This window comes from Thiocapsa rosea, from assembly GCF_003634315.1.
In the GTDB taxonomy this organism is placed as follows: Bacteria; Pseudomonadota; Gammaproteobacteria; order Chromatiales; family Chromatiaceae; genus Thiocapsa; species Thiocapsa rosea.
In genome coordinates this window covers 4,453,499-4,510,745 of record NZ_RBXL01000001.1, presented here as the reverse complement: position 1 = coordinate 4,510,745, position 57,247 = coordinate 4,453,499, and the positions used below count along the sequence as shown (strand labels likewise).

Below are 57,247 nucleotides of genomic sequence, written 5' to 3'. Positions count from 1 at the left end.
GTTCGGGCATCCGGGCGGCGAACGGCGGTATGACGCGAAAGGCGCCTTCGGGCGCCTTTCGCCGCTGTGTCCAAAGTTAACCTTCTGCTCGGATCCGCAGTAGAATAGCGGCGCGCGCGGGTGGCGGAACTGGTAGACGCACTGGATTTAGGTTCCAGCGGAGCAATCCGTGGGGGTTCGAGTCCCCCCTCGCGCACCAACACTTTCAAGGGCTTGGATCATCCGATTCGGCACGACATCGCGATCGGGGATACCGACCGCCTCCAAATAGCGATTCAGCAGGCCGCTCGCTCCCTGTCCGTTCCTTAAGGCGATTTCCGGGAATCGACATCCCAACTGCGTAGACGATGGGTCGGAAGTAACGCCGACGATCGTCGCGAAGCGGCGACACCCCCCGGGATAGACGAGGTGCAGTCGTCCTCTTCAGCCGGCCCGACGGCCCGCGAGGTCGCGGTCAAGGCGACGCACTCGAAGGAAGGATCGTTTCGTCCGGAATCCGATGACGACAACGACATTTCCTGATTGCGGCTCTGCCGGTAGAGCCTCGGCAACTGATTCGCGCGCTTGGGCCAGGCCAACGCCAACCACGGCCCAAGCGGCTCTTGCCTAACCCCGCTTCAAATCGAAGCGGTCGGCCATCATCACCTTGGTCCATGCCGCGACGAAGTTTCGGACAAACTCCTCGTCTCCATCCGCGGAGGCATAGACCTCGGCGATAGCACGCAGCTCGGCGTTCGATCCGAAGATCAGGTCCACCGGGGTCGCCGTCCATTTCAGCGCGCCCGTCGTACGGTCGCGTCCCTCGTAGAGGCCATCGGCGTCCGCCGATGGCGACCACAGGGTGTCCATGTCGAGCAGGTTGACGAAGAAGTCATTGGTCAGCGGGCCGGGGCGCTCGGTGAGGACGCCATGCCGCGACCCACGGCTGTTGGCACCCAGGGCGCGCATCCCGCCGACCAGTGCCGTCATCTCCGGGACCGTCAGCCCAAGCAAGTCTGCGCGGTCCACCAGCATCTCGGTCGGCGACTGGCGGTTGCTGTCCGCAAAGTAGTTGCGGAAGCCATCGGCCGTCGGCTCCAAGACGGTAAAGGACGCGACATCGGTCTGTTCTTGGGTGGCGTCCGTGCGTCCGGGCGTGAAGGGGACATCTACGTCATAACCGGCATCCTTGGCCGCCAGCTCGATGGCCGCAGCACCGCCGAGGACGATGATGTCGGCGAGCGAGACCTTCTTGCCGTCGGATGCGCTGTTGTTGAAGGTCGTCTGGATGTCCTCAAGGATCTGCAGCGCCCTCGCCAGGCTTGCCGGATCGTTGACCGGCCAGTCTTTCTGCGGCGCGAGGCGAATGCGCCCACCATTGGCACCGCCGCGCATGTCGCTTGCGCGGAAGGTGGATGCCGACGCCCAAGCGGTGCGCACCAGCTCACCGGTTGGCAGACCGGACGCCAGGATGCGCGTCTTGAGCGCGGCGATGTCGTTTTCATCGATCAACGCATGGTCGAGCGCGGGCACAGGGTCCTGCCAGAGCAGCACCGATTCGGGCACCTCGGCGCCGAGAAACCGGTCGCGGGGTCCCATGTCGCGATGCGTCAGCTTGAACCATGCCTGCGCGAACGCGCGCTGGAACTCCTCCGGGTGTTCCAGGAAGCGCATGGCGATCGCGCGATAGGTTGGATCGAGCTTCAGCGCCAAGTCCGTCGTGAACATGATCGGCGCATGGCTGACGCCCTCCACGTGGGCGTCGGGGACCGTGCCGGCGGCCGCTCGGTCCTTTGGGGTCCACTGAATGGCGCCGGCCGGGCTGCGGGTTTGCAGCCAGTCATAGTCGAACAGGTTGCTCAGATACAGCATCGTCCAGCGGGTCGGCGCTGCGGTCCACGCCCCTTCCAGGCCGCTGCCGATGGTGTCCTCGGCGTTGCCCTTGCCGCACCGGTTGGCCCAGCCCAATCCTTGCTGTTCGAGCGGCGCTGCGGCGGGCTCGGCGCCTACGCATTCATCCGGCTTGCCGGCGCCGTGGGTCTTGCCGAAGGTGTGACCACCGGCGATCAGGGCGACGGTTTCCTCGTCGTTCATCGCCATGCGACCGAAGGCCGTACGGATCTGCTCGGCGGCGGCGAGCGGATCGGGATTGCCGCCCGGGCCTTCCGGATTCACGTAGATCAGGCCCATCTGGGTGGCGGCGAGGGGATTCTGCAGATTGCCTTCGGCGTCGGTGCGCTCCCGGCCGAGCATGTCCGCCTCCGGACCCCAGTAGACCAGGTCGGGCTCCCAGTCGTCCGCCCGGCCGCCGGCGAAGCCGAAGGTCTGAAAGCCCATGTCCTCCAGCGCGACGGTGCCGGCGAGCACCATGAGGTCGGCCCATGAGATGCTGCGGCCGTACTTCTGCTTGATCGGCCAGAGCAGGCGCCGCGCCTTGTCGAGGTTGACGTTGTCGGGCCAACTGTTGAGCGGATCGAACCGCTGCTGGCCGCCGCCGGCGCCGCCTCGCCCGTCCGCAACCCGGTAGGTTCCGGCACTGTGCCAGGCCATGCGGATGAACAGGGGGCCATAGTGGCCGTAATCGGCGGGCCACCAGTCTTGAGACGTCGTCATCAACGCCTTGAGATCCGCCTTGATGGCCGCGAGGTCGAGGCTCGCGAACGCACTCGCGTAATCGAAATCCGTCCCGTAGGGATTGGACGCCGGGTTGTGGTCGCGCAGGGGCTGCAGATCGAGCTGGTCGGGCCACCAGAAACTGTTGGGCCTCGCCTTGCCGATCGACATCGCAGGGTCTGCGGCCGAGGTGGTAGTCAGAAGGGCCGCGAGAACGGCCGCCGGGATCGCCTTCATGAGCATGGGATTCATCTCCTCGTCGTTGGTGGGTTCGACTGGGGCGGGGCAAACACCGCTTGTCTTCCTGTTCTTGTCTTCGCGTCCTTGTCTTGTCGCTTCGGTCCGGAGCGAGCGTTGCCGGCAGACCCGAACGGGCTCGGCTACGGGACTGGCGCTGCACACTCCGACGATAGGATACCGAATGGCTAGGCGCCAATTGGCAGTATAGGTTGTGTTGATTGAGGCCGACGATACACGGCAATCGGTCTTGCATTAGCAACAAGAACGATTATCATTTTTTGCGCGCCGCCGCGCCGCCGCGCCGTGCGCCTACTCGAGAAGGGTTCGCGCGTGTCTTTGCACACGCTCGCGCAGCCAGTCAGCCAAATCCGGGTTGACGCCGGTTGCGAGGCGCCAGTCGTTCTCTTTGTCGACCTCGAACCAGGCGAATCCAGAGATCCCCCAAACCATCATGTCCTCGACGGCTGCTCTGATCCATGCGTCCTTATCCCCGCCTTGCACCACGCTGGACATCTCGAACACGACGATCGGCTTCTCTGCGTTGAGCCCTCGGAGCTCATCGAACATCGGCCGCATAATGTCGGCGAATGAACTGAATCGGCTTTCCCATCCGTGTTCGGCGAGGGTCTGCGTGGTTCCCCAGTTGTATCCGTCGACACCGAGAATATCCACGACATCGTCGCCCGGATAATAGGCGCTGGCTGTATTCCAGGTCGCGCCGTCCCACTGGGGATGCGGAACAGATTCGGAATTCGGGCAGAACACGAAGAAGACGTTGTCCGCCCCCTCCTCTCGGAAACGCTCGACAACATAGCGGAACATGGCGCGGTAACGCGCGGGTGATTCCGGGCCGTAGCCCTCTGCGTCGCTTCCCCAGTGATAGCGCGCGAGGTTCATCTCATGTGCAAACCGCACAAGGACAGGTTGCCCGTAGTCGCGTGCCGCGCGCGCCCACAGGCGCAGATAATCATCATAGCCGCCACCGAGAATCGCATCCGCCGCGATTGCTCGCTCGCCGCCCTGCACGAGGAACATGGGCTCCCAGGTCACGCACGCCAGTGCGTCGGCCTGCCCGATGGCTTGGACGCTCGTGAGCGGGAAGCGGCCCGCATCCGGCGTATCGGGCCCCGGCCACTGTTGGAAGATGACCACAAGAGAAGGCGCAATCCCCGTGGCATCGCGAACCGCCATCAGGCGCTGTTCCGTCAACCGATCACCATCGAGACCCACGCCGAAGAACAGACCCTCCCGCACACCCTGACTGAAGACGTTCGGGGATGCGCACAGCAGCATCCCAAGCATCAGGAGCGGGCCACCGATCATGCGTGCCATCATGCCCCGTCCTCCTCCGGGTGATTGAAATAGATCACCGCGGACAACAGCCCGGCATGATAGACACACCACACCATATTGACCGTCACCGCCCATATCGCATCACGCTCGAAATACAGTCGACTGATCCCCCATCCGATCGAGGCCACGCAGATGGCGGCAAGCAGGATCTGAGGCCAGAGCTTGATCAGGGGCAAACTCGTGCTCCCGCCCTTGGGTGTGATGCCGAAGGTCCCCTTGACTCCGATGATCCCGAGTAAGGATGCCCGCAGATAGACAGGTAGCGTAATCGCCTGTAAGACGATCCCGCTCCCCAATTCTTTGAATCCGTAACGACGCTGGGCCATGGAATAGATGAAGAGCGTCATCGTCAGGATGAAATACGGCAGAAAGAAGAGGGCATAGATCTCGGGGCGGACGAAATAGCTCGGGGTCTCGAAGAACAGATAGACGACGGGTGTCGTCATCATGATCAGCAATGCCCAACCCACGAAATAGTGAGTCCCGGAGAGAAAGTACTCCCACCACTTCGACGCGCTGAGCATGCGGGGATTGCGTACGAAGGCGCCGACGATCGTTCGAAAGAGGCCGACGGTGCCGAGTGCCCAGCGAAACTGTTGCTTGAAGTAAGCGCCGAGATCCTCCGGACCCATGCCGAAGGCACAGATCTTGTTCAGATAAGCCGAACTCCAACCCCGAGCATGGAATTTAAGCGAGGTCGCAAAGTCCTCCGTCACCGAAGACTCGTCGAAACCCTCGACGTCCATCAATGCCTCACGCCGGAAGATCACGTTTGTGCCGCAACAGAACATGGCATCTTGTTCGCTCTTGCCTTCACAAATGTACTCGTAGAAAACCGCCTGTTGGAGACCCGAGGCGCGTGCGACCCGATTCGTCTCGAAGTTGGTGTAGTATTGCGGCGTTTGAATGAACGCAAGCGTTGGATTGGCTTCCATGAAGGCGACGAGTGGATCGACGAAATCGGGCAAAGGATTCATGTCCGCATCGAAAACGATGATGTACTTTTCCTTCTCGCGCTTGAGCGCGAACGATTCTTCGAAACTGTGGAAGGTAAACCCCGGCTTGGGATGGCCTTCGATGAAATCGAGGAAATCATTGATCATGCCGGCCTTTGCGCCGCGCCAACTGCGACGGAAGAGATTGACGCCGATCCTTTCACACAGGGCATCGATCTGCTCGCGATATCGACGCATCTGCTCGGGATCATCACCCGGGCGATCATACCGGGTGTCGTCGAGAAAATAGACGTGCTTGTTGGGATAGGTCAGATTATAAAAACAGGTCAAAGTGCCTTCGATGATGTCCAATGGCTCTTTAAACGATGACACGATAATGGCGACGGGCGGGTAGTCCGTCAACTCCGGAACCTCGTCCATGGAGATTTGTCGCGGTGCGGAGTCCCGATGCAGGACATGGTAGAGATTCAGGAAATAGCCGAACGCATGCAACATAATGAAGAATTCGGCGAACAACAAGAGCAAGGCGATACTCTTCTCGTACCAGACATAGTCGGCGAGGACGAATAACGACGTCCGCACGATCAGGTACAGAACGAGGGCGACAACAGCCGTGATCAAAGCGATCGAAAAGATCGGCCTCTTGTGTGCGGACCCCTTATCCATACCTTCTGATTCTCCGGATCAAAAGCGGTAACCGAGCCCAAGCCAGAGCCCTTCGGCATCCCACTCGCGGGAGCGCTGAATCATGCCCTGAGCGGTCAAGCTCCAACGCGGTGCGAAATCGTAGCGATATTCAGCTTCAAAGCGGATGCCGGCATTATGATCCGTGTCGGTACCCAAACCGAGCTTGAGCAGATAAACATGTTGGCGAGCGCCGCAGAATAGAAACTCCGCCAAATCGTGTCGCCACTGCAGGGTCAAGGCGCCGGCGACATAATCGCGTGGTGTCCAGTACGGATACTGGATGTTCACGAGGTTTGGGCCGTCGAATTCAAAGACGTTTTGGTTGCGAACATCCCGATACTCACCGGTTAGGGTGAGCTTGAGCTCGCGCGGATGATCCGTGAGGACTGCGCCGAGATCGCCACGCAGCACAATGCCCTGATTCGCATCGCTGTAGTCCTGATATTCGGCGAGCAGATCGAGATCCAGCCAGCGCCTTAATGGAGCGGCCACCTGGATGCGCCACAGATTGGCGAGGATCCCCTGCTCGAGGGCGAAGCCGTTGGCGAGCATCTCGGTCCGCACGTATTCCAGACCGAGGTCAGCCCAGTCCCGCAGATTCACGGTCAGCGCAGCCCGGCCCAAGGTCGGATCGGCGAGCGCGGAGGATTGATAATCCTTGTAGGTGATTTCCGCGGCGCCGCTCAGCCAAGGCGAGAGGACACCACTGAAACCGAGACTCTGTCCTTGCGCCTCATAGGTGCCCAGCAATTGATCGCCGCCGCGGACATCGTCGAGCGGTTTCGGTCGCTCCTGCCAGAGGTGTTGCCCGACGCTGACCTGATAGCGTCCGTTCTTCAGAGGAATCTCGGCCGCGAACTCCGTGTGTTGACGGTCGATCGCGGCCAAGCGCGTGCCGCCGGGGCTTTCTTCGCTCCAGACGCTGAGGTTCAAGCCCAAGGCCGGACGGGAGCTGACCGCAATGCGTTCGACCGCTTCGCTGGCGCGACTGTGCAGGGGGTCGAGGTTCAACAGGGATCGGTAGGTGTCGAGCGACTCATCATACAAGCCGACGATGCACTGCATTTGCGCTTGGTCGAAGAGTGCCTCCTGGTTTCCGGGTTGCACCGCGATGAGCTCTCCGAAACGCGTGTTGGCCGTTCTGAAACGACGATGCCACGCATTGAGTTTCGCCTGCTCCTCGAGAAACGCGCTTTCCTGGATGCGATCGACCGGCCGCAGCGCGATCACCAGCACGGCGAGCCGATCGGCGAGTTCCGGCGTCAGCGCATCGCCCTCCTCCGCCAGCGCGGCTTCGAGCGGACCGAGCATGGGATAGACACGGCCTTCGCCGAGTGCGTCGCCGAGATCGGACAAGGCCGCCTCGATCGCCGGGAGCTGAACCCGCGCACGCAGCGTCTCGACCTCGGGCTGGAAGCGCTCGACCTGACGGGAGACCTGCATCTCCCGATAGAGTCGAGTCGCCGCGCCGGCGTCCTTGCTCCACATGGCGACGCGCGCGGCCTCGCGCGTCGGCACCGGGTCCTCCGGGCGGGCCTCGCGAAGCTCTGCATACGCCTCTTGTGCGTCCGCGTAGCGCTCGGCCCAAGACAAGACGCGCGCCCGCGTCAGCTGAAGCTTCGAGGTGTCCGGAAAGTCATCCAGGAGTGCGTCGAGGAGTGCGAGCGAGCGCTCGAAGTCACGCACGGTCGCCGCCGTTTCCGCCAGCGCCAGGCGCGCTTGGAAATGCGTGGGGTCTTGCTCCAACGCCGCCTCCAGACAGACGATCGCCTCCTTGTTGCGACCCGCGCGCGCATCAAGCTCGCCCCAACGCACCAGTTGCTCGGGTGTCAGGCGCGGCGGTTGCGCCTCGCACCAGGGGTCCTCTTCGCGATCGGGATCCAGCGTGAACCAGAGATAGCGCACATCGATGTCGTTGGGGTCATCGGCCAACAACCGCTCCAAAAGTGCATCCGCCTGGTCATCCCGCTCAAGCCGGATCAGGCTGCGGGCACGCGCCACGGCATCGTTGCGCCGTTCCTCGCCCTGCTCGACCAACGCCGTTTGCAGATCGAGTGCCGCCTCATGGGCACCGGCCGCGGACAGTGCCCGTGCCTGCTGACGCAGGCGGTTGGGATCATCCGCCGGGACGGGCGCTGACCCCTCGAGCAAGGCGAGTGCGCCGTCGAAGTCTTGCTCGGCGATGCGCAGTGCGACCAGATCATGCCATGCCTCGCGATCCGTTCCGGAGCCATGCAAAGCCTGCAAGAGTTCCTGTTCGGCTTCTTCGTAACGCTGCGCGGCCAGCAAGACGCGACTTAGATCGAGCGCGGCGCGACGCCGAGTCGGCGCATTCAGATCGTCACGCGCGAGCAGTGGTCGCAGGAGCGCCTCGGCGCGACGAAAATCGCCCCAGGTCATCATGATGTTCGCCAGCGCGAGCTGCTGCGCGGGATCGCGCGGTGCGTCCGCGGCGAGCGCAAGAACCTGTTCGCGGGTTTCACGCACCTGTCCCAAGGCCGCGAGCACGCGGGCAAGCTCGAGCCGCGCTTCGCGATCATCGATCCAAGCGGACTCGGGCACGATGGTCGAGCCGGGACTCGGCCGGGCGAACGCCGCAGGTTGCGCCAGTGCAAGAAGCCCGAGTGCAAGCAGCCCGATGAGACCCGACACAATCCCGACAGCCCAGCGCCGTCTGGCCACCGATGGACCACTGGCGCTCGGTGCCGTCGCGAGCGGGCGTGCCCGACGCTCAGCCATCACACTCCTCCCATCGACTCAAGGCAGTGTCCGTTTCAGCTCGCGCGCGGCATCTTCGAGCTTGCCGGCCCAAGACAGGACAAACGCGTACTTCCGGCGCAGTTGTTGGTCATCGGGGCGCCGCTCGAGCAGGAGTCGATACTCTTTGAGCGACTCCTCATAACGCTCTTCCCAGGACAACACCTCCGCAAGCTTCAACCTGACCGCCTCGTCGTTCGGCGCCGCTTCAAGATGGGTGCGGTAGAGTGCCGACGCCCGTGCGTACTCCTTCCGTGTTGCATAGAGATCCGCCATGATCAGCTTGGATTCGGCATCCAAGTCCTTCTCCGGAATGGCCTGAAGGGCCGTCCAGGCGTCCTCGGGGCGATTGGCCCAGACCAGGACCTTGATGCGTTCCAGGCGTGCCTGGGTGTCATCCGGGCGTAGCTCGATGACCTTGTCGTAGGCCTTCAGCGAGGCATCGTAGTCACTGATATAACTCTGCAGCCGGGCCAGCTCGAGCCAGGCCTGCCAGTCCGGGATCAGGTCGCCCTCGCGCTGCAGCGGCGGCGCCGGGCGACTCGGCTCGGTCAGACCAAAGGTCGTGCCGGGCGTACCCGCCTGAACAGCAGGACCGCGGGGCGATGCCGGCGCATCGGTCTGGGCGCGTGGCGAGGACAGGCCCAAAAGGCCAATCAACAGCACGAGACCGAGCCCGATCCATCGCTGGCCTCTGCGCGCGGAGTCAGCCGCGTCGTGAATCCCAGGGGCGCAGCGTGACGCGCTCGTGTCAGTCATTTCGTCTCCCCCAAAGCCTGTTGATACTCGCTGATTGCCTCGTCGAGGCGCCCGCTCCAGAACAGGATGCGACCGAAGAGGATGCGCGCGTCACGGTCGAGCGGGTCTGCGTCGAGTTGTTCGCGCAAGAGTTCCTCTGCAGCGGCGAATCGCTCCTGCCAACCCAACATCTCGGCCCATTGCAATGCAGCGACTCGAGCAACCTGAGCCGGCGCCGCATCCCGCACGGCCCTGTAGATGCCTTCTGCGTCGTCGTAACGCTGCGAGCGACGCAACAGATCAGCGCGATACAGCGCTGAACTCCAATCCTCGGGAAAGAGATTCGCATGGTGCTCGAGCAGAGCGCTGGCCAGGTCGTAGCGTCCAGCCGCATCGAGCGCTCCGGCAACTGGAAGCAGATCGGATGCCCGCAGACGCGCGCGTGAGGCGTTGTCCGTCAGTCGCGCGAGCGCCTGTTCGGCCAACGGCATATCGCCTGCCTGCAGGGCCTCGGTCACCATGCGATAGAGTGCGTGCGACCGATTCAGCCCGTTCGCCAGGGCTTGCGCGTACAGCGACATGGCGTCCGACTCACGACCCGCCTGCCATGCGTGTTCGCCTTGCCGGAAGAGGGACCGATCGGGATAGACGAGCGGATAGGCGAGCAGCGCGGTCACCCCGCTGAGGATGAGGATCAGAGCATAGGTAACCTTCTGCGACCGGGCGCTGCTCCAAGTCACGACGGCGTGATCCGTTCACGACCGCCGGCGTCGCACGGCGCCCGATCAGTCAGATTGCAGCGCCTTCCGGGCATGGGCAACATCCGGTTGGATCTCGATGACACGATGCAGATTGGTGAGCCGGAAGACATACTCGACGGCCTCGTTGAGTCCGCACACCACCATACGGCTTCGCGGACCGATGGTTTTCAGCATCGAGATGAGGGTGCTTAAGGCCGATGAATCGATGAAGGTCACCGCAGATAGATCGAGGATGAAGGATCGGTATCCGCGGCTGATGATGGAAATCATCTCGGACATGAAGTCATCGCGCTGCGCGAGGGTGAAGCGTGGGTAAGGCAGTCGGATGATGACAAGTTCACCGGCGTCTTCCAACTCAAGATCCATGATGGGTCTCCATGCTGTCGACTCCGATCGAGCGCATTAGTGCATCGGCATAGATCATCACGATCGTATTGAAATTATAAAAAATCTTGGCCTCCAAGCTCATGATCGCGGACAAGTATTCGCGCATCAGACCCTCGGAGAAGGTGCTGATCCATACCATGGGTTCGATCTCCGGTTCCATCAGGACACGCAACGCGTCAAGGTCTAGGACCGTCGCCAACTCGCCGAGCAGATCGTCCGTACCTTCGATCGCAAGGCGTTGACGCTCGAGAGCCGCGATATTCCGCTCCACGCGCGACTCGGTGTCTTCGAACAGATACGACCGCAGCATAGCCGCGCGCTCCGGATCGCTGCGGATCATTCGTTGAACGATCGGCTTGAAATGTCCGAAGTAGATCAGAATGCCGCGCTTGAGGAGAATGGTATCTTTGAGAATTCGCAACAGCAGTCGCTCACTCGACTGCATGTCATGCAAATCGATGGCGACCTTGCCGGCTTTAAGCTCGAGAAACACAGGATAGTAGAGCGCCGATCGTGTCTCGATGTCCACGCCGCACACCTGTCCATACTGGATGTCGTCGCGTTGCGTCCACGCGACGCGCCCCTGATTGTAGGTCACGCCATCCAACATGAAGGGCAGATGAAAATCGATGTGCTCACCCGCATGCAGCAGCTCGCGCCGCACCGCCCAGTCCGGGAGAATGATCCGGGCACCGTGCGTGCTGATATCGAGAAGCACATACGGAAAGATGCCGCGCGTCTCCAACCGTGTTCCGAGGAATGGCAGACGCAACCCTTTGATGCCCAGACGGATTTCGCGCCGTCGTGTCGCTCCGTCATCCGTGGAAGATGATTGCTCGTCCGTTGTCGCCATGGCTCCGCCCGTGCACGCGTTAACACCCGCTTCTCGCATCCAACCGGTCGGGATCATCGAGCGTCCTGATCAGTCGCCGGTTGTCAGTGCGAGCCGGGAGTTCCGACGACTGATCTCCCTCTGCCAATTGAGGCCCCTCAGGCGATCAAGGGAGTGTCGGCCGCACGCCCGGCCGAGGGGCAGCGACGCCGCCGCACATCGCTACCTGTTGGGCGCCGATACTACCAGGATCATGGAGCCAGCTCACGCCGGCCGCTGATCGAGCCACTTGCGCTGCAGCGTTTATCCAGGCCCCGTCGAGTGTCGTCGACGCGCGTGCCACCGGGAAGACCATCCGCGGGAGCGGTCTGTTCACGGCCGCGGATCCGGCGGATGATCCTCCCAGCTCCGTCGATTGATCGCGTAATCGGTCACCTGTCCGATGAAGGGCAGCACCAGCATCCCGTCGAGCCGATCGACCCGGCGCGGATCGCGGTGGTCGCGGATCCCGATGGTCATGCCCTCGTGGCCGGCCCGCGGCTGGTCCCGGTAGGTGCCGAGCAACCGATCCCACCAGGACAGGTTGAAGCCGAAGTTGGAATTGGTCTCGTCGTCCTCGATCGAGTGATGGACGCGGTGCATATCGGGTGTGACCACGAACCAACGCAGGGCGCGATCGACGCCGAGAGGCAGGCGCACATTGGCATGATTGAACATGGCCATGCCGTTGAGGATGACCTCGAAGAGGATGACGGCCACCACCGGCGGGCCGAGCGCGGCGATGGTCGCGAACTTGATCAGCATCGAGAGCACGATCTCGATCGGGTGAAAGCGAGCGCCTGTGGTCAGGTCGTAGTCCAGGTCGGCATGATGAACGCGATGCAGCCGCCACAGCGCAGGCACGGCGTGAAACAGCACGTGCTGCACCCAGATGACGAAGTCGAGCACCACCACGGCAATGAGCACCGCGAGCCAGCCCGGCAGCGCGATCGCGTTGAGCAGCCCCCACCCTTGCGCACTCGTAAAGAGCGCCATCCCGACCGCCGCAGCGGGAAACAGGATACGCAGCACGACCGTATTCAAGGCGACCAGACCGAGGTTGCTGGTCCAGCGTTGCAGTCGGGTCAAGGTGCGCTCACGGCGCGGCGCGCGAACCTCCCAAATCGCCATGAGCGCAAAGATGCCGAAGAAAAAGACGAGGCGGATCGTCGCCTCGTGGGTCTGGATAAAGCTGTCCAAGAGATGTGCCTCCGACTGCCGGGATGGCCTAGTGAAACCGATATTCGCAGATCGTCCGTCAACTATAAACCGATGCGTTGAATGTTTTTCGCTTACGGAGTCAACAATTTTCCCCGGTCTCGCCCATGGGGCATCGCGGGAGACGGGCACCGAGGTCCTGCAGGACTTTCCGCCCTTGACGCCGAACTGAACAGGATCCTCGCGGCATTGCGAGAGGTCCCGGCGAGGGTTGTCGGATGCAGTTGAATCGACTCCATCCGTCCCGCATTGAGGGGTGCTTACGCCCCGCTGCCACGCAGCAGCATGGGATCTTTGCTTTCAACCCTGATACCTTAATGTTGTCGTTATCGTTATCGTTGTCGTTGTCGTTATCGTTGTCGTGTTCGTCCGGAATCCGATGACGACAACGACAACGACAACGAGTAGAGCGTTCGACCACTTTTCCTGGTTGCGGCGCTTCCGGTAGATCCTTTTCCGGAAATCACCTTATCCTTCCCAACCTGTACACTTCCCCGGACATCTATGACCGAAACCAGCACAAACACCATTGCCGACGGCACCTATGTCGAGCTCACCTATCTCGTGCGCGACAGTAAGACCGGCGATGTTCTGACCGAAATCTCGCGCCCCCTCAACTACGTTCACGGCGTGAATGAGATATTGGCACCGGCGATCACCCGAGAGCTTGAAGGCAAGGCGCAAGGCCAACGGGTCGACCTGCTTGTCGACTGCAATGAGGTGTACGGTCCGAGAGACGAGTCACTGGTGATCACTGAAAAGGTCGCCGTCGTGCCGCGCGAGTATCGCCAGGTCGGCACCCGGATCCTGATGGAGAACACTCTCGGCCAAATGAAGAGTTTTCTGGTGACCAAGATAGAAGGAGACAAGATCACCTTCGACGGCAACAACCCGCTCTGTGGCAGGGAGGTTATCTACCAGGTGAAAGTCCTGTTGGTCCGCGATGCAACGGCGGAAGAAAAAGAGCGCGGAGGAAACGTCGAGGCAAACCCCGAGAGTTGATTCAGAGGCTTGGACAATCGAAACAGCGGGGCATCCTGCCCCACTGGAGATCAGGGCCGCTTCGGGGTCTTATACTCGACCTCTTTCTGCAAAGAGTCCCACAGGGTTTCATATCCGACAAAACCCTTCTCATTGGGCTCCATTTGCTTGGTCTTATGGAAGCGCACCTTGCCTTCCGGAACCTTTGGTCTGCTCTTCGATTGCTCGCTCATACGTCACCTTCTCTGGACAGGATTTGCAGGGCCTCATACACGAACTCATGCGTGTATGCGTTTTCACCGCAGTGAGTCAACTCGTCATCCGCCGTGCGGAATGTCAAGTACGGATGGACATCCTTCCCGTCGACTTCGATCGCCGACGTGTCATCGATCATGCTGGCAACACTGAACGCAATGCTTGCTGTCGCCTCGTCCAGCGGCTCACCACTCAAGCCCGCTTCCTGCAGTTTAACCCTGATACCTTGCGCCAGTGCGCGGACTAGAATGAATTGCTGCTCATCAAATAGTGTCGGATCGAGATTCAGCTGCATTCTTTAATTACCCAGGACCGAAGCCCTTGTTCAGGTCTTTATTGATCATTCGCTGAGGAACTAAACCGCGCCCGGAACGGTATGCGTAGTTTGTCGGATTAGCTTGGCCGCGCCAAGTCCGATCATTGTCGGAGCCGGCGCGGTTCAAAGAATTAAAAAATGTACAATTCTAAATCGCGTCCCCGCAAAGGGTCGTGGATGGACCAAACGTCGAACTCACTCGAAAGTGAGCATCACGCTCTGGACGCGGTTGAGCACTGTTCCCGTTGTCGTTGTTCAACGTGTTTCTGACGCGTCGCTAAAAGGGTACTTGCTTTACACCCGTCAGCGCCGGCGGCTTTTCGACCTTACCGCCGGCCGCCATCTCGGCCTCCGTCGCATCTCGAACAGTCAATATCTCAAGCTCAAAGACGACGTCTCGGCCACACAAGGGATTATTTCCATCAATCGTCAACGTCTTATCATCGACCCTCGTAACCAGGAAGGTCTTCGTCTCGCCCCGGTCGTTTTCCATCAGAATACTGGTGCCGACCTCTCGGTACTCTTCAGGAACGTTCTCGACGAGGTCGGTCACGACCAGAGACTCATCCCGCGCACCGAACAAGGTGTTGCAGTCCAGCGCGACCGATAGCGTATCACCGACCGCTTTTCCCTCGAGCTCGGCCATGACTTGAGAGGACAGCACGTCGTTCACGCCATGGACATAGCCCAACGGAAAATCCACAGCCGTCAATACATGGCGGGTCTTGGCGTCGACCACGCGATATTTGAGCTCGACGTACTTATTGTGCTGGATGGTGTCTGCCATGATGCTCAGAAAATCGACACGGCGAAGATACGGACCTCACCTTTCTCATAGCCGAGAACCATTCTTCCCAGCCACTCCCCCTCCTTCGTCGTACTGCGCATACGATAGAGAACGGTCACATGCTCGCCACGCCGAATGAGCCCAAGGAAGTCTCGCTCTTCGACCAGGTTCCGCGACAATTCGCTATGCGCGAACTGCTTACCAAGCTCGACCTCATTTAAACCGAGCAGCAGCTCATAGGAGAACTTCCTGATGAACTTGCCGTATTGACCTTTGTTGGAGTACTGCACCAACTCGTCCCACATCGGATGGGCGATCTCGAGGATTTCCTCGTCGGACTTATCGTTGATATTCATTTCGCATCGCCATCGGTGTACGTCTTGGCAATCTTGTGACGAACTCGAGCTGAAACCGCTGGCTTTACAGCGATGCAACCCTCTCGATAAACGCCATACCTAATCTTTGGCAACGACGCAAGCGCACATGACGCTTCGCCCGGCACTCGTCCAACACGCATGGGAAAACCGCGAGAAGACGTCCGAGGCCCCGATTCCCGAGGCCCCGGCTTTCTTCGCAAAGGCTTACGCAGCCTTCGCCTCTGGCTTGTCATCGATCAAGTGGTACAACGGCGCCTTCTCCATGGTGTACTCGCCGGTCTCGGGATCCCGACGGGAGACCGTGAGCACATGCCAGTTCTCGTCATCCACCTTCATCACGTCACCGCGATAGTAGTATCCGGGCCAGCGGGTTTCCTTTCGGAACAGCGTGTGATGCATGACCGCCTCGGAGGTGAGGTGACGATGCTTCAGCTCCCAGGCCCGCAGCAGCTCGTGGATATTCTCCGCGGCAATCTTTTCAAGGTCCTCTTCCAGAAGCTTGAGCTTTTTAAGCCCGATATTCAGCAGCTTCTCGTTGGTCATGTAGCTGACCGTGACCCCGCCGCAATACTCGTCCATCAGCTTCTGCAGACGATCCAGACCCTGACGCGGGTTGATGTAGTGCGGGTTGACCGAACCGGCGGTGATCTCGTTCCGATAGACCTTGTAGTGCTCCATCGGCTTGTAGATCTCTTCCTTGCGACGATTGATCTGCTCGTCGGAGACGCGGATGCCCTCGCCCTTCCCGTCATCGATGTACTTGCAGGCCGCCTTGGCCGCGAGCCGGCCTTCGGTGAAGGAACCGGACGAGAAGGCGTGCGGTGTGCCACCGACAGCGTCGCCCGCACCGAACAGACCTTCCACCGTGGTCATGCGGTTGTAGCCCCAGAAATAATCCGGTGGGGAGATGTCTTCGGGACCTGAGCACCAAGCGCCGCACCCGGTGGCATGCGAACCCATCACGTAGGGCTCGGAGGTCGTCAGCTCCGGATTCTCATACTTCGGGTCGACATCCGTCGCTGCCCACAATACGGCCTGGCCGACGGTCATGCCCAAGAAGTTGTGCCAGCCGATCTCTTCGAGATGCGGATCCTGGAACGCCTCCATGGTCACCATGTGGATCGGACCGCGGCCGGCGTTCACCTCGTTGATGAACGCGTGATTCCGCAGACAGGTGGGAATCGGGCGATGCGACAGGTGCGACGCCTCCACATCCAGGTAGCGCTTACCGACCATTTTCTCCAAGGCCGGGAACCACTTGGATTCGTACTCTTCGCCCATGCCGTTTTGCGTGTAGGTTTTCAGGTGCAGGAAGTACGCACCGACCGGACCGTATCCGTCCTTGAAGCGGGCGAGAACGATCCTGTTCTCCATCTGGGTCATCTTTGCACCGGCACCGATCATCAGGCCATAGGCGGAGCCCGACGACCAAGGTGCGTACCACACGCGGCCGGCACCTTCGCCGACGGAGCGTGGCTTGAAGATGTTGGAGGCACCGCCTGCCGCGACGACCACCGTCTTGGACTTGAAGACGTGGTAGTTGCCGGTGCGCACGTTGAACCCGACGGCGCCGGCAACGCGGTTTTCCTTGGCTTCGTCCATCAACAGATGGGTGATGCAGACCCGGTTGAAGACCTGGTCAGCGGACTTCTTGGCCGCCTCGGCGACGATCGGCTTGTACGACTCGCCATGAATCATGATCTGCCAGCGCCCTTCGCGCTGATACGCACCCGTCTTCGGGTTGCGCATCAACGGCAGGCCCCATTCCTCGAACTGGTGCACCGTCGAGTCCACGTGGCGCGCCATATCGAACAGGAGGTCCTCGCGGACCATGCCCATCAGGTCGATGCGCGCGTAGCGAACATGGTCTTCCGGGTTATTCTCGCCGAACCGGGTGCCCATGTAGCAGTTGATGGCATACAGACCCTGGGCCACCGCGCCGGAGCGATCGATGTTCGCCTTCTCGGCAACCACGATCTTTTTATCTTTACCCCAGTAGCGGGCCTCGAACGCAGCACCTGTGCCGCCCAGTCCTGCACCGCACACCAGGACGTCGATGCCGTCCTCAACGACTGTCTTGTAAGCCATTATTCGTACACCCCTACTTTCAGTTGGAGCCCGGCCTTCTCGAGCGTGTGCAGACCACCGTCATCGAATCGGATGTATTTCGGCTCGTTGAACAGAAGCTCGCTGTCGCGCATGTCCTGACTGGGAGACGGAACGTCCGCCAACTGCGGAATGTGCTTGCCCCAAGGCTTCGTCGTGATCGGGGCCAGGAGATTCATGTCCTTTTCGCCATTGCGGAAGATGATCCGCCAGGCGATGACACCCTTCTCCTCGTCGCGTTGGACCCGGACCGAGTGGCCGAGCGGGGCAAAATCCGCGTAGCCGCGGACGTCGATGGCGTTGTGCGGACACGCCTTCACGCAGGAGTAGCACTCCCAGCACATGTTGGGCTCGATGTTGTAAGCGCGGCGCACCACCGGATCGATGTGCATGATATCCGAGGGGCAGATGTCGACACATTGGCCGCAACCGTCACAGCGCGTCATGTAGACGAAGGTTGGCATATTCGTTTCCTCTTCGTGGCTAGAGCTCGCAGCTCGAGATCAATAGTGGGCCGGAGCTTCGCGCTTGATGCCGAGCCCCATGTTCGGCGGATTCGCGCCCATATACTCCGGGATGTCCGGGTAGCGCTCTTTGCACTCGGCGCTCGACAGATCGGGAATCTCGGGCAGCTTGTCGCGGGATCCGTCCGCAACCGCCACCTTCTTTTGGAACGCCGCCGCGGGCTTGAAGAACATGTGTGCGAACTTCGACCACAGGATGGTGCTGAACAGCGTGGTAGCCGCGACGATGAAGACGATGAATGCGAGGACGCTCAGCACCGCAGTCGCGCCTGCGACCGCCTGCAGGAAGGACCAGATCAGCGCAAAGGTCGCCATCAGCAAGAGGGAGACAATGAAGATGTCGGACTGGTGCACGTTGTGCCACGCGTTACCCTCGGAGCGCACATCGACGCGGATCTTGAACCAGAACCAGTAGCCGCCGATGCAGATCGACAGGGCGCCCAGATGCCACAGTAGAGGCGTCAGGCCCGAGCCCTCGCCTGCGGCGACGGGCAGGCCGAAGATCATCACGGCCGTGGTGATCACGAAGAAGACGAAGCCATACATGGTGAACAGGTGCGAGATACGCCGGTCTTGATTCTTGAACTCGCTCGAGGTCAACACCTCATTCGCCACCGTACTCATGGCGATGCCGATCTTCTCTCCACCGCCGACCTCGCGCTTGGCGATCTTCTTCAGCGACTGCCCCTTCTCGAAAAAGTACTTGGCACTCTTCTTATGGACAACGTCGAGCAGTGTGCCGCCGATGACCAGAAGGACCATCAGAACGACGTACGCTTGCATGACGCCTGGATCAAGTGAAAGGCTCTCGGACAAAATCGCGAAAGGATTACTTGCGATCATTGGATGGTGACTCCAAATTATGAATGGACCTCGGCTACCTCGAGGAAACGGTGACCCGATCCGCCCCCGCATCAGGTCGACTGGCTACGCCGAAGGAACGGACATCCAACCGCCCCATCGGAAAATCGGCTCCGTTGCGACGCCTTCCGCGACATGGTCTTCAGAGTATAAGCGTTTCAGCACATGCTACGCGACTCAGACATTTTCGGCGCTCATAACTGATTCTTATGAGGCTGGCGCGAGCTGCGATATCGCACGCGCTCTTGATGTTTTGTTTTTTAAAGGCTTTTTGCGATTTGTTCGCGTTGCCCTGCTTGCCGCCTTGCGTTAACCGGGCCGCAGGTGAAAGACCTGTTTGGGATATCTACAGCCTTGACGCTCAGCGCAATTCATGATATGCGCGCATCGGCGTCTTGCCGATGCTGCAGTGCAACGTGGAGATTTCGGAGGCAACCGTATCACTGGTACAGAACACCATCCCGGCGTCCCATCGCATAGGATGTCTCCCCTGCGGCCAACCGAAGCCGAGCTTCGATGCGGATCTTATCCATCACGTCGTTATCGGCGATTTCCGGATAAAGCGGATAGAAGCGCGCCACGTCCAGCGCGTTCGCCCGTGCCGCCAACTCCATTCTGCGCCGTTCCTCAGGAATGACTCCATGCAGCATCAGCAAACGGGGGGCTTGTCGATGCAGATAACGGCGACAAAGATCCCGATGTTCGTCGTTTTCCCAGTCCTCGCGGACTAAGAAAGGGGGGAAATCCTCGCTCTCGTTGTACCTCCGGGTGAACCATTGCGCTCTCGGTTTGGTACCCGCCCGTTCTGCGACACATCGTTCCAACCGGTAGTTCACGGGCCCATATGAGCTGCTGCGCTCCGCCTCACTCGTTTCGATCGGCATCACGGCGGCCGGGAGCGCGGCCCAATCAGTGAGTTTCGGAAACGACGCCATCTCCGAGGAGTCGACACACGAGAAGATCAAAGCGAGCGGCGAACAGTCTTTAGGATCAAGGAGCCAGTACTCATAGCGATCGGCGGCCTCGAAGGGCAGTCGTGCTCCGATCAGAAACGTCGCCAACTCCAGTATGCGTTGGTCCACGCGGCCATCTTCCGTGACAGGATTTTCGATCACCCGTTTGAGATCGCAATGCCTGATGTGCGCAGCCCTGATAAAGCGGCCTTGCTGTCGACCGACGCTCGCTTTCGCGCTGCGATTGTTTGCATAGATAAACTGAAACTCCCACACATCGCCATCCATCGAAAGTGCTCGCGCATGATCGGATTCAGCGATTTGCACTTGAGCCGAGTACGGCTGCAACACGCGTTGAGAGTGAGCTTTGATCATCTACGGCAAATGTGAGGGGCTCAAAGGAGAGAAAAACGATCGACGCGGCGTGTGGTTGGCCCGATGGAGGCCATGCTGCATCTCTGCGTCTGATATTAGGCGATTTCCGGAAGATTCCATACCCGTGGTTGCGCCGACGATGGGAAGACAGTTTCCGGAATGCGCCTTGTGTAGGCGATCGCGTGGATTTTGCTACCCTAAGGGTGACTCAGGGAGACTGGTCCAGGGCGTGGTTGCACATGTCGTGCATTCGTCTCTGCCGGGCCGTTTCCGCATCCCCATCCTCGAGGTGTCCGATGTCGCGTCCTGTTCTTGCCTTCCTGTTGCTGCTCCTTACCGCTGTCGTGGCTGCCGACGAGGCGCTGGAGGGAATCTGGTCCGCGCCCAGTCTGTCGCGACCCGATACCCCGATCGTCATCGGGCTCCTGCCGGGCGGCATCGCCACCGAGCAGATCGGCGACTACCGCAGCAGCGGAACTTGGACGCAAGAGGACGGATCCGCCCGCATCGATTGGGGGAAAGGCTGGGTCGGCCTGTTGCGTCCGACGTCCGACGGTGCTTATCGCCTGCTGACCTGGAAAGCCGGCTCGCCGCTGGCCGGCCCCCCGGACGACGATAAACCCGCCGTACGCGTCAAGCCTGCAGGTGGTTGATCAAGCCTGCAGGTGTTTGAGATGGTGGAGATGATGGTGCAATCGTGCGGGGCGGACCCCTGACAATCCACCGGCGTTGCGGCCTGCAGGAGGTCGAAACGGCGCGGGTCACCTGCCCGCTCTTCACGAGACGCCTCCGCCTCGGGTGTCATCCCCGAGCAGTGCTTCGAGCTTCTCCAGGCTCAGTGGCTTGGCGAGGTGGGCGTCGAATCCTGCTGCGACGGCCTTGGCGACGTCTTCCGGCGCCGCGTAACCAGAGAGGGCCACGAGCGTCGCGGCCCGGCGCGTAGGGTCCAGGCGCAACGTGCGCGCGACCGCATAGCCGTCCATCCCGGGCAGGCCGATATCGCAGAGGATCAGGTCCGGGCCGAGTGCCCGGGCCTTCTCGAGCCCCTCGGGGCCTGAGCAGGCGAGCTCGACGCGGTGGCCGGCGAGCGCGAGCAGCAGGCGCAGGCTCTCGGCGGCATCGGGGTTGTCCTCGATGACGAGGATGTGCCGCCGCGCACCGTTCGGAGCGCGTCTCTCGGTTGACGTCTCTGCAGGACGCGCGGCCCCCTCAAGGGGGAGCTGCAGCGTCAGCTCGGTGCCCGAACCGAGTCCCGCGCTCGCCACCTGCACGCGGCCCCCGTGCATCTCGATGAGCCCCTTCACCGTGGCGAGTCCCAGACCGAGTCCGCCGCGGCTGCGCTCGAGCGTGGTGTCGGCCTGCACGAAGGGCTCGAAGACCCGCGGCAGCATCTCCGGCGCGATCCCGATGCCGGTGTCGCACACCTTCAGGATCGCCTGCCCGAGCGCCCGGTCCTGCGCGAGCGAGACCTGGATCCGACCTCCGGGCGGCGTGAACTTCCCGGCGTTGCTGAGCAGGTTGCCGATCACCTGAACGAGGCGGGTGCGGTCGGCGCTCATCCACAGCGCCTCCTCGGGAAGCCTGAGCTCAAGGGCGATCCGGCTCTCGGCGAGGACGTCGCGATAGTCGTCCACCGCGCACCTGAGCAGCGCGCAGAGCTCCAACGGCTCGCGCTGAAGTGTGATCTTTCCGCGCGCGATTCGGGTGATGTCGAGCAGGTCGTCGACCAGACGGGTGAGGTGTCTGACCTGCCTGTCGATCATCGACTGCGCCTGCCGGCATAGCTCGCCGCCCGGCGGCGTCAGCTCGAGGATCGCCAGACTGTTGCGAATCGGGGCGAGTGGATTGCGCAGCTCGTGCCCGAGCATGGCGATGAACCGGTCCTTGCGCCGGTCGGCCTCCTCGAGCGCGAGGCGCGCCTCGACGTGCTGCAGCGCCAGCGAGGCCACGGTGGCGAGCTGCCCCAGCAGCGCCTCGTCCTCGGCCTCGAAGTTCCCCTGCACCTTGTCGGTGACCAAGATCACCCCGCTCGGCGCGCCGTTGCGTGCCGACAGAGGGACACCGAGCAGTCCGCGCAAGGGCGCATGCCCCTGCGGAAGCTCCTGCCACCGGGGATGTGCGTGCAGCTCCCGGTCGGAGAGCCGCAGCGACACGGCTCCCTCGAGCAGGGATAGGTGAACGCCGCCCGGGTCGGGTCGGAACATCACCCCCGGCGGACAGGCTGGTGCATCCGCACTGCGCGCCGCGCGTTCGACCAGGATGTGGGCCTCACCGAGGCCGTAGCCGCAGATGGCGAGCCGCGCGCCTGTGAGCGTAAGCGCGGCCTCGGCGATGGCCTCCAGCATCGCCCCGAGATCGGTCTTGGCCATGACCGCGAGTGAAGCCTCGGCCAGCCGACTCAAGCCCTCGCGGGAGTGCAGCAGCGCCCGCTCGGCACGTTTGATGGCGGTGATGTCCGCACCGGTGGTGATGAACTGCTCCCCGAGCGGGACGCTCGTCAAGCGGAAGTACTTGTCCAGATGCGGGAAATAGTCCTCGAAGGAGTGCGGCACGCCGTCGCGCATGATCTGGCGGACTACGGGTAGGTGATGCGCCGTCGCGCCGGGACCAAAGATCTCGTCGGTGGTCTTGCCCCTGATTTCCTCGGCCGTCGGCCGCCCCCAGCTCGCGAGGGCCGGGGGATTGACGTCGATCAGACGCCAGGTCTCGATAGCGCCGGAGTCGTCCCGGACGACCTGCCAGAAGTGCACCTCCTCGGCCATGTTCTCGAACAGGGTGCGGTACTTCGTCTCGCTCGCCCGCAGCGCCGCCTCGGCCTGTTTGCGGGGGCGCAGATCGACGCCGATCCCGATCGCCGTGTCGTCACGCAGACGCACGTTGGCCCACTCGATGGGCACCTCCTCCCCGCCCTTGGTCATGCAGCGCCACTCGTGGAAGCTGGGCCGCAGCGACTGCATATAGACGGAGACCTCGGCGCGATAGCCCGGGTCCGGATAGACCCTGACCATGAAGTCACCCTCGTTCGCTTCTGCGCTTGACCAGCCCAGGACCGTCTCGGCCTGACGGTTCAGCCTGAAGCGCTTGAGGCGCGGATCCCAGAGCACCAGGAGCACGGGGATGGAGTCGAAGATGCCCTGCAGGAGGACGCGCTCGCGCTTGAGCGCCTCCTCGGCAGTCTTGCGCTCGGTCACATCCAGATTCATGCCGATCCACTCGACCACCTGTCCGTCGCAATCGCAGATCGGCGCCGCATGCACGCTCATCCAGCGCCATTCGCCGTCATGGCGGCGAATGCGTTGCTCGTTCGCGAACGGTTCGCCACGCCTCACCGCATCCGTCCAGCCCCGCGCCGCCGTTGCACGGTCTTGAGGATGTACCGCGCCCGTCCAGCCCGCCCCGAGCATGTCCTCGGCGCTCTGGCCGGTGAAAGCCATCCAGTCCGGCTGCGGCTCGACCTGCAGCCCCGACGGCGGACAGGACCAGGTGACGGCGCTGGTCGCCTCGATCAGGGTGCGGTAGCGCCGCTCGCTCCGGCGCAACGCCTGCTCGGAGCGCTTCCGCTCGCTGATGTCGGTATGCACCAGCACCACGCTGCCGTCCCGGCGCTGCAAGGGGCTGACAGTCAGGGTGTACCAGAACTGCTGGTCCCGGCTGTGGCAGGGGTAGTCAACGCGGAACTGATCGGCCTCGCCGGCCATGACGGCCCGGATGCCTGCCGCCGTGCGGTTCGCGCCTTCAGCGGAGTCGCCGCGGGCGGTGGCGCAAATCTCGAGATAATTGGTACCGATACCGGTGCGAGGTGCGGGCTCGCCGGGCCGCGGACCGTTCTTTAGAGCGAAGTGCCGCCAAGGTGCGTTGACCGAGACGATCACTCCATCCCGGTCGAGCACCGCCACCTCGCTGGGCATCGCGTCAAGCACGGCCTGTTTGAACCGCTCGCCGTCGCGTAAGACGTCGGCCGCGGCATGCTCTGGAGTGACATCGAGGGCCGCCAGCATGGCGCGTGCCGGCTCCTCGTCATCGAAGATCACTTGCTTGCGCACACGCAGCCAGCGAATCCGGCCGCCGGGCAGGACCACGCGGTGATCCAGGTCGAAGAAGCCTGGCCCGCTCGGGTCCAAGCACTCCGCGATCAGGGCCAGCAGGTGCCCGCGATCCTCCGGATGGAAGGTGGCGTGCACCGTCTCGCGCGTGACGGACAGCGCGTCCTTGCCCAGCCCGAACAGTTGGGCGGCCTTGGCCGTGAGGTGACAGGTGCCGGTTGCGTAGTCGATCTCAGCCAGCCCCAGGCCGGCGACTCGCAGGCCCAGCTGCAAGCGTGCCTCGCTCTCGCGCAGCGCCTGGATGGGCACCAGGGCCCGCTCGCGCTCGGCCAACAGGCGGTTCGCCTTCCTGAGTTTGAACACTTGAGCCAGGGCGATGACGGTAGAGGCTACGAGGAGCAGGATGATGGACCCAGCCCCCATCAGGATCAGGCGGTTCCCTGGTTCCCGGCTCACGTAAAGGACTTCCTTGGCCGGCTCGACCAGGGAGACGCCCTGGACCGGCGCACGGGTGAGATCGACCCGCAGACCGCTCGGCTGGCCATCCTCGACCCGGATATAGGGCAGGATCGAGTCGTTGCCGAGAAAGCGCGGCGGTGCGCGGGAGGCATCGATGGCCTGGGCCGGGGCCGGGAACGGCCCCGCCGACGCCGCGATCAGGAGCAACATGACCGCCTGGCGAATCGGCACGGGCCTTCTCATGTCTTCATGCCCTTAACGATCACGCCGGAGGACCTGTCCGGACCCGGCGACGGTCGTCCAGCGAACAGTGGGTTGATTCGTCACAGCGGAATCCGGTCGAAGCGCGTGGCTCGCCGGTGGGCGGCGGCCGGTCCCGCGAGCCCCTCGCGCACCATCCAGACCGTTTGCCACCCCGCTTCGCGGGCGGCGTCGAGCTCTTCGCGCACGTCCGACAGGAACAGGATGCGCCGAGTAGGGACGCCGATGACCTCGGCGATGCGTCGGTAGGAGCCGACCTCCCGTTTGGGTCCGGTGCGGGTGTCGAAATAGCCGGACAACAGCTGCGTCAGGTCGCCGGCGACGGTGTGGCCATAGATCAGCCGCTGCGCGTGCACCGATCCCGATGAGTAGATGTAGAGCTGTAACCCACTCGCGTGCCAGTTCCGCAGCGCCGGGGCCACGTCCGCATAAAGGGGCGTCACCAGCTCGCCGTTGCGGTATCCCTCCTCCCAGATCAGCCCCTGCAGGGTCTTCAGCGGCGTGACCTTCTGGTCCCGCTCCATCCAATGGCACATGCGCACCACCACCGCCTCGTCGTTCCACACGCCGCCCGCCTCGCGCGCCTCGTCCATGATCGCCGCCACTTCGGGCTCGCTGCGGTGTTGGCGGATATAGTTGGGCAGGCGCTCCCGGGCGTAGGGGTACAACATGTCGGTCGCGAACGCGATCGACGTGGTCGTACCCTCGATATCCAGCACCACGGCCTCGACAGGCATCATGTCTGCTTCATCCTATCGGTGGAGATTCACGCCGAAGGCCCGAGTGTAACGCCACGTCCGGCGTGGTTGGAAACCTTCGCGCGCGCTCGGGAGACCGGTCTTGTGATGATGATTGAGTGTACGGGTGATGTCGGCAGAACGCTGTCTGGAAGCGCACAGAGGAAGGGAGCATGAACGATCGGATCCACGGAGAGCAGAACGCGGCCATCATGTCGCTGTGCCGGGAAATCACGACGGAGCGGCTCTGGCAGCCACAATCCGATGGGGGTTGATATGAGCGTGCAGTCCGAGTCTTCGGGTCGCGGCGTCGGCGAGACCGATGCCTGGCCCGATCATGAACACTTCATGCGACGCGCCATCACGTTGGCCCGTCGGGGCTCGGCAGCGGGCGACGGCGGACCTTTCGGTGCCGTGATCGTGCGTGACGGGCGCATCATCGGGGAGGGCTGGAATCGGGTCATCGCCACCCGAGATCCGACAGCGCATGGCGAGATGGTCGCGATCCGCGATGCCTGCCGGCAGATTGGAAACAGCAGCCTGGATGGGTGCGCGCTTTACACCAGCGGTCAGCCCTGCCCGATGTGCCTCGGTGCAATCTACTGGGCGCGGATCGAGCGCGTGTTCTATGGGTTCAGCATCCACGACGCGGCGCGCATCGGCTTCGATGACCATTTCATCCACGAGCAGCTTGCAAGGCCGGCGGAGCAGCGTGCAATTCCCGAGATTGCGTTGCTTCGCGAGGAGGCGTTGGAGATCCTCGAGACCTATGCCGCCAATCCGGATCGGATGCACTACTGAAACCGTGAGCGCCGACGAAGGTTTCGGGATCGTGGGTGGTAATACGATATTATGCTTATTAATATTCGCGCCATCCAGGTTGATCCGAGTGCAAGAGGATGCGGGACGCGAAACCTTTGGGCCTGTCGCTCGCCGTGGCGGCTGGTCTGCCGACGATCGGCCATTCCGAGGAGGCGGTGCAACTGGAGACGGTCGAGGTCGTCGCACCGCTGGTCTACTCGGTCCAACTACAACACCCGTTTTACGGGCGATCCGGCGCTGGATCGGGACTACTACAACTTCTACTTCAGCCAAACCGAAAATCGCGATCTGCTCGGCATCGGCACAGTGCCGGTTGCCGACAGTGTACTCACCCTCAAGCCCTATGCGTCTGCTCGCCGGTCCCGCTCAGGACGGGATCGGCACCCGGATCGTCTGGAACATCCGTCTCCCGCGCGTCGCAGCGGCGTTGCTGGCCGGTGCCGCGCTCGGCCTCGCGGGGACCCTCTATCCGGGCTCGCGGGTCTTGTCCGGGCTTGCGGCGCAGGCCCTGACCGCCGTGCTCGGGCCGAACGGGGTCGGCAAGTCGACACTGCTCAAGCTCGTCGCCGGCATTCTGCCCCTGCAATCGGGCCGGATTCGACTCGACGGCGCCGACCTCCCGCACCTGAGTCGCGCGCGTCGCGCCCGGCTGGTCGCCTACCTCCCGCAGATGATCCGGCCGGTGCAGGTGAGCGTCTTCGAGGCGTTCCTCCTCGGTTACGCTGTCATGGTCCCGTGCGGATCGACGTAGTGGCGCAGGACCCTTGGTGAGCGGGGTATCATGCTCCGGGTCACCGGGATGGCCGGGTTCGGTGACCGTCTCGATCAACCACATCCCTCGAGGACATCCGCTTATGCAGATCGCACTCTTTGGCGCCACCGGCGGGACCGGTCGGCAGGTTCTCGAACAGGCCCTCGCGGCAGGTCACACCGTGACGGCGCTGGTGCGTGATCCAACCAAGATCGAGGCGCGCAGCGGGGTGACGCTCATCCAGGGTGATGTGCTCGATCAGGAGGCGACCGGCCGTTGTGTTCAGGGAGCAGATGCCGTGATCTGCGTGCTGGGCTCCGGAGTCGGAGCCGAACCGGTCGAGGCGCAGGGTACGCAACGTATCCTTGAGGCCATGCAGACCCACGGCGTGCGTCGGCTCGTCGCCGTGACCTCGCTCGGAGTCGGGGACAGTCGCGAGCAGGTCGGCGCGGAGTTTCAGCGGGCCATGGACACGGTGTTGCAACCCATCATCGCGGCCAAGACGGAACAGGAGCGCCTCATTCGGGCGAGCGGACTGGACTGGACCATCGTGCGTCCCGGCGGGCTCGGTGACGGAACGCGCACCGGCGACTATCGCAGCGGCACTGACCCCACACTGATGGCCGGACTTGTGAGCCGGGCGGACGTGGCCGAGTTCGTCCTGCGCCAGCTGTCGGACACGACCGACCTGCACCAATGTCCGGCGGTGACCTGAGCCGGCCGGATCGGTTCGCGAGGGCGACGCGGGGCGGCCCGATGGCGAGGCGGCTATTCACGGCAAGGACCGCGAGCCGAATGCCCGAGCGCGGCTAAGGCTCCGGGGTGTTCTGCAGGACCGCTTCGAGCTCGGTCTCGGTGACCGGCAAGGTCAGCACGGCATGGATCCGGAAGCGCTCGGCCAGCCGCGGGACGTATTGCGCCTGTTCCTTGCCGACCAGCACGATCGTTCGTGCCGACGGTGCCTGTTTGCGTAAGGCCGCCAGAAAGACGTCCAGGTTGCTGACATTGGCTCCGGCGTAGTTGTTGCCGAAACCGTAGAAGAACTCCGCCACGATCCAGTCCGGCGACATGGACTTGAGTGCCTGCAGCGCTTTGCGTTGCGAGGCGAGCTTGACCTGCGTGACGCCGAGACGCTGATAGAGCGCGTCGAAGCGTGGATGGTTCGGGGATTCGATGATTGAGAAGAGCGTGGTCATGCGGCCAACCATCTTGCTGCACGGAAAGTCTTCAACGCTGCCCGAGACCGTCGAACGGTGCAAGTCGGCGGAGAGCGGCCACCGACACCTGTGCCGCGATGCCCTTCATCCTGCGCGTGCAAGGAACTTGATCGAGGCTCTGGCCGATAGGGTTCTCCAGAGGTCTGGATAACCCTGACAGAAAGCTCTACTTTTAGGGTATACGATGAAATACTCCATATTTGGAGCATATGAGATGAGCGCACTCCCGCATCCCCAAACCGGTTTCGATCCGGAGCGACTCTCCAGTGCCGCCCTACAGGCATTTTTTAATCTTTCCGCACGTTGGGGGCTCACGGCCGCTCAGGAGCGGATTTTGCTCGGCAATCCTCCGGAGTCGACCTTCTTCAAATGGAAGGCGCAGAAGACGGCCCGGCGCCTTGGGCGGGACGTCCTGGATCGCATCAGTTACCTGCTGGGTATCGCCAAGGCGCTGAACATCCTCTTGCCTTCGCCGCGTGCGGCCGACGAATGGGTGAAGAAGCCCAATATGGCGCCGCTGTTTCACGGGCAGTCGGCGCTTGAGCGGATGCTCGGCGGGAGCCTGATCGATCTTGCGGATGTGCGGCGGTATCTGGATGCTCAGCGGGGACTCTGATTCGCAGCGTCCGCCCTGTTGCGATCTGGACTGGACGCACCAGTAGCGCATCGTCTCTTCGGAGTTTCCGCCCATCAACCTCTTCGAGACGCTGGTGGATCCGGACCTGATGGACGAGCTGTACTATCTCGAAGGGCTGACCAACGAGCGCTTGCGCGACGAGGTGGGAACTATCGCACTGGTCGATCGCGAAGACCGTGTTTGTGGTCCCGGCTCGACGCCGGTGATGGCCGCGTTCACGCATATCGGCGTGGCCAGCCGATTCAGCGACGGCAGCTTCGGCGTTTACTACGCGGCCAAGACCCTGCACACGGCCATCGAGGAAACGACGTACCACCGCGCCCGGTTTCTTGCCTACACACGGGAGGACGCCGGGGAGATCGACATGCGGGTGTACGTGGGGGAAGTGGCGAAGCCCCTGCACGATGTCCGGGGCGCGGTCTACGACCATCTGCATGACCCGGACGATTGGCGGCCATCCCAAGCGTTTGGCTTGGCGATGCGCGCGGTGCGGTCTTGGGGGATCGTCTATCGGTCCGTGCGGGACCCCGGAGGGGAGTGCATCGCCGCGCTGCGCCCACCCGCGGTCACCATCCCCCGGCAGGGTCCCCACCTCTCGTATGTCTGGGACGGCACCCGAATCGTCAGGGTCTACCGCAAGACACTGATCCAGTCCTCGTGACAGCTCCCTCATCCGCAGTCGAGCCTTTCATTCAGTTCACCGATGCCGCCAAGTCCTCATGCCGGTATCACGGGGGATCGCGCGTCTATGTTTGCTGAATGGCTGATGGCGCGACTCGAGAGGCTGTTTCGGCGTTTCCGACGTGCGCCCGCCGGTCGCGTGACGGCGATCTTCGTCGCGGATGCGGCCGGGACGCCGATGCGTGCCTGCGAGCAGACCCTCGCGCTGGTCGATCAAGGGTTGGCAGAGGATCGCTATGCCCTGGGTCGTGGCTTCTGGCGGCTCACCGACGGCTGTCAGGTCACCCTGATTCTGGCCGAGGACCTGCGGCGTGCCGAGCGCCGGCATGGTCTGCCGCTCGACGCCGGGCAGCATCGTCGCAACCTGGTGGTGTCCGGATTGGTCGGGGTCGAGCTACGGGGCCGGAGCCTGCGGATCGGGGAGGCGCTGTTGGCGTGGCATCGGGTGCGCCCGCCTTGCGGGTATCTGGATCGGGTCGCCGGCGCGGGTATGGCCAAGGCGCTCGGACGACATGGTGGGTACTGCCTGCGGGTTCGCGAGGGCGGGGTGATCCGGGTGGGGGACGATGTGACCGTGGTCTGAGGCCGAGCGAATCGCCGAGCAGAAGAGTATCCGCCGCGGGGGCTCAAGCCATGCCGGGGTCCATGGAGTGACCCCGCGACGACGAGTACATCGAACTCGACGGCTGCTCGGAGTGCTGTCGGGAGCCTCTCACGCGACCGCGAGTCCACCTCAGTCGGCGCCGACGGCCTTTGTGCTCTTTGGATGCGATTGCCCTGGTGCCCGCGATCGTTCAACGGCAATGCCACCGAGACATTGGGTACGTAGGCGCGACATTTTGTCCCATTGGCCAACTCATTTCGCGTCCATTGTGTCTCGTCGTTCGAGGCGGCGCCGCGGCGATGCCCTTCTGCCTGACGACTCAAGAAACGACTCCGGCGGCTTGCATTCAATGCGTCACCGGCCGCCAGCGAGCGATCCGTTGCGCTGATGAGTACATGGCATCGATCGTGCGTCGTGATGATCAATGCATCTATTCGGCTAGACTGGCGCCGCATAAAGGCAGAGACGGCAGAGTCGGCTGGATGGCTCAACCGCAGCTGGCTCCATCGCGTGTGAGCCTGGTGCTCCCTAACCTGGCCCGCACAGGCCCGCACAGGCCCGCATGTGGCCGTAGCCGGTCGCTACCTCGACAATCCATCGGACAGACCATAATGATGCATATCAGTATCCTCCTGATAAGTCTTCTTGGCATGGTGTTCATTGCCGCGGTATTCGCCTTTGTCGTTCTGAATTCAGGACCACGGGACGAGGACTATGGCGGCATTTCCACACGTGGCTACATCATTCGGCGCTGGTGGATGATAGGCCTGTGCGCCGCCGGGGTGCTGGTGAGCGTCTGGTCGCTCATCCCGTTTCCACTGCAGGCATCCAGCGCCGAGTCGCCCAGGATAATCCAGGCGGTCGGTCGGCAATGGTCATGGGAACTCGCATCGAACAGCGTCGAAGCCGGGGAGCCTGTCAGGTTTCGCGTGACCTCGCAAGACGTGAATCACGGATTCGCGATCTACGGACCGGACGACAAGATCGTCGCACAAACACAGGCGATGCCGGGCTATTTCAACGACCTCGACGTTACCTTCGAGCACGCCGGCAAGTATCGCGTGCTCTGTCTCGAGTATTGCGGTGTGGCGCACCATGCCATGGTTACAGAGATCGCCGTGACGGAGAAGCACTGAAATGACCACGACTGAACTAGGATATGCAACTCCCGAAGCGCAGCGCGCGCCGGTCGTCAAACTCTACCTCGGCATCGGTCTGCTGGTCTTCGCCGGGCTGATGCTGGTCGGCGTGCTGATGCGGGCGGCACAGGGCGCCGCGATGCTCACACTCGCCCCCGATGTCTTCTATCAGTTGATGACCTTGCACGGCGCGGGGATGGTGGGCACGGCTGGATTGGCTGCCCTCGCCGTCAATTGGTACTTCTTGAGTCAGCACGTGCAACTGAATCCAAAGATCTTTCTAGCCACGCTGCTCTTGTCCCTGGTCGCCGTCGCCATGATCGTCGGCTCCATCCTGCTCGGTCATTTCGCCGCCGCGTGGACCTTCCTCTACCCCCTGCCCGCCTTCTCGCTGGGACAATGGAGCAAGGGCGCGGCACTGACCTTCGTCGGCGGCCTGCTGCTGCTGGGGGTCGCCTTTCTGTTGGTCTACCTCGACATGGGCGTCGCCATCGTGCGTCGCTACGGCAGCATTGCCCGTGCCTTGGGGTTGCCGATGCTGTTCGGCCGGGAGCCGATCGACGCAACGCACTCGCCCACGGTCGTGGCCAGCGCTATGGTGCTCATCGTCAATGTCGCCGGCATTGCCGTGGGCGCGATCGTTTTGATCATGACGATGCTACATCTGATCTACCCGGCGCTCGCCCCCGACGCGCTGCTAATGAAGAATCTTATCTTCTTCTTCGGCCATGTGTTCATCAACGCGACGATCTATTCGGCCGTGATCGCGGTCTACGAAATCCTGCCTCTGTATGCTCGACGCCCATGGCGTGTCTCGCGACCCTTTCTCGCGGCATGGCTCGCCGTGACACTGATGGTGCTGGCGGTCTACCCCCATCATTTGCTGATGGATTTCGCGATGCCGCCCTGGATGGCGATCATGGGACAAATCGTGTCCTATGCCAGCGGCATCCCCGTCCTAGTGATGACCGCCTTCGGGGGGCTGATGCTCGTCTACCGATCGGGCATTCGCTGGGACGCCGCCTCAAGTCTGCTGGTGCTGTCACTGTTCGGCTGGGCGGCGGGAATCATCCCGGCGGTGATCGACGGCATGATTCACGTCAATCTGGTGATGCACAATACCCTCTGGGTGCCGGGCCATTTCCATTTCTATCTGCTGCTAGGCGTCTTGCCGATGGTGCTCGGATTCGCGAGCTACCTATGCGCCAACGGCCAGCAGGGACGTACCGGGCTTGTTGCGGTGGCGGTCTATGCCACTGGCGGTACCCTGCTCTGCCTGAGTTTTCTGGTGTCGGGGGCGCTCTCGGTGCCGCGTCGCTTCGCCGTGCACGAGGAGAGCTGGCAGTGGCTCGGCAACGTCGGCGCCCTGTCCGGCGGCATCGTCCTGATCGGCACCCTGATGATCGCCTTGCCGATTCTGCAGAAGCTGCCGCGCGCGAGGCTGGCAAGCACAGGAATCGGCGCACGCGCATGAGTCCGCGCACCCTGCTCTCCGTGGCGTTGGCCCTGTGCCTGATGGCAGGGCTGCTCTGGCATAGCACCGCCGGTCTCTCCGCATTCACCTATGAGACCTTGCGCCAGACCCAGGCCATGCGCCAACAACCGCCGGTCTCCGACTGGCAATTGCAGGACGACCAGGGCAACCTCGTCCGGCTGTCGGACTGGGACGATCAGGTCCTGCTCGTCAGTTTCATCTTCACCCGCTGCACCTCGGTCTGCGGAGCACTCGGGGTGCGTTACAGTCAGCTCCAGCGCGCGATGGAAGCCGCTGGCTCGAACCGGGTTCGCCTGCTGTCCGTAAGCATCGAACCCGCGCACGACACGCCCGAGCGTCTCGCCGAGTATCGAAAACGCTTCGGCGGCACGCGCACGTCCTGGACCATCGCGCGCCCGGCCGACGAGCAAATCCTAAGCACCCTGATCCGCGAGACTGGATTGCGCGTCATCCCCGACCGCTTCGGCGGTTTCGCGCACAGCGACTCGCTCCATTGGATTCGAGACGGCCACTTGGTCCGCATCAGCGCTTGGACCGACCCCGCGCTCGAAGGCTTGATCACCGATGACGGGTGAACGGTGGCGGCAGTGGCCGCTCGCACTCACCCTGGCGTTCTGTGTCGCCGGGCTGATTCCCGTCACGGCGAGACTCTTCGAAGCGTCCATGCAGGCACACCTCTTGTTGCAGATGCCGCTGCTGGCCTTCTGCGGCGGTTACTGGGTCTATCGCTCCGAGCAACTGCAGGCGTGGCTGGAACGTGCGGATCCCAGCGGAGGAGTCGCCCTGGTGCTGGGCAGCGGTTGGATGATCTACTGGATGCTCCCGCTCAACATGGATCTCGCAACCTTCGATCCGGGTGCCCGGCTGCTCAAAATCCTCACCGTGCCGCTCACGGGCGCCACCTTGACATGGAGCTGGCGTCGACTGGGACCGGTGGGGCGCGGCGTCATACTCATGGAGGGCTGGGCCATGCTGGTGCGTCTGGGCTGGGTCTTCCAGATCAGCCCGGTGCAGTTGTGCAGCAACTATCTCATAGACGACCAACAACGCACCGGGATGCTGCTACTGGGCCTTGCATTGATCGGCGCGATCCTAGCCGCCGTCTGGGGTCTGTTCGGGCCCTTTCGCAAGACGGATCGATCCCGGCTGGAATGAGTAGCGATGCGCACTTGGCTCAATCGACATTCCAGACAGCTAGACTATCGGGGCTGCCAATAACGCCGGGGTAGCCCCTTCCCGCGAGCGCGAGTGTTGTGGATCAACTGAAAACAGCTCAGGTACATCGGGAGGTTTTCCCGCGAAATCCCGCGGAGAGCGCGCAGCCATGAGCGAAACTGTTGTTTCCCATCCTGATCCGCAAACCACCGGCCATTTTCGCAGGGAGTATTCCGCCGGTGATGTGGTTTCCCGGTGAGGGAATGGGGTGAGCGCGGAGCGTGGATGTCCCGGACGCTTCACCGGCGTGCATCCTCGCGCTCGCCCCGGCACACCCTCCCGACGTTGATCCAATAATAAGGCCCGCCACGGAGGCAACCGTGCGGGCCGGTGGCCGGTGCAATTACGCTTCACCATCCTCCTGCCCGAGGACTGGACGCCCGAGCAGGCTTGGGCCGTCCAGGATTGCTTGGACGAACGGCTCGTGCAGATCCAGACTGCCATCACCCAACTGGACCTCTTCGGCGCCGACTTCGACGATCCGCTGCCCTTCTAACCGACCCGCGCCCGCCGGGCACCCTCCCCACAGGTGCCCGACCCGGGCCCGTTGAACACCGCCGCAACGCGCCCGACACGCCGCCTTCGCCCTCCTCGCACTGCTCCACCTGCCAACACTGCGCCACCGGGGCAATCAGTGCGGGAAAGCCGCGAGCATTCCGCACGAAATAATTCGGGAATTGGACGGTGAAACAAAGTGACCCACAACACGCGACATTTTGTTCCATTGGCCAACTCATTTCGCGGACATTCTGTCTCGGCGTTCGAGACGGCACCGCGGCGATGCGCTTCTGCCTCACGACTCATGAACCGACTCTGGCGGCTTGCCTCCAATGCGTCACCGGCCGCAAGCGGCCGATCCGATGCGCCGATGAGTACATGGCATCGATCGTGCGTCATGATGTAGCGCGCCGGTCATCAATGCCTATGCGGAGTGCATCGATAGAACGGGCGTAGTGTCATGCGAGCCGAATTGCCGACGGAATCGCAATGATGCGCCCACATTTGCGCCGGAGCATGCTCTGAGTGGCCCAGGATAGCCATATTCAAATATGCAGTCCTGGATTGGTCCTTCGGGGCTGTTTCAGCATGTCTTAAGCGACCAAAGCTCGTAACTATCCACCACTGGAGAGACCCATGCAAACCCAAACCCTTTCTTCTCATGCACCCGCCGCCTACGGCAATAATAGTATTGCCGCTCTTGCCAAAATGGGCGAGGTGTGGAAAGAACGTGCACAGGTGAAGAACGAAGAGTTCGAAGTCGAAATGATGTACAGCGATGTGTACGACGACTTCCTGGATCGGTTGATCCCGTTTCACCAGCATCCGCGTTACGGCGAGCTTGGCGACGAGATGCGCACCAAGATTCTGTCATCCGGCTGGATCGCCTATAACGAGAAAACCATCGATATTGAAACGAAAATCATCTCGCCCATTTGCAATGAAATCATCTACGGAACTCTGCCGGGTACGCATGACGAAACCATCAAATGGCTGGCCGCCCAAACTCTGACGGATGAGGCCTACCATGTGTTGATGGTGATCAATACCGCACGTATGGCCCGAACACAGCGTGGCTTGCTGGACCTGCGTTTGCCTAGCTTCGACTTGGTTAACAAGATCGAGCTTGAGGCGGCGAAGTATTCCGAGAACTGGCAAAAGAAGATCGTTCGTGCGTGCGCCTGCATCGTGTCCGAGGTGTTTATCAGCGACTATCTGAGCCTGCTGTCCGACGCCGATGGTGTGCAGCCGATCAACCGAATCACCACCGATGCGCACCGGAAAGATGAATTGGCGCACAGCGGCATCTTCCGTCACCTGACCAAGGAAATCGTCCGCCACCTGACGCCGCGTGAGCTTGCGTTCTTCGCGCAGATGCTGCCGCGTCCGATGCGTTGGTTCGCCAGTCAGGAGCTGAGCGTTTGGGAAACCATCCTGCAACAGCTCGACTATGAGCACACCAAAGAGGTGATTGGTGATATCCGGGCGGAAGCCGAAGTTGCCCTGTTCCGTGTCGACTTCTCGGAGCTGATCGAGCTTGCCGAAGAAACTGGCTTGCTGGACACGCCGGAAGGTTGTGATTCCTTCCAGGCGGAAGGATTGCTTGAAAAAGTAACAGTTCAATAAACAGTAATCCATCTTAGCCCCTCTCCCCTGCCGGTAGAGGGGCTGGGGAGAGTGGGAGAATGAACTGGAATGCTGACGTCGCTTATGAACCGCTTATAAGCAATACGAGTGGCCGCCGAATGTCGGTACACAAGAGAGGGGGAGTCACAATGCTCGCACATGTGGTCCAGCATATTGCTTTTGAACATTTGGGCAATCTGGAGCTGGCGTTAAGCAAACACGGCTATGCCATTAGCACCTTCATGGCGGGCGTTGAGGATCTTAACCCGATCAGTAAAGACGATCCGGATTTGCTGGTCGTCCTGGGCGGCCCGATCGGTGTCTACGAAACAGACGCCTATCCGTATCTGGACACCGAACTGGAACTGATCCGCGATCGCATCGCGCGCAATCGGCCTGTACTGGGTATCTGCCTGGGCTGTCAGTTGATTGCCAGAGCGCTGGGCGCGGATGTGTATCCCGGTGGAACCAAGGAAATCGGTTGGGCGCCGTTGGAAATTCACGGCGATGTGGAGGGGAACGTCTTGTCGCCCCTACAGGACGCATTGGAAGTTCTGCATTGGCACGGAGACACCTTTGATCTGCCCGCCGGTGCAACCCGGCTGGCGTCGTCGGCGGTCTATCCAAATCAGGCGTTCAGCTACAGAGACAATGTGCTGGCGCTGCAATTCCATTTGGAAGTTGAAGCCGAGGCTTTGGAAAGCTGGTACCTCGGTCATGCGCACGAAATTGCGTCAGTAGAAGGGTTGACGGTTCCTGGACTACGGGAAGATGGCCAGCGCTATGGGCCAAACCTACAAGGCCCGGCCAAGCAGGTATGGGCGAAGTGGCTGGTGTCTCTAGCTGCTCAGGGTTCCGTCGAGGCAGCGGCATGAGCCGCTGAGAAATCGCACCGGGGTTCTACCGGTGGTGAGGGGCTGTTGGCTGTGGCTCTCGTGTCGCAATGACCAATATCGGTCGCCGCTGTTAGAGGCGCGGTTAAGGATCATTTAGATCAGCACATTGATGCCGGGGAGAAGGAAGATGAGTTTAAAACGCTATCGTTGTAGCACTTGCGCGCATATCTACGACGAAGCTATGGGTGACCCGATTCACGGAGTAGCCCCCGGGACTCGATTTGATGACCTGCCGCCCGAATGGTTTTGTTCGGTTTGTGGTGATCCTCGCGAAAGCTTTGAATTTGCCGGCTTGTCTGAGTATGCGCAAGCCGCAGCCGAACGCAACAACGACCAGGAAGGCGATCCCATTGTGATTGTTGGCGCTGGGATCAGCGGATGGAACATCGCCGAGCAACTGCGCCAGAATGGTGCCGAAGGCCCGATCACCATCGTCACGAAAGACGATGGTGACTACTACTACAAGCCGCATCTATCCGTGTCCGTTACCAGCAAGTCACGTGCCGATCTGATCATTGCCAAAGGGCCGGATCGCGCGCAGTTGCTGGACGTGGACTTGCGTGCACGTACCCAGGTGATTGGTCTCGATCGTAATAAAAAACGTTTGTTAACCGACAAAGGCAAGGTCGAGTACGCCAAGTTGGTGCTTGCGACCGGCGCGGTGCCTTTGCGTCTCTACGATCGTCGTATCCAGCAGCATATCCACCAGCTGAATGACCTGGATCACTATGAGGCACTGACGGAATTGCTCAACAGCGGTAACAAGCGAGTACTGATTCTAGGTGCCGGCTTGATCGGATGTGAATTGGGCGATCACCTTGCTCGTGCCGGGCATGAAGTCGCGATCAATGATAGAGCCCCGTATTTGCTGTCGGCCGTGGTGTCCGAGGGTGTTTCCACCTACGTTCAAGATCGATACGTGCAGAACGGGATCGCGTTCTTCCTCGGCACCACCATGAACGATGTCGCCAAGGAAGACGGTGGGTTGCAGATCCAGTTCGAGGATGGGCGCACCATGGAGCGCGACGTCGTGATCTCGGCGATCGGCCTGAAGCCCAACATTGAGCTTGCGGCCCGAGCGGGCCTTGATGTTGGCAAGGGTATCAATGTCGATGAAGCCATGCGTACCAGCGACCCGGATATCTACGCCCTTGGTGATTGCGCTGAACACAAGGGACAGGTCTTTTCATTCGTCGAGCCTATCAATCGCCAGGCTGCCGTGATCGTGGATCAGCTTTATGGTGAAGGCAAGCGGCGCTTCGAGTCCCGTATGCCGATGGTTCTTGTTAAGTCTCGCACCTGTCAGATCAAATCGGTGCCGCCGGAGCGCTCGAGCCGTGCGGGCAGTAGCATTCGCCGTGTGCATAGCTCCGACCAGGGTGTCGTGGACGAATGGTGGAGTGACGATGGCCTACTGGTCGGCTATAGCGCATGTGGTGATGTTGCCGGAACCTACGAGCCAGCGATGAATCAGGGTGACCGCGCCGATCCGGGCGATAATGTGAACTCGTCTAGTCCTCCCGGACACCCTGCTAAGGCGATAATACTACCGACCGAGGTGAAATATTGAACCGGGTTCCTGCGGCGACGAACAAGAACCGGATATTGATGACTGACGTCACATACCGGTTGGGCTTGGCCAAAACAATCAATAACGTTAAGAGGAGTTAGTAACATGAAAGCTCGATTCGCCATTCTGTTGTTTATACTCATCGGTGCGTCCAGTTATATTGTTCATACTCGCCAGTTGCCCGTAGTCACCGCTGTTTCCAGTTCTGCTGCTTATGACTATGAAGCATTAAAAGATAAGTATTACGCTGATCATCCCGGCAAAGGAAAATACGCCGACCTCTGGGAACCCATCCCGATCCAACAATACTGGAATCCGGTGAGTTTCTATGAGCCGCCAGGTACCTTAATAGGCAACTTCAATGCGGAAGAATGTGTCGAATGTCACCTAGCCATTAACCCTGGTTGGGTGCATGCCTGGAAAGACAGCGGCCATGCTAATCTGGATGACATACGCAGTTTAAAAGATGATGACCCGCGTTTCTATAAGAAGGCCAAGCTCGAAGAGATTGAGAAAGAATTACAATCCCGTGGTGTCCTGGCAGCCGGCAAGCAACTTGAGAGTGTAAGTTGTATCGATTGTCATGCTGGGGTCGGTAAAACCAGCATGCAGCACGAAACAGAGCTGAAGATGCCGGACCGAGCCATGTGTGGCGCCTGTCACGTACAAGAGTTTGCCGAGGCTGAAGCGGAAAAAGAGCAGAAATGGCCGCAAGGGCAGTGGCCGGATGGACATCCATCCCATGCCATGGACTGGAAGGCCAATGTGGAAACTGCCATCTGGGCCGGTATGTCACAACGCGAAGTGGCCCAAGGTTGTGATATGTGTCACTACCAACAAAACAAATGCGATGGCTGCCATACTCGCCATACCTTTTCTGCCGCCGAGGCCCGTAAGCCCGAAGCCTGTGCCACCTGCCACAACGGTGTCGATCACAACGAGTTTGAAAACTACATGTTGTCTAAGCACGGCGTGATCTACGAGACAATGGGTAAAGACAAATGGAACTTTGAAGTTCAATTGAAAGATCACCTCACCGAAGGCAATTACACTGCACCTACCTGCGCTACTTGTCACTTTGAATACAAAGGTGAATATTCGCACAACTTGGTCCGTAAAGTACGTTGGGCCTTTAATCCAACCCCCGCCATTGCGGATAACCTAGACCAGCCTTGGTTTGAAGAACGCAAACAAGCGTGGGTCGATAGCTGTGCTCAATGTCACTCTGCACGCTTTGCCAAAGCCTGGCTGGATACGGCAGACAAAGGCATCATTCAAGGTCTTGAGGTGGAACAAGAAGCCAAGCAGATCGTGCAGAAACTGTATGATGATGGCTTGCTAGTAGGTCAAAAGACCAACCGCCCTGCCCCACCAGAGCCTGCAGAAGATGCTCCTGGTGACTTCTTTGGACTGTTCTTCGCCCAAGGTAATAACCCTAGCTTGGTTGACCGTACCCATGCCGAGATGTGGGAGCATGATCTGATTAAGCATTACAAAGGCTTAATGCATGTTAACCCAGGCGGCTTCACCTACTCTGAAGGTTGGGCCAGGTTGATGCGTCGTTATACGGAGATCCAAGATCAAAATACCCAGATCCGAGAATTGGCTGAGTTGAAGAAAAAGGTAGAGGAACTCAGCAAGTAGTCTAGCCTTTATTGACCCTATGCCGAAACAATCAGGTCGGCATAGGGTTTTTTACCCCCTGCTCCCATCCGTTAAATTTCTATTCGGAGTTACAACATGTCTCGGCTTAGAATCTCATTGCTGCTTCTCGCATTAACCACTACTTCAGTAGCCTTTAGTAATGAAAACAATAAGCAGCTCAGTTATTCCATATCAGCCGTTGAAGCATCTGAATATCAAGACATAAATAGTCACTTCCCTATCGATGTTCTAGAGAAAATTTTGATCAAAAGCCCAAAAGAAAAAGAATACGAAATGTTTGTGGCGCAATACCAAGTCGATGATGAAAGACGTCGAGCCATCGTCTATCCTCTCCCTAGACAACATGAAAAAGAAACGAATACAATAGATAATAAGAAACATCATCAATACCGACAAGAAAAGTGGCGGTTCCTCTCTGCTGCCGTTAAAAAACACACCAAAGACTCGGATAGATTTATTACTTACTGGGATAACGCTCAACGGCTGCACCTATTTACCGGAAGAATGGCTGTCTCAGAACAACCTATCGAGAAGGCATTCGCAAATTCAGAAGAAAAGTTATTTTGGCAAAAGATCGGTAATGGGTTTTCTCAGCAAGAACAATTGACTATCTTCGCGCAATGTTTAATCGGTAAGGCCAGAGATGCTACGTCGTGCTTGAGCCAGTTGTATACGGATGCAGGTGATAACTATATCTTGATGAGTGCCGATGATATGGCACATATCCAAGAAATCAGTCTTTTAGCCGGCCAGGGTCTGCCCTTAGAGACGCGCTTGTTTTCGACCGATTCCGATCTGCACGGTCAAATCAAACAGGTTAGAGAATGGGCTCGTGAAGGAGAAGGAACCGGCAGTTATATGCTACAGCCTATCGATGAGAACTTTGTTCGTGCCTGGAGGATCATCGATCCGGATTTTGAAGATTCTTTACTCGCCAGCTTGCTTCCTTTTACCACCGCAGCCGAAAAAGAACTTGCTGATTTTAGATTGGTCTTTAAATCCGATTGGGGCGGCTATTTAAGCCTGTATCAAATTATCAACTAAATCAAGTTCAAGGTAGTGGTTCGACAAGATCGCCGGGAGCGATCTTGAACGGCCGAAGGCTGGTCCGAAGGGCCAAGAGCAAGATGCCCGGAGTCAGATGACGTGCGTCGTGCCGGCTCGGTACGGCGACGTCAGCTGATAGCGAACGTTGCCGTTCGGGGTGAGCGCCAGGCGCTTTTCCGAGATGGCCGGCCGGCTGATGTATGCGGTAGGTGATCGTCAAACCCAGGCGCTATTCCATCGCGCCGGACCAGGTAGCTGTTCTTCGCAGGAGGTCCCGCTCAAGCAAGCGGGCGCCTTCGCTTGCAGCAAGGACGCGGTGCGCCACCCACGAGAGACGAAAGGGATGGACTAAGACGTCACCGAGCTGGCGGAGGGGACCCACTGCGGTGATGGCAGCGATTCCTGTAAGGCGTGCGGGGAGCCCGCTGGCTATTCCAGTTCCTCCAACAGGACTTTTAACGCGTCGATGTCGGTGAAGATCCCGATCAGGTCCTCACCTCTAACCACCGGCAGGCTTCCGAATTTCTTCTCCACCATCACGCGCACCGCATCGACCAGCGGCGTGTCTTCGGTCACCGTCACCGGCTCCTTGGTCATGATGCGAGCCACGGAAGTGGCCACCAGCACCTGCTCGAAGTCCTCCCGTCGGATACCCGAAAGCAGCGAGGGTGTAGCTCGACGGATGTCGCGATCCGTCACCATCCCCACGAGCCTGGAGCCGTTGGTGACCGGCAAATGACGGATGTGGTGCCTCCCGAGCAAGGACACCGCCTCTTTCATGCTAGCCTCTTCGGGAACGGTAAACAGCTTCTGAATCATGTACTCTCCGATTCGCATAGGCAGAACCTCTTTGCGTTCTGCCAGAAGTTTTAACGCGTCGATCTCGCTGATGATCCCGATCAGCTCCTCACCTCTCACCACCGGAAGGGCTCCGAATTTCTTCTCCACCATCGCGCGCACCGCATCGACCAGCGGCGTGTCTTCGGTCACCGTCATTACAGTCACCGGCTCCTTGGTCATGATGCGAGCCACGGGAGTGGCCGCCAGCACCTGCTCGTAGTCCCCTTCGATACCCGACTGCAGCGAGGGTGAGGCTCGACGGATGTCGCGATCCGTCACCATCCCAACGACCCTGGAACCGTTGGTGACCGGCAAATGACGGATGTGGTGCCTGTCGAGCATGAGCACCGCCTCTTTCATGCTTGTCTGCTCGGACACGGTAAACGGGTTCTGAGTCATGTACTCTCCGACTCGCATCGGGTCTCGCATAGGGACTCGCATAGGAAAAGCCTCTTTTCGTTGTTCTGGAAACCGACCTTACTCGCTAGCTAGTGTAAACGGCTAGCGGCCATTCTTCCACTGCGAAACATGGCGCTTCTGCTCTACAAGTTCGGCCGCAGCTCGGGCTCTCTCATCATCCAGAGGAAACCGTTGTAGTAGAAATAGACGAAGGACTGGTATACGCTCCAATAAAAGGCCCAGCGCTCCGTCACCGTGCCCGGGAAGACGGGCCGAGCGGCCTCGGGCGCGATCCAGATGACCCAGAATCGTATGCTGAGATAGAGCCCCGCTGTCGAATGGGTGAAGATTCCGTAAGCCAGGAGTGGACGCTTCAAAAGCCGGGTCGGGAGCGGCTTGTGCGGAGTAGCCCCGATACCGGCGTCTTTGGAAAGCCCACACAAACACCCTGTACTCAACAGTGTGCGAGAAAGCGAAAGCCAGGAACATTTTACCCAACCGGGGGGGCAACGGGGTGCCGCTCCGGGCCTTGGCGCAGAAAAACGCGGGATGCCGTACTTCTGCCGTTGAGGAACAGGGCGCACCGGCTGCTCGGGAAGCACCTCGTCGACCAGCAGCACGGCACTCTCGGCCATGCGCCGACTATACTCGGCGGCCTATTCGTACGTGGCGGCTGGAACGTAGCCAGAGCTCCACCCTACTTTCTAATATTTTAAAGTGGAAACTTAACAACTTTTACAAATTAGAATTTTCAACAGACCATCCGAAGCATTACATATTATCTAGCCAAACTCTGGCCAATAGTGACTATCCGGCAATGGGCGCTTACCAAAAATCGCCTGTCCAACCCGTACCACCGTCGCACCTTCCTCTATAGCCAGCTCATAATCACCCGACATGCCCATGGATAACTCGTCGAATGAAAGACCATCCGGGGCTTCCTGGCGCAACATTTCTTGTACAGCACGCATTTTCAAAAAGCACTCACGTGCCCGTTCATGGTCAGTCGAAAGAACAGCCAATGTCATCAGCCCTTTGATTCGCAATGAGGAATAATTCGGAAGTTGATCCACAAAAGCGCCAACCTCATCAGGTAGCAAGCCAAACTTGCTGGCTTCCCCAGAGCTATTCACTTGCACAAATACATCCAGGCTGCGGCCATCAATTTGCAATCGTTTATCCAGTTCCGCAGCGACTTTAAGACTATCCAACGCATGAAATTCATTCGCAAAACGAGCTAAATATTTGGCTTTATTTGTTTGCAGATGACCAATGACCGACCATTTAATGTTCAGATCGCCTAACACTACCGATTTTTCATGTGCTTCTTGAATTTTGTTCTCACCCATTTCCAGACAACCCGCAGCATGTGCAATACGTAGCTGCTCAGCAGGAACTGTTTTGGTCACGGGCAGCAAACGTACACTGTAAGGATCTCTTCCCGCTTTTTGACAAGCTGCATCAATACGCCCCCTTACAATGGCAAGATGTTCTTTAATCTTATTCAGTTGCTCATCGCGTTGCTGCATTTCTTGCCCCAATTTTTTTCCCACTGTACTATAAGGTATTAATTCATCTTGGTTGCCTGATGAAATGTCATTTTCCAACATAATCGTGGCCACGCTGACCTTCTTCTCATGATGGTCAACACCCGGGTGCAGGCGCCGGACCTGGCACCGGCCATCGAGCAGGCGATGCTCGACGACGTGGTCCCGGCGCTCTCTTCGGAGCGCGCAGCTCCGCATTGCGATCAAGCGGCCGGGCGGGCACCACGGCCGCCGAGCGCTTCGTCGCTCGGCCCCACCCATCCTTGTGCGAGCAGGTGCTCGAGCGCATGCCCTGACCCGCTTGACCGGCGCGACGACGACCGCGCCCGGCAAGGCAGCCGCACCTCGTCCTTGTGGCGGCTTTGCAACAGTGGACCGATCGATGATCAACGCCCGTTGAGTAAGGGCTTAGTGATGGTGTTTTTTACCCATCGCTGCCATCACGTCTTTGATTTCTACATTCAGTGTTTGGGTGGAGCCATCACTGAAGTTCAGTGTCAGATCGATCTGCTCACCGGTGATCAGACTCTGGTTCAGACCGATCAGCATCATGTGCAGACCACCCGGCTCAAGAACGACGGTTTCATTACCATTCAACGTGATCCGTGGAACTTTGTGCATCTGCATAACCCCGTCGACATGGCTATGAGTATGCAGTTCAACGACGTCTGCTGCAGAACTTGACGCTGATTGCAGAGCAACCTGCTCGTCGCTGGTGTTTTTCAGTGTCAGGAAGGCGGCGCTGTTTGGCTGGCCAGGAGGGACAGCGCGGGCGTAGGAATCGGACACCTGAACGTCAGCCATAGCAGCGCTGGACAGGGTGAGTGCGGTCAGCAGGGTGATAAGTTTTTTCATACTGTTTCCATTAGAGTAATTTACGAATTTCAGCAACCACTTCATTGGGCATTGTACCGTGCATCAGGGTTTTGCTCAGCTGCCCCTGCTTATTAATCAGATAGATGCGAGATGAGTGGTCTACAGCGTAGCCCATGGCGGAATCTTTCATCTCCACTTTGCGATAAAAGGTGCCATAGCGATTGACCACCAGGTCAACGTCCTTCTTCGTGCCTGTCATGCCGATGATTTTAGGATGAAAGAACTGGCTGTATTCTGCCAGCCGCTCCGGTGTATCACGTTCGGGATCAACGCTGACAAACAAGGGCTGTACCTGTTCCAGTTCTTCGGGGGACAGGTCTTTAAGTGCCTGAGACATAATCGCAAGCGATGTAGGACAGACATCCGGGCAGTGGGTGTAACCGATGTAGAGTGCAGACACTTTGCCTTTGAAATCTGATAATGAAGTCGCTCCACTGAGGCTTTGGAGGGTAAAATCACCGCCCAGTCTATGCAGAGGAGGCTGGTCCGAATCTGCATTACGTGGCGACATCAGAGATGCCGCCGTAACAATCCCCCCCAGCAATGCCAGGGTGAGTAGCAGTAGATTGCGTAAAGTTTTCAGATTATTTGCCATGTTTACAGTCCTATCGGGATGCGCTACCTGCCGACAGAGAACTTCACGATTTTCGGCGAATAGGAGTGCCGAAAAACCCGCATTTTCGGTACAGATATCACCTTGAGCTTGACAGCATCGAGATGGCCGGCCGGCTGATTTTAGTTTCCGTTAATTCGTTGACTGTTCAAGATCCGGTTCATTACGGGACACCTGGTTCGGCTGTTCATCCAAACTGTTTAATTTAGCGTAAAGAACTACTGCACCAATGGACCCGGTAATCGGGCCGATTAAATAAGCAATGATGTGAGAGAGTTCACCTGAGACTAGCGCTGGGCCAAGACTTCTTGCCGGGTTCAGTGAGCCACCTGTGATCGGACCGCCGAACATTATTAGAAATGCCACAGTTGCACCTATTACGATGCCGGCAAATTTCCCGGCTGCTTTTTTGTCGACAGCGGAGCCTAGGATGACGGTCATTAAAAAGAAAGTAAGAATGGCTTCGACTGTAAAAGCTGTTAGGAAGCTACCATCCAAAGGCTGGGTAACTCCGTAAGACATTTTCTCTGGGATGCTCTGCATTATGAATAGCGGTTTAAGAATGATTAAATGAAGTAGGCTTGCAGATATGGCTCCTGCACATTGTGCGCCAATATAAGGCAGAACGTCGTCTTTATTGAATTTTTTTGCAAAAGCCAGCGCTACAGTAACAGCAGGATTAATATGAGCACCAGAAGTATGACCATAAGTATAAACCATGGTCATTACAACGAGCCCAAATACAACCGATATACCAATCAAACCAAGGGCCCCGTTGCTTAATTGATTAATGGCAACAGCGCCACAACCAAAAAAGACTAGAGCGAACGTGCCGATAAACTCGGAAGCGTATTCTTTTTTCATATGAACTATTCCATGCTGAATTGTTGAAGAGACGTTAAGCTTGAGTAGCGGTATAAATACAGTGGTTACTCAAGATTAATCGAAGTCGATTATGCAGACATACCGTGCGGGTCAACGACAAACGTCTTGGCTGCTCTGCCATCAAATTCGGCATAACTCTCAGGAGATTGATCTCGAGAGATTGTGCGAATATTTACATGTTTCGCTGTGTAGCACTCTGCATTGGCATTGATGACTGGCCCGCTTCATCACCAGCACGATCGATGCCATCTACTCATCAGCGCAACGGATCGCTCGCTGGCGGCCGGTAACGCATTGGAGACAAGCCACCGGGGTCGTTTCTTGAGTCGTGAGGTAGAAGCGCATCGCCGCGGTGCCGCCTCGGACGCAGAGACAAAATGGCCGCGAAATGAGTTGGCCAATGGAACAAAATGTCGCGCTTACGTGCCCGATGTCTCGGTGGCATTGCAGTGGATCTAAGCGGCCATTGAAGCAATAGGTGATCGTGCCGAGGTAGCGCTCGGCATATTTGCTGAAATCGAAGCTGAGGTAAGCCCCGCGAGGTCGCGGTTCGACGCCAACGCCGAGAGCCCGGTCTTCGCCGCGCCGATGAGATAGATCGCCGGGAACCAGACGGTCAGTCCCAGTGTGGTTCCTTCGAACAGGGTCCCGGCGATCAGCGAGGTCTGGTGATGGCAGGCATTGCACTGGAAGGTCTTGCGGCCTTGAGGTCAACCTCCCAGCCATGGGGCGCGCCTTGAAGATCGCCACAACGGCGATTGACCCCAAGGACTGCAAAGTTGAGAATCTGGTCGTCCGCTGCAGCCTTCACGTCCGATTCAAAGAGGGACTGAAAACGAATCCGAACAGCCAAACTATGGGGGATGCCGTGTGCTTGTACTTCTTGGAGCATGAGTTTGCGGAGTCTGCGGCAAAGCACGACGACGTGAGGGTCGTCGGCGTCGTCCAGAAGTCGTGGCGCGAAATGAGCGAACGGGGTCATGAGCTGGCGCTCCAGTTGCCACTCGCCGGAGGTGCACAAGTACGCGTTGGGCGAGTTCTGAGCGGAGATTGATCCTGTGACTCACGTCAGCGGGCTCTTCATCTATCCCATCAAGTCATGCGGTGGGATCGGTCTCACGGAGGTTGAGGTGGTCCCGGGGGGGCTTCGCCACGACCGACGGTACATGATCGTCGATGCGTCCGGTCGCTTCGTCACGCGTCGTGAAGAACCTCGCCTCGCCCAAGTCGTGGTCAACTCCCGCGGCGAGGACTTCCGCGTCTTCGCGCCGGGCGCTGGTGACTTCGCTCTCCCCGCAGAGCCCGGCGAGGAGCTGTTCGGCGAACTCAGGATCAGCACCGTCTGGCGGGATACCGTTGAGGCGAAAACTCTCCCCAATGGTTCCTCGTGGTTCAGCGCATTTTTAGGGCGTGACGTGGAGCTGGTGTACATGCCCGATCCCGCGCTCAGGCAAGTGAATGCAGCTCGTTCGGATCCAGGTGATCAGGTGAGCTTCGCTGACGGGTATCCCCTGCTTCTCACATCGGAACAATCACTCGTTGATCTCAACGCCCGTCTCGACCAACCGATCCCGATGTCGCGCTTTCGACCGAATGTCGTCGTGAAGGACGCTGACGCTTTCGCAGAGGACACCTGGAAGAAGATCACAATCGGTTCGACGAGGTGCACCGTGCCGAAACTCTGTGATCGCTGCGTGGTTACGACGATCGAGGAAGGCTCTTCGAGAAAAGGCAAAGAACCTTTGAAGACCCTGGCATCCTATCGTCAGTGGGATGGCGCTGTGTGGTTTGGCGCTCTAGTGATCCCCAAGAGCACAGGACGACTTCGGGTCGGAGATGTGATCCAGGTCGTCGAAACAGATCAGAGCGCGGGGATGCAGACCTTGTCGGCGCCGACCTGAATCTGTAGCCATGCGGCCGGAGTGAAGGTGCTGAGTAGGTTCTTCTGCGTGTTCGTCCACCCTCTGCAGAACCGCGCGGCCCGGCGGGCATGGCTCTCGAGCAAGAGGTGCTCGTCGACCTGGATTATCCAGGCCAGGCCCACGAGTCGCTCGGACTGGGGAAGGCGGTGCCCGCGATCGTTCCGCGGCAATGCCATCGAGACATTGGGCACGTAGGCACGACAATTTGACCCATTGGTCAACTCATTTCGCGACCATTTTGTCTCGGCGTTCGAGCCGGCACCGCGGCGATGCGCTTCTGCCTCACGACTCAAGAAACGACTCGGGCCGCTTGCCTCCAATGCGTCACCGGCCGCCAGTAAGCGATCCGTTGCGTTGATGATTACATGGCATCGATCGTGCTCATGATAATGACGCAATAATGACGCATTTCGCTCTGGACGCGGTTTAGCAAGCATGGCGAGTCATACATACATGCGCCCAGAGGTCGCCGACACGCTGCAGACCGCCCATGTCGAGGGGGTTGCCGAGTCGGCCGCTCAACAGCTGAAATCCGGAGGCGTTGCCCAATGATCCCGGAACTCGGACATGTCGCACTGATCCTCGCGCTCGTCATCGCCGTCCTCCAGGCTTCCTTCCCGTTGGCCGGCTCGCTCGCCGGCAACGGGGCCAGTACCGGAACCGGGAATCGCCCCTGGATGACCATGGCGCGTCCACTGGCGTACGGGCAGTTCACGTTTTTGATCATCGCCTTCGCCTGCCTGGTACAGGCGTTTCTGGCCAGCGACTTCTCGGTGCTGTATGTCGCCCAGCACTCGAACACCCTACTCCCTAAGATCTATAAGGTTTCAGCGGTTTGGGGCGGCCATGAAGGGTCGCTGTTACTTTGGGTGTTGTTCATGGCAGCCTGGGGCGCGGCGGTCGCCGCCTTCAGCAAGAATCTGCCTCTGGCAGTGGTGGCGCGGGTGATCTCGGTGCAGGGAATGATCGCGATCGGGTTCCTGCTATTCATGCTGTTCACCTCCAATCCGTTCGAGCGCCATTTCCCGATACCGCCGGAGGGTCGTGACCTGAACCCGCTGCTCCAGGACTTCGGTCTCGCCATCCACCCGCCCATGCTCTACATGGGCTATGTCGGCTTCTCGGTGGCCTTCGCCTTCGCCATCGCAGCGCTGATCGGCGGGCAGCTCGACGCCGCCTGGGCACGCTGGTCACGCCCCTGGACGACGGTGGCCTGGGTGTTTCTGACCATCGGAATCGCACTCGGCTCCTGGTGGGCGTACTACGAGCTCGGCTGGGGCGGCTGGTGGTTCTGGGACCCGGTCGAGAATGCATCGCTGATGCCCTGGCTCGTCGGCACCGCGTTGATTCACTCGCTGGCGGTCACCGAAAAGCGCGGTGCCTTCAAGAGTTGGACCCTGTTGTTGGCCATCTTCGCGTTCTCCTTGAGCCTGCTCGGCACCTTTCTCGTTCGCTCTGGCGTACTGACCTCGGTCCATGCCTTTGCCACGGATCCGGAGCGCGGACTGTTCATCCTGATCTTTCTGTGCATCGTCGTCGGCGGCTCCCTGGCACTCTATGCCTGGCGTGCGCCGGAAGTATCCGAAGGCGGGCGCTTCGATCTGGTGTCGCGCGAGAGCGCGTTGCTCGGCAACAATCTGCTGTTCGTCGCCTTTGCGGTGCTGGTGTTGTTCGGCACCCTGGCGCCGCTGATCTACGAGGCCTTCGGCTGGGGGAAGATCTCGGTCGGATTCCCCTGGTTCAATCAAATGTTTTTGGCATTGGCGCCTTTCCTGGGGATCCTCCTCGGCATCGGCCCCGCGGCTCGCTGGAAGCACGACGAACCCGGCCGACTCATCAAGACGCTCTGGATCGCCTTCGCGCTCAGCGTCGTCGTGCTCGCAATCTCGGCGCTGCCGGTGTTCAGCGGTGGCCATTTCTGGGTACCCATCGGTGTCGCGCTGGGAGCCTGGTTGCTGTTCTCGCATGCCACCATCGTCCGCGACCGGCTCAAGAACAAGCGCGGCTTCGACGGTTGGATTGCTGATCTGCGCGGCAACGGACGTCGCTTCTACGGCATGGTGACCGCCCACATGGGCGTCGCCGTGTTCATCGTCGGCGTGACCATGGTGTCCAATTTCGAGGTTGAGGAAGACGTACGTCTGTCACCGGGGGACAGCCACGAATTGGCCGGCTACCGGTTCGAATTCCTTGGTGCCGAAAAGGCCCCCGGACCGAATTACATGGCCGACCGAGGCCACTTCAAAGTCTATGATGGCGACAAGCAGATCACCGAACTCTATCCGGAGAAGCGGTCCTATCTAGGCGGCGGCATGCCAATGACCGAGGCCGCCATTGATGCGGGTTTGTTCCGCGACATCTATATCTCGCTCGGCGAGCATGTGGGAGACGGTGACTGGGCGCTGCGCCTGTACTACAAACCCTATGTCCGATGGATCTGGCTCGGCGCGATACTGATGGCGCTTGGCGGCATGCTGGCCGTCAGCGATCCGCGTTATCGGACCGCGCGTTCACGCTCCACAGCGCCCGTCGGCGGCATCGCGGCGAGGGCCTGAGTGATGACAGAAGCACGCGTACGAAATCGCCATGCCAGCACTGATTAAGTCCTTCCTGTTGTCAATCCTGCTCCTAACCAGCTTGACCGCCGGTGCCTTCACGCTTGAGGAGTTCACCTTCGACAGTCCCGAGCAGCAGGCGGAGTTTCGCGAGCTGATCAGCAAGCTGCGGTGCCTGGTCTGCCAGAACGAGTCCCTTGCCGGGTCCAAGGCGGAGCTGGCCCAGGACCTGCGCAACGAAGTTTATAGGATGATGCGCGCCGGCCAGTCAGAAGACGAGATTCTCGACTTTTTGATCGCACGCTATGGCGACTTTGTCCTCTACGACCCACCCTTGAAACCTTCCACGTACATCCTCTGGTTCGGGCCATTCGTGCTGATCGGAATCGGTGCGGTGTTCATGGTACGCGCACTGCTGCGCAAGAATTCCGCGCCGGACGCCGAACTGAGCGAAGACGACCGCCTGCGACTGAAGGACATGCTCGCCAATCACGACGGCAAGACGAACCAATCATCATGACCATCTTCTGGATTCTCGTAACCGGACTCGCCGGCCTGGCCCTGCTGTTCGTGCTTGCGCCACTGCTGAGCGTTGCGCGCGAGACGGATCACAACGACGTCGACCTTGATAAGGTCAACCTGGGTCTGTTCAAACAGCAACTCGCTGAACTCGATGCCGACCTGGCTGCGGGTAAGCTGGATGAGAGCCAATATGACTCGGCTCGTCAGGATCTCGAGCGCGAAGCGCTGAACAACCTGGACACCAAGACCGGGGAACAGCCTCGCGCCATGTCGCTGCCAAACCCGCGGCTCACAGCGCTGGCACTGGTCGTGGCCGTGCCCGCATCGGCGTTGGCCCTCTACCTGATGCTGGGGAGCCAGGAAATGATTCCGCGGCTCGATGCCGGCACGGAGGACCAGGTCGCGGCCCGGGGCCACAACGGCGCGGCGGACGGAATGTCGTCTTTGGATGTTCTGGTTGCACAGCTCGAGGAGCGGTTGCAGAAGACACCCGACGATACCGAAGGCTGGATCATGCTCGGACGCACCTATTTTGCGATGCAAGACGCCGCGAAAGCCGAGACGGCATGGGCCAGGGCTTACGCATTGAGGCCGAAGGACTCCCAGGTGTTGGTGGCATACGCCGATGCGCTGGCCGCCAACAACGACAACAGCCTGGAAGGCCGGCCGTCGGCGCTGATCGCCGAGGCGTTGGAAATTGACCCGAACGACGTTACAGCGCGCTGGCTTTCCGGAATGGCGGCATTTCAACGTGGTCAATTCACCGCAGCGGCGGTTTCCTGGAAAAGGGTCTTGGGCGAGATCGACCCTGAAAGCGAGGACGCCGCCGAATTGCGGCGGCTCATCGACAACGCCGAGCAGCGTGCCGGGGTGGTGCCGTCCGCGGCTGGACTGGCGGAAAAGAATGGCGCCGGGGAGCTGGGATCTGCGGGCGACGCGCGGGCGTCCAACGGCGACGACGAGCGCCAGCCCGAATCCAAACCCGCGAACCAGGCGGATGCGGGAGCCCCCGCAATCGAGGTCGAAGTCTCACTCGCCCCCGCGCTGTTGGATCGCTCGCCGCCCGATACCACGGTCTTCGTCTACGCCAAGGCCGCTGCAGGTCCACCGATGCCGTTGGCCGTGCAGCGCATCCGGGTCGCAGACCTTCCCAAGACCCTCCGCCTTGATGACAGTATGGCCATGATGCCGACCATGAAGCTGTCACGCTTCCCACAGGTCATCGTCGGCGCCCGGGTCTCAACCAGCGGCCAGGCCATGCCCCAGTCCGGCGATCTGGAGGGCGAGACCGGCCTCATTCCGAGCAGCGGCTCCACACAGGTGACGGTCTCAATCGACCGCGTACGACCTTGACAGGCTGACGGCTACCGCAGATTCAGGTGATCGTATGGCATCAGGATAAATCGATCCATCGTCCGAACATCCGAATCGCGCCTACCGGTGTCGAAGGCATAGCTGGTCACCGACCCGTCGGCGGTGTCGAGGATCGAGAAGAGCGTGAGCCGATTGCTCGCGATAAAGGGCATGACTTGGTCGCCATCGGTTTCTGGGGCAATGCTCGGCGCAATGGGCTCAAGCCCGTTCGGGTCGCCCTGAGCAGTGGCGTTGGAGGCGCGCCAAGGGGGCGGCGGCACCGGACGGGTTTGGCCGCCGAGGACATGGAAGGCCCCGAAGCTGTTGCCGACATTCGAGGTTTCCAAATAGTGCACACCTTGATCGAAGAAGCGGTTCCAGAGGTGCGAGTGTCCGTTCAGGACCAGCTGCACACCGGCCTGTCGAAGCAGCGGCTCGAGGTCCCGAACCCGATAGTCGTCCGCGCGCGGATACTCGTAGCGGACACCCGTAAGTGCCCCGTTCGTGTCGCGCTCTTCGATCCGCACCGGATCGGTAAACGGCGGCGAGCTGTTGGCGCCTAAGCTGTGGATGGGGTGATGCATCAAGACAACGCGATACTTGCCGTTTCGGAATGCGGGACTCGCCAACTCGCGCTCGAGCCACGCAAGCTGGTCGCTGCCGCGGTCGATCCGCTCGAAGATGTGCTGGCCCCAGCCTTGGTCGAGCGGGTCGTCCGGGAGCAGATCGGTCTCGCGATAGCGGCCCGGCCGATCGGCGTCCAGCGTCGGCGTGCGCCAGATCTGCGTGACGTAGAGTCCGACGACGCGGATGTCGCCGAAGGTCTCGGCCCAATAGGTCTCGCCGCCGGGCGAGTCATCCGGCAGTGCGAAGAGTTCCAGATAGCTGTCGAGATTGAAGATTGGCGGGGGTCATGGGGAGCGTTTGGTGATCAGACGTCAGGAGGATCTTCACGGCTTGGCCGGACAGCGGTTTGGGCGCGAGCGTGAAGACATCGCTCAGGACCGGGCGACCCGCGTCGTCGAGACTCAGCACGCGGTAGGGCACCCGCTCGCCCGTTGCCGCTTCGGCCACCACGGACTCTATCGGCTTGGAATGACGCTTCGGTGACACCCGATGATTCGCTCGACCGCTCGGACCGCTCGGCTGCGAATCTTGCCCTTCGGGATCCTGTTGGTCGTTTAACTGTTGTCTGCGGTTGGGGCAATCCTTTGGCTGCAAACCGCGGGGAGTGCGTCGGGCATGCCGCTCGATGCCGTGTATGAGAACGTGGTGTTTGTGCAGACCGAGGCTGCAGATGCCGCGTGACCGCCCGCCGCGGGCCCGACGCTCAACGCTTGTCGCGCGCCCGAACGATTGCCTGCACCGTCAAAGAACGGTCACATCGATTCTCTACAATCGCGGAATTTCCCCGACCGGGAAGGAGGTTGCCGTGATGGGTTTCGAGAGATCGCGCCGTGTGTTCTTGGCTGGGGCGGCTGCGCTGGCCGCGGTATTGGCCGCGCCCGCGAGCGCCATGGATCCGCGCTATACGGACGCCGACGGTGATCTCACCGCGGATCCGCCTGCCGATGCCAAGGACTGGCTCGACCCGGATGTGCTGATCTTCGCCTACACGCCTGTGGAGGATCCGGCGGTCTATGCGAAGGTCTGGGATGGCTTTCTGAAGCATCTGGAGGAGAAGACCGGCAAGCGGGTTCAGTTCTTTCCGGTGCAGTCGAACGCGGCTCAGATCGAGGCGATGCGGGCCGGTCGGCTCCATGTTGCCGGCTTCAATACCGGATCCAACCCGCTCGCGGTCAACTGTGCCGGCTTCGTGCCTTTCGCCATGATGGCCTCGGCCGACGGTAGCTACGGCTACGAGATGGAGATCATTACCTACCCCGGCAGCGGGATCGAGACGGTCGAGGACATCAAGGGCAAGAAGCTCGCCTTCACCGCGCCGACCTCCAACTCGGGCTACAAGGCACCCTCGGCGATGCTGAAGGCCGAGTACGGGCTTGAGGCCGAGAAGGACTTCGAGCCGGTGTTCTCCGGCAAGCACGACAACTCCATCATCGGAGTCGCCAACAAGGACTATCCGGCCGCGGCAATCGCCAACTCGGTGCTGCAGCGCATGATCGCGCGCGACGTGGTCCAACCCGAGCAGGTGGTGAGCCTTTACACATCACAGACCTTTCCGACAACCGGGTACGGTCTGGTCTACAACTTGAAGCCGGAGCTTGCCGAGTCGATCAAGGACGCCTTCTTCAGCTTCCCGTGGGAGGGCTCGGCGCTGGCTGCCGAGTTCGAGAAGTCCGGCGAGGCCCAGTTCATCCCGATCGACTACAAGACCCATTGGGCGGTGGTTCGAGAGGTCGATGCCGCGATGGGGGGGAGCTACGACTGTCGTTAAGGCGTCAGCTCTCAGCTCTCAGCTCTCAGCTCTCAGCTCTCAGCTCTCAGCTCTCAGCTCTCAGCTCTCAGCTCTCAGCTCTCAGGTGGGTCCCGGCAATAAGCATCCCGACTGCGCATACCCGAAAGACCTGAAGGATGTGCGTGCGAATAAATTCGCACCTACACGCTGGTTGTTCCTTTCCAGGAAATCACCTCGGCTCTCAGTTTGACATGCCCCGGGGCGCGTTTTTCTTGACCTGGTCAGAACGTCAGCTTAAACAAGCTGATAGCTGATAGCTGATAGCTGATAGCTGATAGCTGATAGCTGATAGCTGATAGCTGATAGCTGGCAGTGGCCATGCCTTTCCCAAATCCGAGCGCGCGCCATTACCCATGCTCCGTCTCGAATCCCTGACCAAACGCTATCGCACCGGTGATATGGCGCTGGCCGATGTGTCGCTCGAAATCCCGGCGGGGCAGGTGGTCGGGCTGATCGGTCCCTCCGGGGCGGGGAAGTCGACGTTGATCCGTTGCGTGAATCGCCTGGTCGAGCCGACCTCGGGTCGGATCTGGTTAGGTGACTTGGAGCTGACGCGGTTGGGCCGCCGTGGACTCAGACATGCGCGCCGTCGCATGGGTATGATCTTTCAGGAATTTGCCCTAGTCGAGCGGCTGACCGTGATGGAGAACCTGCTCTCGGGTCGGCTCGGGTACGTGACCTTCTGGAGCAGTCTGATCCGACGGTTTCCGCCTGCAGATATCGAGAATGCCTTTCGGCTCTTGGATCGTGTCGGCCTGATGGAGCATGCGGACAAGCGTGCCGATGCACTCTCGGGCGGTCAGCGCCAGCGCGTCGGGATCGCGCGCGCGCTGGCGCAGGAGCCGGAGATCCTGCTGGTGGACGAGCCGACCGCGAGCCTGGATCCCAAGACCTCGCGCCAAATCATGCGGTTGCTGCGCGAGGTGTGCGCGGAGCGGGGTCTGGCGGCGATCGTAAATATCCACGACGTGGTGCTGGCCCGCGAGTTCATGATGCGCATCGTCGGCCTGCGTGCCGGGGCGATCGTCTACGACGGCGGCCCGGATGGACTGACGCCGGTGGTCCTGACCGAGATCTACGGCGAAGAGGATTGGACGGCGTCGAGCGATCTGTCCGACACCCGGCCGTCCGCGCGCCCAGGCGTGCCGGGTGCCGACGAACTGGTCGGCGCCTTGTGAGCGGACCGGCCGTTCTGCCCGATCCGGCTGGCGAGGGTGCAACTCCAGGCGCGGTGCGCTATCCGAGCCACTGGCGGCGTCCGCCGCTCATTTCTGATGGCCGACTGCGCTGGGCGATCTACGCCGGTGTCCTCGTCTATCTGGTCGTCGGCATCGGCGCCGTCGAGGTCAATTGGGGCCGCTTGAGCGAGGGCTGGGAGCGCGGTCTGCGCTTTCTCGGCGGCTTCGTCGAGCCGGACTTCATCTCGCGCTGGGACGACATCCGTGCCGGTTTGATCGAGAGCCTCACCATGACCCTGACCGCGACAGTTGTCGGGGTCGTGATCTCCATCCCGGTCGGGATCGGTGCGGCGCGCAACATTGCCCCGTCTCCCGTCTATCTCGCCTGCCGTGCCTTGATTGCGCTCTCGCGCTCGCTCCAGGAGATCATCGTCGCGATCCTCTTCGTCGCCATGGTCGGGTTTGGCCCACTGGCGGGCTTTCTGACGCTGGCCTTCGCGACCATCGGATTTCTCGCCAAGCTCTTGGCCGAGGACATCGAGGATATCGACGCCGCGCAGGTGGAGGCGATCCGCGCGACGGGCGCCGGCTGGTGGCAGGTGCTCGACTACGGGATCCGTTCGCAGGTGACGCCGCGTCTGATCGGACTCTCGCTCTACCGGCTCGACATCAATTTTCGCGAA

55 protein-coding genes, 1 tRNA gene and 2 pseudogenes (1 of these 58 only partly in view) are annotated in these 57,247 nt (G+C 60.4%); 28 read left to right on the top strand and 30 right to left on the bottom strand.

The features are described from left to right. Positions 1-114 precede the first annotated feature (114 nt). Positions 115-199, top strand: a tRNA-Leu gene (locus BDD21_RS20165). Between the two features lie 407 nt (positions 200-606). On the opposite strand, the gene katG is transcribed toward BDD21_RS20165, so the two are convergent. From katG to BDD21_RS20120, 9 genes are all read right to left on the bottom strand, one after another. Beyond that, the gene (gene katG / locus BDD21_RS20160) at positions 607-2,835 is read right to left on the bottom strand and encodes a catalase/peroxidase HPI (protein WP_120800036.1); all 2,229 of its coding nucleotides are present in this window, start codon (positions 2,833-2,835) and stop codon (positions 607-609) included. A 306-nt stretch (positions 2,836-3,141) separates the two neighbouring features. Beyond that, positions 3,142-4,167 (bottom strand): glycoside hydrolase family 26 protein, encoded by a 1,026-nt coding sequence (locus BDD21_RS20155; RefSeq protein WP_170164840.1) that lies wholly within the window; start codon positions 4,165-4,167, stop codon positions 3,142-3,144. After that, a complete protein-coding gene (locus BDD21_RS20150; protein ID WP_120798682.1) occupies positions 4,164-5,807 on the bottom strand; it encodes a glycosyltransferase family 2 protein in 1,644 nt (547 codons plus the stop codon). The genes BDD21_RS20155 and BDD21_RS20150 overlap by 4 nt, the downstream gene beginning before the upstream one ends. A gap of 18 nt (positions 5,808-5,825) precedes the next feature. Further along, the gene (locus BDD21_RS20145) at positions 5,826-8,567 is read right to left on the bottom strand and encodes a tetratricopeptide repeat protein (RefSeq protein ID WP_120798681.1); all 2,742 of its coding nucleotides are present in this window, start codon (positions 8,565-8,567) and stop codon (positions 5,826-5,828) included. Between the two features lie 18 nt (positions 8,568-8,585). Further along, the gene (locus BDD21_RS20140) at positions 8,586-9,344 is read right to left on the bottom strand and encodes a tetratricopeptide repeat protein (protein ID WP_120798680.1); all 759 of its coding nucleotides are present in this window, start codon (positions 9,342-9,344) and stop codon (positions 8,586-8,588) included. Next, positions 9,341-10,063, bottom strand: coding sequence for a tetratricopeptide repeat protein (locus BDD21_RS20135; RefSeq protein WP_120798679.1), 723 nt, complete (start codon positions 10,061-10,063; stop codon positions 9,341-9,343). Before BDD21_RS20135 ends, BDD21_RS20140 begins: the two co-directional genes overlap by 4 nt. 45 nt (positions 10,064-10,108) lie before the next feature. After that, positions 10,109-10,450 (bottom strand): STAS domain-containing protein, encoded by a 342-nt coding sequence (locus BDD21_RS20130; protein ID WP_120798678.1) that lies wholly within the window; start codon positions 10,448-10,450, stop codon positions 10,109-10,111. Continuing rightward, the gene (locus BDD21_RS20125; RefSeq protein ID WP_120798677.1) at positions 10,440-11,381 is read right to left on the bottom strand and encodes a PilZ domain-containing protein; all 942 of its coding nucleotides are present in this window, start codon (positions 11,379-11,381) and stop codon (positions 10,440-10,442) included. The genes BDD21_RS20130 and BDD21_RS20125 overlap by 11 nt, the downstream gene beginning before the upstream one ends. A gap of 294 nt (positions 11,382-11,675) precedes the next feature. After that, complete coding sequence (locus BDD21_RS20120; protein WP_245969707.1) at positions 11,676-12,542, bottom strand: sterol desaturase family protein; 867 nt, start codon at positions 12,540-12,542, stop codon at positions 11,676-11,678. Between the two features lie 522 nt (positions 12,543-13,064). Here BDD21_RS20120 and BDD21_RS20115 point away from each other — a divergent pair. Next, complete coding sequence (locus tag BDD21_RS20115) at positions 13,065-13,562, top strand: FKBP-type peptidyl-prolyl cis-trans isomerase (protein WP_120798676.1); 498 nt, start codon at positions 13,065-13,067, stop codon at positions 13,560-13,562. A gap of 50 nt (positions 13,563-13,612) precedes the next feature. On the opposite strand, the gene BDD21_RS28000 is transcribed toward BDD21_RS20115, so the two are convergent. From BDD21_RS28000 to BDD21_RS20080, 8 genes are all read right to left on the bottom strand, one after another. Next, entirely contained in the window at positions 13,613-13,774 is a 162-nt protein-coding gene (locus BDD21_RS28000) for a hypothetical protein (protein ID WP_170164839.1), read from the bottom strand. Continuing rightward, the gene (locus BDD21_RS20110) at positions 13,771-14,091 is read right to left on the bottom strand and encodes a hypothetical protein (protein ID WP_120798675.1); all 321 of its coding nucleotides are present in this window, start codon (positions 14,089-14,091) and stop codon (positions 13,771-13,773) included. Before BDD21_RS20110 ends, BDD21_RS28000 begins: the two co-directional genes overlap by 4 nt. Before the next feature lie 298 nt (positions 14,092-14,389). Next, entirely contained in the window at positions 14,390-14,899 is a 510-nt protein-coding gene (locus BDD21_RS20105) for an FKBP-type peptidyl-prolyl cis-trans isomerase (RefSeq protein WP_120798674.1), read from the bottom strand. Positions 14,900-14,904: 5 nt separating this feature from the next. Then, on the bottom strand, positions 14,905-15,255 hold the full coding sequence (locus BDD21_RS20100) for a hypothetical protein (RefSeq protein WP_120798673.1): 351 nt from the start codon (positions 15,253-15,255) through the stop codon (positions 14,905-14,907). A 225-nt stretch (positions 15,256-15,480) separates the two neighbouring features. Continuing rightward, entirely contained in the window at positions 15,481-17,364 is a 1,884-nt protein-coding gene (aprA, locus tag BDD21_RS20095) for an adenylyl-sulfate reductase subunit alpha (protein ID WP_120798672.1), read from the bottom strand. Next, complete coding sequence (gene aprB, locus BDD21_RS20090; protein ID WP_120798671.1) at positions 17,364-17,846, bottom strand: adenylyl-sulfate reductase subunit beta; 483 nt, start codon at positions 17,844-17,846, stop codon at positions 17,364-17,366. Before aprB ends, aprA begins: the two co-directional genes overlap by 1 nt. A 39-nt stretch (positions 17,847-17,885) precedes the next feature. Beyond that, entirely contained in the window at positions 17,886-18,749 is an 864-nt protein-coding gene (locus BDD21_RS20085; protein ID WP_211335112.1) for an adenylyl-sulfate reductase, read from the bottom strand. A gap of 458 nt (positions 18,750-19,207) precedes the next feature. Then, the gene (locus BDD21_RS20080; RefSeq protein ID WP_147431163.1) at positions 19,208-20,095 is read right to left on the bottom strand and encodes a hypothetical protein; all 888 of its coding nucleotides are present in this window, start codon (positions 20,093-20,095) and stop codon (positions 19,208-19,210) included. A gap of 296 nt (positions 20,096-20,391) precedes the next feature. On the opposite strand from BDD21_RS20080, the gene BDD21_RS20075 reads away from it, so the two are divergent. After that, positions 20,392-20,748, top strand: a complete 357-nt coding sequence (locus tag BDD21_RS20075; protein ID WP_120798668.1) for a hypothetical protein — start codon at positions 20,392-20,394, stop codon at positions 20,746-20,748. 123 nt (positions 20,749-20,871) lie between these two features. On the opposite strand, the gene BDD21_RS20070 is transcribed toward BDD21_RS20075, so the two are convergent. Continuing rightward, a complete protein-coding gene (locus BDD21_RS20070; protein WP_170164838.1) occupies positions 20,872-24,828 on the bottom strand; it encodes a PAS domain S-box protein in 3,957 nt (1,318 codons plus the stop codon). A gap of 92 nt (positions 24,829-24,920) precedes the next feature. Continuing rightward, positions 24,921-25,598, bottom strand: a complete 678-nt coding sequence (gene mtnC, locus BDD21_RS20065) for an acireductone synthase (RefSeq protein WP_120798666.1) — start codon at positions 25,596-25,598, stop codon at positions 24,921-24,923. Positions 25,599-25,871: 273 nt separating this feature from the next. Here mtnC and BDD21_RS20060 point away from each other — a divergent pair, with 273 nt between their 5' ends. The 3 genes from BDD21_RS20060 to BDD21_RS20050 all read left to right on the top strand — a co-directional run bounded on the left by BDD21_RS20060 (position 25,872) and on the right by BDD21_RS20050 (position 27,883). Next, positions 25,872-26,396, top strand: a complete 525-nt coding sequence (locus tag BDD21_RS20060; protein ID WP_281269162.1) for a nucleoside deaminase — start codon at positions 25,872-25,874, stop codon at positions 26,394-26,396. Between the two features lie 343 nt (positions 26,397-26,739). Continuing rightward, entirely contained in the window at positions 26,740-27,168 is a 429-nt protein-coding gene (locus BDD21_RS20055) for an iron chelate uptake ABC transporter family permease subunit (protein ID WP_170164837.1), read from the top strand. Between the two features lie 103 nt (positions 27,169-27,271). Beyond that, the gene (locus BDD21_RS20050; RefSeq protein ID WP_120798665.1) at positions 27,272-27,883 is read left to right on the top strand and encodes an NAD(P)-dependent oxidoreductase; all 612 of its coding nucleotides are present in this window, start codon (positions 27,272-27,274) and stop codon (positions 27,881-27,883) included. A 94-nt stretch (positions 27,884-27,977) separates the two neighbouring features. Here BDD21_RS20050 and BDD21_RS20045 read toward each other — a convergent pair whose 3' ends face one another. Continuing rightward, the gene (locus tag BDD21_RS20045) at positions 27,978-28,364 is read right to left on the bottom strand and encodes a hypothetical protein (RefSeq protein WP_120798664.1); all 387 of its coding nucleotides are present in this window, start codon (positions 28,362-28,364) and stop codon (positions 27,978-27,980) included. Positions 28,365-28,599: 235 nt separating this feature from the next. On the opposite strand from BDD21_RS20045, the gene BDD21_RS20040 reads away from it, so the two are divergent. From BDD21_RS20040 to BDD21_RS27545, 13 genes are all read left to right on the top strand, one after another. Beyond that, positions 28,600-29,001, top strand: coding sequence for an MbcA/ParS/Xre antitoxin family protein (locus BDD21_RS20040; RefSeq protein WP_120798663.1), 402 nt, complete (start codon positions 28,600-28,602; stop codon positions 28,999-29,001). Positions 29,002-29,095: 94 nt separating this feature from the next. Then, positions 29,096-29,683 (top strand): RES family NAD+ phosphorylase, encoded by a 588-nt coding sequence (locus BDD21_RS20035; protein ID WP_245969706.1) that lies wholly within the window; start codon positions 29,096-29,098, stop codon positions 29,681-29,683. A gap of 87 nt (positions 29,684-29,770) precedes the next feature. Continuing rightward, entirely contained in the window at positions 29,771-30,286 is a 516-nt protein-coding gene (locus BDD21_RS20030) for an MOSC domain-containing protein (RefSeq protein ID WP_120798662.1), read from the top strand. Between the two features lie 632 nt (positions 30,287-30,918). Further along, positions 30,919-31,443, top strand: a complete 525-nt coding sequence (locus tag BDD21_RS27995; RefSeq protein WP_211335110.1) for a cupredoxin domain-containing protein — start codon at positions 30,919-30,921, stop codon at positions 31,441-31,443. A 1-nt stretch (position 31,444) separates the two neighbouring features. Next, positions 31,445-32,920 carry a cbb3-type cytochrome c oxidase subunit I gene (locus BDD21_RS20020; protein ID WP_120798660.1) on the top strand — a complete coding sequence of 492 codons (1,476 nt, stop codon included), beginning with the start codon at positions 31,445-31,447 and terminating at the stop codon, positions 32,918-32,920. Beyond that, entirely contained in the window at positions 32,917-33,516 is a 600-nt protein-coding gene (locus BDD21_RS20015; protein WP_120798659.1) for an SCO family protein, read from the top strand. The genes BDD21_RS20020 and BDD21_RS20015 overlap by 4 nt, the downstream gene beginning before the upstream one ends. Then, positions 33,506-34,096, top strand: a complete 591-nt coding sequence (locus tag BDD21_RS20010; RefSeq protein WP_120798658.1) for a hypothetical protein — start codon at positions 33,506-33,508, stop codon at positions 34,094-34,096. The genes BDD21_RS20015 and BDD21_RS20010 overlap by 11 nt, the downstream gene beginning before the upstream one ends. Before the next feature lie 397 nt (positions 34,097-34,493). After that, complete coding sequence (locus BDD21_RS27990; RefSeq protein ID WP_170164835.1) at positions 34,494-34,652, top strand: hypothetical protein; 159 nt, start codon at positions 34,494-34,496, stop codon at positions 34,650-34,652. Positions 34,653-35,290: 638 nt separating this feature from the next. After that, positions 35,291-36,280: a diiron oxygenase gene (locus tag BDD21_RS20000; protein ID WP_120798657.1), complete on the top strand. Its 990-nt coding sequence runs from the start codon at positions 35,291-35,293 to the stop codon at positions 36,278-36,280. Positions 36,281-36,339: 59 nt separating this feature from the next. Continuing rightward, positions 36,340-37,155 (top strand): glutamine amidotransferase, encoded by an 816-nt coding sequence (locus tag BDD21_RS19995; protein ID WP_211335109.1) that lies wholly within the window; start codon positions 36,340-36,342, stop codon positions 37,153-37,155. 148 nt (positions 37,156-37,303) lie between these two features. Continuing rightward, on the top strand, positions 37,304-38,746 hold the full coding sequence (locus BDD21_RS19990) for an FAD-dependent oxidoreductase (RefSeq protein ID WP_170164834.1): 1,443 nt from the start codon (positions 37,304-37,306) through the stop codon (positions 38,744-38,746). A 105-nt stretch (positions 38,747-38,851) separates the two neighbouring features. Continuing rightward, positions 38,852-40,390: a multiheme c-type cytochrome gene (locus BDD21_RS19985; RefSeq protein ID WP_120798655.1), complete on the top strand. Its 1,539-nt coding sequence runs from the start codon at positions 38,852-38,854 to the stop codon at positions 40,388-40,390. 96 nt (positions 40,391-40,486) lie between these two features. Further along, positions 40,487-41,455 (top strand): hypothetical protein, encoded by a 969-nt coding sequence (locus tag BDD21_RS27545; RefSeq protein ID WP_147431162.1) that lies wholly within the window; start codon positions 40,487-40,489, stop codon positions 41,453-41,455. 99 nt (positions 41,456-41,554) lie between these two features. Here the strand turns inward: BDD21_RS27545 and BDD21_RS19970 are convergent. The 8 genes and pseudogenes from BDD21_RS19970 to BDD21_RS19935 form a co-directional block, all read right to left on the bottom strand. Beyond that, positions 41,555-41,659: pseudogene (locus BDD21_RS19970) on the bottom strand (transposase); the annotation flags it as partial. Positions 41,660-41,887: 228 nt separating this feature from the next. Next, positions 41,888-42,697: a CBS domain-containing protein gene (locus tag BDD21_RS19965; RefSeq protein WP_170164833.1), complete on the bottom strand. Its 810-nt coding sequence runs from the start codon at positions 42,695-42,697 to the stop codon at positions 41,888-41,890. Between the two features lie 143 nt (positions 42,698-42,840). Next, on the bottom strand, positions 42,841-43,074 hold the full coding sequence (locus BDD21_RS19960) for a hypothetical protein (protein ID WP_120798651.1): 234 nt from the start codon (positions 43,072-43,074) through the stop codon (positions 42,841-42,843). 405 nt (positions 43,075-43,479) lie between these two features. Beyond that, complete coding sequence (locus tag BDD21_RS19955) at positions 43,480-44,319, bottom strand: YggS family pyridoxal phosphate-dependent enzyme (RefSeq protein WP_245969705.1); 840 nt, start codon at positions 44,317-44,319, stop codon at positions 43,480-43,482. 333 nt (positions 44,320-44,652) lie between these two features. Then, on the bottom strand, positions 44,653-45,099 hold the full coding sequence (locus tag BDD21_RS19950) for a copper chaperone PCu(A)C (protein ID WP_120798650.1): 447 nt from the start codon (positions 45,097-45,099) through the stop codon (positions 44,653-44,655). A 10-nt stretch (positions 45,100-45,109) separates the two neighbouring features. Further along, entirely contained in the window at positions 45,110-45,715 is a 606-nt protein-coding gene (locus BDD21_RS19945) for an SCO family protein (protein WP_120798649.1), read from the bottom strand. A 150-nt stretch (positions 45,716-45,865) separates the two neighbouring features. Further along, positions 45,866-46,597, bottom strand: coding sequence for an MIP/aquaporin family protein (locus tag BDD21_RS19940; protein WP_120798648.1), 732 nt, complete (start codon positions 46,595-46,597; stop codon positions 45,866-45,868). 560 nt (positions 46,598-47,157) lie between these two features. After that, positions 47,158-47,316 (bottom strand): annotated as a pseudogene (locus tag BDD21_RS19935) (IS1595 family transposase); the annotation flags it as partial. A 26-nt stretch (positions 47,317-47,342) separates the two neighbouring features. Here BDD21_RS19935 and BDD21_RS29260 point away from each other — a divergent pair. Together BDD21_RS29260 and BDD21_RS19925 are read left to right on the top strand one after the other, a co-directional pair. After that, the gene (locus BDD21_RS29260; protein WP_120798647.1) at positions 47,343-47,672 is read left to right on the top strand and encodes a DUF4202 family protein; all 330 of its coding nucleotides are present in this window, start codon (positions 47,343-47,345) and stop codon (positions 47,670-47,672) included. 4 nt (positions 47,673-47,676) lie between these two features. After that, positions 47,677-48,519 (top strand): MOSC domain-containing protein, encoded by an 843-nt coding sequence (locus BDD21_RS19925; protein WP_120798646.1) that lies wholly within the window; start codon positions 47,677-47,679, stop codon positions 48,517-48,519. Here the strand turns inward: BDD21_RS19925 and BDD21_RS19920 are convergent. Continuing rightward, on the bottom strand, positions 48,480-48,716 hold the full coding sequence (locus tag BDD21_RS19920) for a hypothetical protein (RefSeq protein WP_147431158.1): 237 nt from the start codon (positions 48,714-48,716) through the stop codon (positions 48,480-48,482). The two genes, BDD21_RS19925 and BDD21_RS19920, sit on opposite strands and share 40 nt — an antisense overlap. 372 nt (positions 48,717-49,088) lie before the next feature. Between BDD21_RS19920 and BDD21_RS19915 the strand changes: the two genes are divergently transcribed. Genes BDD21_RS19915 through ccmI form a run of 3 tightly spaced genes read left to right on the top strand, consistent with a single transcriptional unit; the run spans position 49,089 to position 52,970 of the window. Then, positions 49,089-51,095 (top strand): heme lyase CcmF/NrfE family subunit, encoded by a 2,007-nt coding sequence (locus tag BDD21_RS19915; protein ID WP_120798644.1) that lies wholly within the window; start codon positions 49,089-49,091, stop codon positions 51,093-51,095. A 31-nt stretch (positions 51,096-51,126) separates the two neighbouring features. After that, positions 51,127-51,615 (top strand): cytochrome c-type biogenesis protein, encoded by a 489-nt coding sequence (locus BDD21_RS19910; protein WP_211335108.1) that lies wholly within the window; start codon positions 51,127-51,129, stop codon positions 51,613-51,615. Beyond that, positions 51,612-52,970: a c-type cytochrome biogenesis protein CcmI gene (gene ccmI / locus BDD21_RS19905; protein ID WP_120798643.1), complete on the top strand. Its 1,359-nt coding sequence runs from the start codon at positions 51,612-51,614 to the stop codon at positions 52,968-52,970. The genes BDD21_RS19910 and ccmI overlap by 4 nt, the downstream gene beginning before the upstream one ends. A gap of 11 nt (positions 52,971-52,981) precedes the next feature. Here ccmI and BDD21_RS19900 read toward each other — a convergent pair whose 3' ends face one another. Continuing rightward, positions 52,982-53,599, bottom strand: a complete 618-nt coding sequence (locus BDD21_RS19900) for a metallophosphoesterase family protein (RefSeq protein ID WP_342769612.1) — start codon at positions 53,597-53,599, stop codon at positions 52,982-52,984. Positions 53,600-53,897: 298 nt separating this feature from the next. Here BDD21_RS19900 and BDD21_RS27540 point away from each other — a divergent pair, with 298 nt between their 5' ends. The 4 genes from BDD21_RS27540 to phnE all read left to right on the top strand — a co-directional run. Then, positions 53,898-54,080 (top strand): hypothetical protein, encoded by a 183-nt coding sequence (locus BDD21_RS27540; RefSeq protein WP_147431157.1) that lies wholly within the window; start codon positions 53,898-53,900, stop codon positions 54,078-54,080. 325 nt (positions 54,081-54,405) lie between these two features. Then, positions 54,406-55,365, top strand: a complete 960-nt coding sequence (gene phnD / locus BDD21_RS19890; protein WP_120800029.1) for a phosphate/phosphite/phosphonate ABC transporter substrate-binding protein — start codon at positions 54,406-54,408, stop codon at positions 55,363-55,365. Between the two features lie 374 nt (positions 55,366-55,739). After that, positions 55,740-56,564 carry a phosphonate ABC transporter ATP-binding protein gene (gene phnC / locus BDD21_RS19880; RefSeq protein WP_120798639.1) on the top strand — a complete coding sequence of 275 codons (825 nt, stop codon included), beginning with the start codon at positions 55,740-55,742 and terminating at the stop codon, positions 56,562-56,564. Continuing rightward, on the top strand, positions 56,561-57,247 hold the 5' portion of the coding sequence (gene phnE / locus BDD21_RS19875; RefSeq protein ID WP_245969703.1) for a phosphonate ABC transporter, permease protein PhnE. The gene runs 165 nt beyond the window's last position; 687 of the gene's 852 nt are visible here — the first part of the coding sequence; its start codon is at positions 56,561-56,563; its stop codon lies beyond the right edge, outside the window. Before phnC ends, phnE begins: the two co-directional genes overlap by 4 nt.

Excerpts from the sequence above, each read along its gene's own strand:
- katG (WP_120800036.1), bottom strand. The coding sequence starts at position 2,835 with ATGCTCATGAAGGCGATCCCGGCGGCCGTTCTCGCGGCCCTTCTGACT.
- BDD21_RS20155 (WP_170164840.1), bottom strand. The coding sequence starts at position 4,167 with ATGATGGCACGCATGATCGGTGGCCCGCTCCTGATGCTTGGGATGCTG.
- BDD21_RS20150 (WP_120798682.1), bottom strand. The coding sequence starts at position 5,807 with ATGGATAAGGGGTCCGCACACAAGAGGCCGATCTTTTCGATCGCTTTG.
- BDD21_RS20145 (WP_120798681.1), bottom strand. The coding sequence starts at position 8,567 with ATGGCTGAGCGTCGGGCACGCCCGCTCGCGACGGCACCGAGCGCCAGT.
- BDD21_RS20140 (WP_120798680.1), bottom strand. The coding sequence starts at position 9,344 with ATGACTGACACGAGCGCGTCACGCTGCGCCCCTGGGATTCACGACGCG.
- BDD21_RS20130 (WP_120798678.1), bottom strand. The coding sequence starts at position 10,450 with ATGGATCTTGAGTTGGAAGACGCCGGTGAACTTGTCATCATCCGACTG.
- BDD21_RS20125 (WP_120798677.1), bottom strand. The coding sequence starts at position 11,381 with ATGATCCCGACCGGTTGGATGCGAGAAGCGGGTGTTAACGCGTGCACG.
- BDD21_RS20115 (WP_120798676.1), top strand. The coding sequence starts at position 13,065 with ATGACCGAAACCAGCACAAACACCATTGCCGACGGCACCTATGTCGAG.
- BDD21_RS28000 (WP_170164839.1), bottom strand. The coding sequence starts at position 13,774 with ATGAGCGAGCAATCGAAGAGCAGACCAAAGGTTCCGGAAGGCAAGGTG.
- BDD21_RS20110 (WP_120798675.1), bottom strand. The coding sequence starts at position 14,091 with ATGCAGCTGAATCTCGATCCGACACTATTTGATGAGCAGCAATTCATT.
- BDD21_RS20105 (WP_120798674.1), bottom strand. The coding sequence starts at position 14,899 with ATGGCAGACACCATCCAGCACAATAAGTACGTCGAGCTCAAATATCGC.
- BDD21_RS20100 (WP_120798673.1), bottom strand. The coding sequence starts at position 15,255 with ATGAATATCAACGATAAGTCCGACGAGGAAATCCTCGAGATCGCCCAT.
- aprA (WP_120798672.1), bottom strand. The coding sequence starts at position 17,364 with ATGGCTTACAAGACAGTCGTTGAGGACGGCATCGACGTCCTGGTGTGC.
- aprB (WP_120798671.1), bottom strand. The coding sequence starts at position 17,846 with ATGCCAACCTTCGTCTACATGACGCGCTGTGACGGTTGCGGCCAATGT.
- BDD21_RS20085 (WP_211335112.1), bottom strand. The coding sequence starts at position 18,749 with ATGATCGCAAGTAATCCTTTCGCGATTTTGTCCGAGAGCCTTTCACTT.
- BDD21_RS20080 (WP_147431163.1), bottom strand. The coding sequence starts at position 20,095 with ATGATCAAAGCTCACTCTCAACGCGTGTTGCAGCCGTACTCGGCTCAA.
- BDD21_RS20075 (WP_120798668.1), top strand. The coding sequence starts at position 20,392 with ATGTCGCGTCCTGTTCTTGCCTTCCTGTTGCTGCTCCTTACCGCTGTC.
- mtnC (WP_120798666.1), bottom strand. The coding sequence starts at position 25,598 with ATGATGCCTGTCGAGGCCGTGGTGCTGGATATCGAGGGTACGACCACG.
- BDD21_RS20060 (WP_281269162.1), top strand. The coding sequence starts at position 25,872 with ATGAGCGTGCAGTCCGAGTCTTCGGGTCGCGGCGTCGGCGAGACCGAT.
- BDD21_RS20050 (WP_120798665.1), top strand. The coding sequence starts at position 27,272 with ATGCAGATCGCACTCTTTGGCGCCACCGGCGGGACCGGTCGGCAGGTT.
- BDD21_RS20045 (WP_120798664.1), bottom strand. The coding sequence starts at position 28,364 with ATGACCACGCTCTTCTCAATCATCGAATCCCCGAACCATCCACGCTTC.
- BDD21_RS20040 (WP_120798663.1), top strand. The coding sequence starts at position 28,600 with ATGAGCGCACTCCCGCATCCCCAAACCGGTTTCGATCCGGAGCGACTC.
- BDD21_RS20030 (WP_120798662.1), top strand. The coding sequence starts at position 29,771 with ATGTTTGCTGAATGGCTGATGGCGCGACTCGAGAGGCTGTTTCGGCGT.
- BDD21_RS27995 (WP_211335110.1), top strand. The coding sequence starts at position 30,919 with ATGATGCATATCAGTATCCTCCTGATAAGTCTTCTTGGCATGGTGTTC.
- BDD21_RS20020 (WP_120798660.1), top strand. The coding sequence starts at position 31,445 with ATGACCACGACTGAACTAGGATATGCAACTCCCGAAGCGCAGCGCGCG.
- BDD21_RS20015 (WP_120798659.1), top strand. The coding sequence starts at position 32,917 with ATGAGTCCGCGCACCCTGCTCTCCGTGGCGTTGGCCCTGTGCCTGATG.
- BDD21_RS20010 (WP_120798658.1), top strand. The coding sequence starts at position 33,506 with ATGACGGGTGAACGGTGGCGGCAGTGGCCGCTCGCACTCACCCTGGCG.
- BDD21_RS20000 (WP_120798657.1), top strand. The coding sequence starts at position 35,291 with ATGCAAACCCAAACCCTTTCTTCTCATGCACCCGCCGCCTACGGCAAT.
- BDD21_RS19995 (WP_211335109.1), top strand. The coding sequence starts at position 36,340 with ATGAACTGGAATGCTGACGTCGCTTATGAACCGCTTATAAGCAATACG.
- BDD21_RS19990 (WP_170164834.1), top strand. The coding sequence starts at position 37,304 with ATGAGTTTAAAACGCTATCGTTGTAGCACTTGCGCGCATATCTACGAC.
- BDD21_RS19985 (WP_120798655.1), top strand. The coding sequence starts at position 38,852 with ATGAAAGCTCGATTCGCCATTCTGTTGTTTATACTCATCGGTGCGTCC.
- BDD21_RS27545 (WP_147431162.1), top strand. The coding sequence starts at position 40,487 with ATGTCTCGGCTTAGAATCTCATTGCTGCTTCTCGCATTAACCACTACT.
- BDD21_RS19965 (WP_170164833.1), bottom strand. The coding sequence starts at position 42,697 with ATGACTCAGAACCCGTTTACCGTGTCCGAGCAGACAAGCATGAAAGAG.
- BDD21_RS19950 (WP_120798650.1), bottom strand. The coding sequence starts at position 45,099 with ATGAAAAAACTTATCACCCTGCTGACCGCACTCACCCTGTCCAGCGCT.
- BDD21_RS19945 (WP_120798649.1), bottom strand. The coding sequence starts at position 45,715 with ATGGCAAATAATCTGAAAACTTTACGCAATCTACTGCTACTCACCCTG.
- BDD21_RS19940 (WP_120798648.1), bottom strand. The coding sequence starts at position 46,597 with ATGAAAAAAGAATACGCTTCCGAGTTTATCGGCACGTTCGCTCTAGTC.
- BDD21_RS29260 (WP_120798647.1), top strand. The coding sequence starts at position 47,343 with ATGGGGCGCGCCTTGAAGATCGCCACAACGGCGATTGACCCCAAGGAC.
- BDD21_RS19920 (WP_147431158.1), bottom strand. The coding sequence starts at position 48,716 with ATGGCATTGCCGCGGAACGATCGCGGGCACCGCCTTCCCCAGTCCGAG.
- BDD21_RS19915 (WP_120798644.1), top strand. The coding sequence starts at position 49,089 with ATGATCCCGGAACTCGGACATGTCGCACTGATCCTCGCGCTCGTCATC.
- BDD21_RS19910 (WP_211335108.1), top strand. The coding sequence starts at position 51,127 with ATGCCAGCACTGATTAAGTCCTTCCTGTTGTCAATCCTGCTCCTAACC.
- ccmI (WP_120798643.1), top strand. The coding sequence starts at position 51,612 with ATGACCATCTTCTGGATTCTCGTAACCGGACTCGCCGGCCTGGCCCTG.
- phnD (WP_120800029.1), top strand. The coding sequence starts at position 54,406 with ATGGGTTTCGAGAGATCGCGCCGTGTGTTCTTGGCTGGGGCGGCTGCG.
- phnC (WP_120798639.1), top strand. The coding sequence starts at position 55,740 with ATGCTCCGTCTCGAATCCCTGACCAAACGCTATCGCACCGGTGATATG.